We start from the raw sequence: 57,245 nt of genomic DNA, 5'->3' as shown, positions 1-57,245 counted from the left end.
GGCATTAGTTTCGTTCAGATCACCCAGCGGCGTCGAGGTGCCGTGAGCGTTCATGTAATTGACCTGATCCGGGTTCACGCCGGCATTGCGCAGCGCAGCGCGCATGGAGCGCTTAGGGCCATCCACGCTAGGCGCGGTCATGTGGTACGCGTCGGCGCCCATGCCAAAGCCTGAGAGCTCAGCATAAATCTTGGCACCACGCTTCTTGGCATGCTCATACTCTTCGAGCACCAGCACACCACCGCCCTCGCCCAAGACAAAGCCGTCGCGGTCTTTGTCCCAAGGGCGGGAGGCAGTCTTGGGATCATCGTTGCGCGTGGACAAAGCCCGCGCCGAGGCAAAGCCTCCGAGACCCAAGGGCGACACGGTGGACTCCGCGCCGCCAGCAATCATCACATCGGCATCGCCGTATTCAATCAAGCGCCCTGCCTGACCAATGGCATGCAAGCCAGTGGTGCAAGCGGTCACGATGGCCAAGTTCGGGCCTTGGAAGCCGTACTTGATCGAGACATGGCCAGAGATCATGTTGATGATCGAGGCCGGCACAAAGAAAGGCGAAATGCGACGCGGGCCACGCGCCACATATTCGGCATGGGTTTCTTCGATCAGCGGCAAGCCGCCGATGCCCGAACCCACCAGCACGCCGATGCGTTCAGCTTGCTCTTCGCTCAACTGATCACCGGTCGGCAGACCGGCGTCCTGCACCGCTTGCATGGAGGCCGCCAATCCGTAATGGATAAAGCGGTCCATCGTGCGCGCCTCTTTACTGCTGATGTAGTCAGCAATATCGAAGCCCTTCACTTCACCTGCGAAATGGCAAGCGAAGGCCGAGGCATCAAAACGAGTGATGCGGTCAATGCCGGACTGACCGGCCAGGATATTGGCCCAGCCTTCAGCCACCGTGTTACCCACGGGGCTGATCAGACCAAGTCCGGTGACGACAACGCGACGACGGCTCATGCGGTTCAGGGATCAGTTAAACGAACAAGCGTGAGCTTGGAGCTCAGGCCTTTTGGTGCTTGACGGCGTAGTCAATCGCCAGCTGAACGCTGGTGATCTTCTCGGCTTCTTCATCGGGGATTTCGATGCCGAACTCGTCTTCGAGTGCCATCACCAATTCCACGGTGTCGAGCGAGTCAGCGCCCAAATCGGCCACAAAGGCCTTGTCGTTGGTCACATCGGACTCAGGGACGCCGAGTTGCTCGGCGATGATTTTCTTGACACGTGCTTCGATATCGCTCATGGACTCCTCCGGGAGGGGTTTGCTAGGAACAGCCCGGGATTCTAAGGCCTCCAGCGTCTTGCCCCGGGAAACCGGAACAAATCACGCTCAGAGGCCCTCACCGGCCGGGCAAATCCGGTGGGCGCGGGCAGGATGCCCGCGCCACAAATCAATTCATAAACATGCCGCCGTTGACGTGCAGCTCACTGCCCGTAATGTAGGCGGCCTTGGGCGAAGCCAGGAAAGCCACCGCATCGGCGATCTCGCGCGCCTCACCCAGGCGGCCCACAGGGATCTGGGCCAGCAGCGCCGCCTTTTGCGCCTCGGGCAACACCTCGGTCATATCGGTGGCAATGAAACCAGGCGCCACGCAATTGACGGTGATGCCGCGGCTGCCCAACTCACGCGCCAGCGAGCGCGTCATGCCCGCCACACCGGCCTTGGCCGCCGCGTAATTGGCCTGGCCGGCATTGCCGGAGGCACCCACCACCGAGGTGATGTTGATGATGCGGCCATAGCGCTGCTTCATCATGGTCCGCATCACGGCGCGGCTCATGCGGAACACAGCCTTCAGATTGGTGTCGATCACGGCATCCCAATCCTCATCCTTCATACGCATGGACAAGGTGTCACGGGTGATGCCGGCATTGTTGACCAGCACCTGCAAGCCGCCCTGCGCTTTGACGATGCCATCCACTGCAGCCTCAACGGCCGCCGCATCATTCACATTCAGCGCAATGCCACGGCCGCCAAACGGCGCCAGGGCTTCGGTGATGGCGGCAGCGCCCGACTCGGTCGTGGCGGTTCCGATGACCACCAGGCCTTGCTCGGCCAGGCTCACGGCAATGGAGCGGCCAATGCCGCGGCTGGCGCCGGTGACCAAGGCCACTTGACCCTTGAATACCTGGCCCTTGAATTCTTGTGCTTCAGTCATGCTTATCTTCTTGTCTATCAAGCCAACAGGGCGCGGGCTTCGGCCAGGCTGGCAGGGTCAAAAATAGTGGCGCTGACGATCTCGCCGTCAATGCGCTTGGCCATGCCGGCCAGCACCTTGCCGGGGCCGCATTCGATGATGTGGGTGAGGCCTTGTGCCTTCAGCGCCTGCACCACCTCGACCCAGCGAACCGGGCCAAAAGCTTGGCGATACAGCGCGTCGCGCAGACCAGCGGCGTCAGCCACCGAGGCCACATCGATATTGTTGATAACCGGGAATTGCAGCGGCGCGAATTCGGTCGCCGCCAGGCGCTCTTGCAAACGCTCGGCCGCAGGCTTCATCAGGCTGGAATGGAAAGGCGCCGACACCGGCAGCAACAAAGCGCGCTTGGCGCCCGCTGCCTTCAAGAGCTCACAAGCTTTGTCCACACCCGCCTTGCTGCCAGCGATGACGGTTTGCTTGGGATCATTGAAATTGACCGCCTCGACGGCCTCGCCGGTGGCGCTGGCCGCCGCCGCACAGCCTTCACGCACGGCCTGCGAGTCCAGACCCAGAATGGCGGCCATGGCCCCCACGCCCACGGGCACAGCCTCTTGCATGGCCTGGGCACGGAAACGCACCAGGGGCAGCGCCTGCGCCAGCGTCAGCGCGCCGGCAGCCACCAGCGCGGCGTACTCGCCCAGCGAATGGCCGGCCGCAGCGGCAGGCACCAGACCGGTCTCAGCAATCCAGGCGCGGTAGCAGGCAATGCCTGCCGTCAGCATGACGGGCTGGGTGTTGGCGGTGAGGTCCAACTGCTCCTTCGGGCCGACCTTGATCAGGGCGCCGATGTCTTCGCCCAGCGCTGCCGAGGCCTCGGCCAAAGTACGCTGCACTTCGGGGTGCTCACCCCAGGCATCCAGCATGCCAACAGCCTGCGAGCCTTGGCCAGGAAAAACAAATGCAAACTTTTGTGTCATAACTTTCACTCAGTTGGAGCCGGCTCAAGCCAAGACCCGAGCCTCAAGCCTCTTCATCGTTTGAGGTCAGCGCCTGCAAGGCACGGCAAGACCTGACCCTCTCAATGCCTTACAGATCCAGCAGCACCGCACCCCAGGTGAAGCCGCCGCCCACGCCCTCGAGCATGACCGTGTCACCAGGCTTGATGCGACCATCACGCACCGCCACATCCAGCGCCAGCGGGATCGAAGCCGCAGACGTATTGCCGTGCTGATCTACCGTGACGATCAATTTATCCAGCGGCAACTTCAGCTTCTTGCATGTGCCATGCATGATGCGGATATTGGCTTGGTGCGGAATCAGCCAGTCGATGTCGGCGTCGCTGCGGCCGGCCTTCTCCAGCACCGAGCGCGCGACCTTGTCCAGCACGCCAACGGCCAGCTTGAATACTGCCTGGCCATCCATCTTCAGCAAAGGGTCGCCAGTCACCTGACCGCCATGCAGGCTGCCGGGCACGCACAAGATGCCGGCGTGGCGGCCATCGGCGTGCAACTCGGTCGCCAGAATGCCCGGCGTGTCGCAGGCGCTCAGCACCACGGCGCCGGCGCCATCACCAAACAGCACGCAGGTGGTGCGATCCTTGAAATCAAGCAGGCGCGAGAACACCTCGGCCCCGACCACCAGCGCCTTGCGCGCCGCGCCCGTGCGAATCATCGAGTCAGCCACGGTCAGGGCGTAGACAAAGCCGGAGCAAACCGCCTGCACATCAAACGCCGCGCCACCAGCAATGCCTAGCTTGTGTTGCAGCAAACAGGCGGTGGAGGGGAACACCATATCCGGTGTGGAGGTCGCCACGATGATCAGATCGATCTCGCTGGCAGCAATGCCGGCCGCCTCGATGGCGGCGCGGGCCGCCGGCAGCGCCAACTCGCTGGCGGTCGTGCCGGCTTCGGCAAAGTGGCGGGCGCGAATGCCGGTGCGCTCAACAATCCACTCGTCCGAGGTTTCGATGCCGTCGGCCGCCAACTGAGCCACCAGATCCTGATTGCTCAGTCGCTGAGGGGGCAGAAAGCTGCCGGTGCCAATGATGCGGGAGTAGCGCGCTGCTTGGGCCGCAGGCTGCGGCGAGGAATGCTGATCAGTTTGGGTCATGCAACTTGGGCGACGTCCGTCGTCTTGTCTCCTGAGGCGCCATCGCTTGCAGCAGGCATGGCCTGCAGGGTGGCGATGATGCGGTCGTGAACCCGGTCCAACAACCGGTTGCGGGCCGCATCATAAGCCCGGTTCAGCGCATTCTCGAAGGCAAAAGCATCCGCCGAGCCGTGGCTCTTGAACACCAAGCCACGCAAACCCAGCAGTGCAGCGCCGTTGAAGCGGCGGTGATCCACCCTGCCCTTGAAGCGTTTGAGCACCGGCAGGGCCAGCAAGGCCGCGGCCTTGCTGAGCCAGTTGCGGCCGAATTCTTCGCGGATGATGGTGATGATCATGGTGGCCAGGCCTTCGGCCGTCTTCAGCGCCACATTGCCCACAAAGCCATCGCAGACCACCAGGTCGACCGTGCCCTTGAAGATGTCATTGCCCTCGACATTGCCGAAGAAATTGATCTGATCGGCCGCCGCAGCCTGGCGCAGCAATTCGCCGGCCTGCTTGATGACTTCGCTGCCCTTGATGGCCTCTTCACCGATGTTCAGCAAGCCCACCTTGGGCTCGGCCTTGCCGTCAACGGCCTGCACCAGGGCACTGCCCATGACCGCGAATTGCAGCAAATGCTCGGCCGTGCAATCGACATTGGCACCGAGATCCAACATGGTGGTGTACCCGCCGAGCTGATTTGGCATCACCGAGGCGATGGCCGGGCGGTCAATGCCCTCCAGGGTCTTGAGCAGATAGCGTGAAACCGCCATCAATGCCCCGGTATTGCCGGCCGACACACAGGCATCAGCCATGGGCGCTTGCTCGCCCTGCGCCTTCAGCTGGCTGATGGCCACGCGCATGGACGAATCTTTTTTGCGCCGCAGGGCCACCTCGACCGGGTCGTCCATGGTCACGACCTCGCTGGCCGCGACGATGCGGCAGCGCGGCCAGGTGGCCGCCTCGGTCAAATGCTCAGGCAAACCCACCAGCAAAAGCTCTGCATGTGGATGCGCGGCCAAAAACGACTTGCAGGCCGGCAGGGTGACCGAAGGGCCATGGTCGCCGCCCATGCAATCCACCGCCAAGCGGACCACGGCCAAGGGTTTGTCGGCCGCGACTGGATGGCTGGAAATGCTGCTACTTACTTCAGAGGACATCAGATCGAAGCCAGTTGAACCGGAAAAATGCCGCCGCCCGCTGATCGCAAATCGGCACCACAAACACAAAAACCCGGCACTGCAACAAGGCACAGGCCGGGATTTTGTGGAAACGCAAGATTGTCTAACTCATCCGCAGCGCCGAACCTGATGGAACTGCGCGGCGCAACAAGTAAGAAGCAAATCTCTATTTAAGCGTCAGCCTTGGTCTTCAGGACCTTGCGGCCACGGTAGAAGCCGGTGGGGCTGATGTGGTGACGCAGATGCACTTCACCCGTGGTCGGCTCGATGGCAGTACCCGGGGTAACCAGGGCATTGTGCGAACGGTGCATACCACGCTTGGAAGGCGACTTCTTGTTTTGCTGAACGGCCATGAAATTCTCCTAAGGGTCCGATGCTTGAGACTGAAGCTGTGGCAGATCAGGACTTATGACAGATCCATGCCCAACCTCAACTCACACCCCCGGACGCCGCTGTTTGCTGTGCACGAGCCTCATGCGCACCATGCGCTAAGCCACTTGTTCTGCAAGCTGCTGCTTCGCACTTGGGGTCTTAACACCAAGCCTTACGCAACTGCGCAACTGCATTTTCGTGGCTACTTTGATTCTCGAACCGGGGAAAGCCCGCGATTGTAGCACGATGAAAAAATCTCTCAAAGCCCTGGCAAGCACGCGCCGCCCTGGCGCCGACTTATTTGTCTTTTTTCAGCGCTGCCAGCGCGGCAAATGGATGAGGACGCTCTTCGGCCGCCTCAGGCTCGTCAGCCGCCTCGTCTTGAGGCACCAGCAGAGGCTGAGGGCAGACTTCATGCCGGGGCACAAGCGGCAAGGACAGCAGCAGCTCGTCTTCCACCATCTCCAGTGCATCCAGACTGCGCGACAGCACCAACACATCGTCTTCGCTATCGGCGTCCAACTCAGCCGCCTCTGACTCATTGCGTGCAAAGCGATACCAGCGCGACAGGCTCAGTGCCTCTTGCACCGGCTGCAAGCAGCGCTGGCAAGTCAGGCTCACCTGCGCCTCGGCCTCCAGATGCAGCCACACCTGGGCTTCGGCGCCACGCGGCTCGCGCCGCTCACCGGTGAGGATCCAGCGCACCGCAGGCCAAGACGCGGCGGGCGCCTCGGGGGCCCCGGAATCAGCCAAGCGCTGCAACTCGGCCGCAGACCATTCGCCAGTCAATGTCGCGCCATCGCGGGCAAAAGCAGCCACATCGAGTTTGCGAGGAAGAAATACATGCTCTTTCATGGCCTCAAGTGTAGGTCCCCTCGGCGCCCGCCATGCCAGCCATGCACAGGCAATGCGAAAATCAAGCCATGCATGATGACAACTCCAATCCGCCAATCCCGCAGCCCAGGCTGATCCTCGGCTCCACCTCACGCTACCGGCGCGAGCTTTTGCAACGTCTGCGCCTGCCCTTCGAGGTAAGCGCTCCCGATGTCGACGAAACACCGCTGCCCGGCGAGGCGCCCGCAGCGCTGGCCGCGCGCTTGGCCCTGGCCAAGGCCCAGGCAGTTGCACTGCAGCATCCCAACGCCATCGTGATCGGCTCAGACCAGGTCGCCGATCTGAATGGCCAATCCATCGGTAAGCCCGGCAACCATGAACGGGCCCGCGCGCAGCTGCGCTTGATGAGTGGCCAAAGCGTGGTGTTTCAAACCGCCGTCGCCGTCGTCTGCGGCGCCAGCGGCTTCGCCCAGCAAGACCTGGCCCCCGTACGCGTGCGCTTCCGCGACCTGAGCGATAGCGAGATCGAAACCTATCTGCTGGCAGAGCAACCCTACGACTGCGCCGGCAGCGCCAAGTCGGAAGGCCTGGGCATCAGCCTGCTGGCCGCCATCGAGTCCGATGACCCGACCGCGCTGATTGGCCTGCCCTTGATTCGCACTTGCGAACTGCTTCGCCAAGCCGGGCTAGACCCACTGGCCTCAACCCCTACCGGATCTGCCGCATGAAAAAGGGTCGCCTCTACCTGATCCCCAACAGCCTGGACTTTGGCGTCGAAGGCGCCGCAGTGGATCTGCAAGCCGTGCTGCCTTTGCAGGTGATTCAAACTGCCGCCCGCCTGGAACACTGGGCAGCAGAGAACGCCAAGACCACGCGCGCCCTCCTCAAGCGCGTGGACGCCATTTGCCCACTGGCGCAGCCGCTGCAAAGCCTGCAAGTGAAGGAATTGCCACGCCCACCCAAGGGCCGCGCCGTCGACCTGGTGAACCAGAATCAAGCCTGGAACGCGCTGCTGGCGCCCGCCTTGGCGGGGCACGATATGGGCCTGAACTCAGAAGCCGGACTGCCGGCCGTGGCCGATCCTGGCGCGCTACTGGTGGCAGCCGCCCACGAGGCCGACATCGAAGTGGTGCCAATGAGCGGCCCCAGCGCCCTGCTGATGGCCTTGTCGGCCAGCGGCCTGAACGGGCAAAGCTTCGCCTTCGTCGGCTATCTGCCGGTTGAGGCGCCGGCCCGAACGGCCCGCATTCGGGAGCTGGAGGCTCTGTCGGTGCGACAGCAGCAAACCCAGCTGATGATTGAAACGCCCTACCGCAATAGCGCCCTGCTGCACGCCTTGCTAAGCAGCTTGAAGCCGCAGACGCGCCTATCGATCAGCTGCGGCCTGAGTCTGGAACAGGGCTGGACGCGCAGCGCGACGGTGGCGGAATGGCGCAGCTCGGGCGAGTCCATGCCGGACAAGATTCCGGCAGTGTTTGCACTTTTGGGCTGAGCAAACCCCAGGCGCCCACCTGAGCAAGCGAGACCGCGGGTCGACTTATCGACCTGCGGCGCTTGTGACTCAGGATTCGGTCGCGCCGCTGACCTGCTTGGCACCAAACAAGGCTGCGACCTTGCGCTTGGGCTTGATATTGGCCGACAAGCCCTTGGGCGCGGCGGCAGCACCTGCAGCCCCCTTGTCCCAAGCCGGCAACTCGGCCGAGGCATTGGGCTCATAAGGCTTATCAAAGAAGGCGTCACGGGCAGGCGCGCGATAGCTGGGGCGGGGAGCCACTGCCGACGGTCGAGCCACATCAGCCGTGGCCGCTGGCGCGGACTCAGAATCCCAATCGCGACGCGGGCGCGGCGCCCGCTCGGCACGCGCTGGGCGCTCGTCCTCAAGCTCAACGGCCTGCAACTCGATGGTGCGCTTGAGCAGCTTTTCGATGTCGCCAATCAAGCGCGCGTCCGAGCGCGTCACCAGCGTCACAGCAATACCCGAGGCACCTGCGCGGCCGGTACGGCCGATGCGGTGCACATAGTCTTCGGCATTGAAGGGCACATCGAAGTTAAACACCGCCGGCAAATCCGCAATGTCGAGACCACGGGCGGCCACATCGGTAGCCACCAGCAAGTCAACCTCACCGCGCTTGAAGGACTCCAACGACTTCAAGCGCTCATCTTGCGACTTGTCGCCATGCAGTGCAGCCGTGCGCAAGCCATCACGTTCGAAAGAACGCGCCAAGCGCGCTGCGCCCAGCTTGGAGTTCACGAACACGATGGATTGCGTGATGCCACGATCCTTCAAGACCTTGCGCACCACGCCACGCTTGTCGTCGTCGCCAACGCTGTAAAAAATCTGCTCGACATTGGTGGCCGTGGCATTCGGACGCGCCACTTCCACCAAGACCGGATCCTGCAAATAGCTTTGCGACAAGCGCTTGATCTCGGGCGAGAACGTAGCCGAGAACAGCAGGGTCTGACGCGCCTTGGGCAGATGGCTGAGGATGCGCTGCAAGTCGGGCAAGAAGCCGATATCCAGCATGCGGTCGGCCTCGTCCAGCACCACATACTCCACTTGATTGAGCACGCAGTTCTTGGCCTCAATATGGTCCAGCAAGCGCCCGGGTGTCGCGATCAGCACTTCAACGCCGCCCTTGAGCACCAAGGTTTGGGGCTTCATATCGATGCCACCAAAAACGACGGTCACACGCAGATTGGTGTGCTTGGCATAGGCCTTGATGTTGTTAGCGACTTGGTCAGCCAACTCGCGCGTCGGCGCCAACACCAGTGCACGCACTGGGTGACGGGCCGGCGAGGCGCTGGCGTTCTCATGCTTGAGCATGCGCTGCAACAGCGGGATGGAAAAAGCGGCCGTCTTGCCGGTGCCGGTCTGGGCGGCACCCATCACATCGCGCCCTTCCAACACAATCGGAATCGCCTTGGCCTGGATAGGCGTCATCATGGCGTAGCCAGAGTCGGCTACTGCGCGCAGCAGCTTGGCGTCGAGAGGTAATGTGTCGAAGCGCGAGGGGGCAACTTCCGGGTGTTGGGTTTCGGTCATCCTCCGATTATCCGCTATAAGCGAATCTCAATCGGGTTTGCCCGAATCGGCAGACCCTGCGCCACTGCCGGCACCGTTTCTAATCTGCGCACTGAAGACCATCCACTTAGGCGTACGGAAGCGCACGATGCGCCAGTACAGCCCCACATAAATCAGGCCAAACAAGACCATGCAGAGCACCAGCATGGTGGTCGAATTCCAGAACAGCAAGGCGGGCACCAAGGAAGTCAGGCACAAGGTCCAGAGGTAAGGTGCCGTCATGGAGTTGCGCTGCGTCATGGCACGCGCATCACGCGCGCCGACCGCCCACCGCATCAGGCGACGGTAAATCAGCGAATGCAGGTGTATCCCGTCAGGCAAACCCGGAGGCGTCGCACGAATGAAGCGCCGACGGTAGATGGAGAACAAAGTCTCAAACACCGGGTAGACGCAAACCATCAAAGGGAACAGAGGCGAGACCTGCGGGTGACGGGCGATCAACAAAATGCCGATCTCAGCCAGGAAGAAGCCGATGAAATAGGCACCTCCATCACCCAGGAAGATCAAGCCCGCAGGGAAGTTCCAAACAAAGAAACCCAGCACCGCGCCCACGCCCGCCAAGGCCCAAAGCGTCAATTCGGTATCCCCGACCTGATGAGCCACATACGCGAAGCTCAGCAACATCAAGGTCACGCACATGGTGGACAGGCCATTGAAGCCGTCAATGATGTTTACTGAATTGGCGACTCCTGCCACGGCAAACACCGTGGCGGCCAGGGCCCCCAAACTGGTTCCAACAACCCAGTCCAAGCCGATGATGTCGGTGCGGGTAATTTTTCCGTCCAAGATGTAAAAAGCCAACGCCGCCGAGGCCATGGTGGCCAGCAAACGCTTGGCCGGCGAGACCTTTTTGGTCAAATCCTCAATCAGTCCGGCAGCGAAAGCAGGCAGGCCACAAACCAGCAAAAGAAAGCCCAAGCGGGCAGCTGCGGAACCCTGTTCCCATGCCATCACGACACAAGCCAACAAACCCAAAAACATGCCCACACCACCTATGCGCGGCACCGGATGAGAGTGAAATTTCTGCGGCCCTGATAGATCGCCGTCCGCGGACAAATGACCATGGGCATGCGACGAATGGATCACAAACAGGGTGACGGCCGCTGCAACGAAAAATGGGACGAGAAAAAAGATCATGCGCACAGTGTAGCCAGCCCAAGCTAGGGTTCCACCTAGGCCCGCCATGCACACAGCTAGAATCCGCCCGGTCAATAAGTGACGCAGTTTGCGTCTGCTTGAAAAATCTCTCTGCGAGCGCCCATGGTCATTTCTGAGTTTCAAACGAGCTTCTCGACAAGTTGTCATCAGCGCGATACAGCGATGTCACATGGCGCCAAAGGGCGAGCACCTGCCTTTGCTCGAACTGCCTTGGTTTCGATGCTCATCTCGCAAGCACTTCTGACGGCACCAAGCAGCTTCGCTGCAGAGCCAGAACAAACCACTATCGGCAACGGCAGCGCAAATAGCGATGCGGGGCCCGTTCGCCTGCGCACAAATCCGCAGACAGGGAATCAAGCCAATCAAACTGGCGAATATGCGACAGACGAAAGGCAACAAGTTGGCCGCTCGCCCACAGCAATAGAACCGCGCGAACCGCGCGAGCGCTATTCGCCCAGTGAGTTTGAGCGTTACGTCCAACGCAGCGCCAACATCGAAACGACTATTCGTCGTTTCGGTGCCGAGTTGATGAGCACCGCCGGCCGCCAGGGCATGGCACAAGAAGCCAGCAGCCAGATCCCGCAAGACTACGTCATCAGCGTGGGTGACGAAGTGCTGGTCACGCTGTGGGGCTCGGTCGAGGCCGATTTGCGCCTTGCCGTGGACCGGAGCGGGCGCATCACCCTGCCCCGCGTTGGCCCCGTGATGGTGGCCGGTCTGCGCTACGCCGACCTGGCGCCCGCCATCGATCAGCGCGTGGCCCAAGTCTTCCGCAACTACAAGCTCAGCGCCTCACTGGGCAAGCTGCGCAGCATCCGCGTCTACGTGACCGGTTTTACCCAGCGCCCAGGTGCCTACACGGTCAGCAGCCTCGCCACCTTGGTCAACGCCCTGATGCAAGCCGGCGGCCCCTCATCGGCCGGCAGCTTCCGCCAGATCGAGTTGCGTCGTAACGGAAAAACTATCAGCAACTTTGACTTTTACGAATTGCTGATCAAAGGCGACAAGACCGCCGACCGGGCACTACAGGCCGAGGACGTGATCCATATTGGCGCCGTAGGCCCGCAAGTTGCCCTCATCGGCAGCGTCAACAAGCCGGCCATTTTTGAGCTCAAACCACAAGACACACTTGAAGACGTGCTCGCCATGGCGGGCGGCTTCACCGCAGTGGCCGACCGCAGCCGATTCACCGTCGAACACCTAGATGCCCGCAATGACGCACGCATCACCGAATTGAGCCTGCCCCTGCAAGCCAAGCAGAAACCCCGCGACGGCGACCTCATCCGCGCCTTCAGTGCCGTTGAAGCGTCCTTGCCCCAGCACAAACAAAGCAAACGGGTCAAGATCGAAGGCGAAGTCCAACGCCCTGGCGAATTCATCCTTCCAGCCAATAGCAGCTTGGCTGACGCCATCCGCGCCGCTGGCGGCCTGACGCCGGACGCCTATGTTTTCGGCACCGAGTTCAGCCGCGAAAGCACCCGCCTGTCTCAACAGGAGAACTATGAGCGAGCGCTGCGCGATATGGAAACCGCGTTCGCTCGCAGCAACTCCTCCCAGCGCACCGCCAATGCCGATGAAGCCTCAGCGCAAGCTGCCAAGGCGCAAGGTACCAACCAACTGATTCAACGCCTGCGCGCCATCAAGCCTACGGGCCGAATTGTTTTGCAGCTGAACCCTGCATCCAAAACACTGCCTGAACTGACCGTGGAAGACGGCGATCGCCTTCTTATCCCCGCAACACCCAAAACCATCGGTGTCTTTGGCAGCGTGTTCAACGGCGGCAGCTATCTGTATGGCGATGGCAATTCGGTCAACGATTTCTTGAAGCTTGCTGGCGGCCCCACCCGAGGCGCCGACACTGCCAGCATCTTCGTCTTGCGCGCCAATGGCAGTGTAGTCAGCGCTCGCCAGAAATCAGGCTGGCTGCTTGCTGGCGGGGCGCTTGATGGCGTGACAGCCCTTCCGGGCGACACCGTCTTCGTGCCGGAAGAAATGAACAAGACCACCTTCATGCAAGAGGCCAAGGATTGGACGCAGATCCTGTATCAGTTTGGCCTGGGTGCAGCGGCACTGAAGACCATCAAGAACTAATGGCATGAATCAAGCCGAAACTGCGGAGTCGCTGCGCGTGAGCCAACAGAATTCAACATCGCAAGACTATCTTGCCGCCCTTGACCTACGAGACGATGACAACGGCATCGACCTGCTGGAACTCTTAACCATCTTGGCTGCGCGTTGGCGCTTGCTGCTTGTTGCACCCATCGCGGCGGGCGCACTGGCATTGGGAGGCAGCTACCTCATAGCTCCGACCTACACCGCCAAAACCACATTCTTGCCGCCTCAGCAACAGCAAAGCTCTGCCGCGTCGGCCTTGGCATCCCTGGGGGCCCTGTCCGGCTTAGCGGGCGGTATGGCGGGAATCAAAAGCCCAGCAGACCAGTACGTCGCCCTGATGCAAAGCAACAATGTCGAGGACCGCATCATCGACAACTTCAAGCTCATTGAAGCGTATGAAACCGAGTTTCGCTTTCAAGCTCGCAAACAGCTTGAGCAGAATGTCCGCATTTCTTTGGGGAAGAAAGACGGCTTGATCACCGTCGAGGTCGATGCCAAGAGCCCCCAAATGGCCGCCGATATGGCCAATATGCACGTCACCGAATTGCGGCGCCTAACGTCTGAACTTGCTTTGACCGAGGCCCAGCAACGCCGCGCCTTCTTTGAAGGCGAGTTGAAGCGGACCCAGCTCAAGCTGATTGAGGCTCAGCAGATCCTGCAAAGCAGCGGCTTCAACCCCGGCGCCCTCAAGGCCGAACCCAAGGCCGCCGCTGAGGGTTACGCCACCCTCAAAGCCCAGGCCACCTCAGCCGAAGTCAAACTGCAAACAATGCGACGCAGCCTAGCCGAGACGGCGCCTGAACTCCAGCAACAGGCAGCACTATTGAGTGCACTTCGCGCCCAGCTATCCAAGTTGGAAGGCACGACAAGCGATACCAAGAACGACTCTGACTACATCGGCCGCTACCGCGAATACAAGTACCAGGAAACGCTGTTCGAACTTTTTTCCAAGCAGTTTGAAATGGCTCGCCTGGACGAGAGCCGTGAGGGAGCACTGATTCAGGTTGTCGACGTAGCGACACCACCTGAGCACAAGAGCAAACCTAAACGCGCTTCCATGGCTATTGCCACAACTTTTGCGGCCTTCTTCGTCTTCACCATAGGGGTATTGATTCGACATTTCTGGCGCGAAAGCAAAGCCCGTCCAGAGAATGCCGACAAGTTCTCGCGCTTGGGGCAAGCCTGGACTGGCCGTTGATCAAGCGAAGTGAGGCGGCACAGCGCCACCACGGGCAAAAAACCAAATGTAGATAGTCATCATGCCCACGTGCATGATAGAGTCTTAGTCCGTTCACGTCGTGAACAGATCGACTCACAGGATGCCCATGCAAGGTGACGACCTTGACTACGAACTGCTTCGCAAGCTCGACGAGCTGAACAGTACCAATCAACGTGACTTGGCTGTCCGCATGGGAATCAGCGTCGGCAAGGTAAATTTTTGCTTGCGCGCTGTCATTGAGAAGGGCTGGGTCAAGGTCAATAACTTCAAGCGAGCAGACAACAAATGGGCCTACGCTTACCTACTAACGCCTAACGGAGTGAGCGCGAAAGTCAGCCTAGCCAAAGCTTTTTTAGAGCGCAAAGAGCGTGAGTTTGAGCAACTGCAAGCTGAGATTGATCGCCTTCGCACTGAAATCGAATCAGAACAAAAGTAAACATGAATCTGGACGCCAAAATCTTCGTCACCGGCCATCGTGGAATGGTAGGAAGCGCCTTAGTTCGATGCCTTCAAAGCAAGGGATTCAAGAACATCGTGACGCGAGCAAGGCAGGACCTTGACTTACTGAACCAAGCGGCGGTTCACAACTTCCTTGCGGCAGAGCAACCAGACTACATGTTTATTGCGGCAGCAAAAGTCGGCGGTATTCATGCAAACAATGTGTACCGGGCCGATTTCTTGTACCAGAATCTGCAAATTGAATGCAATCTTATTCATGAGGCTCATTTAGCAGGAATCCAGCGCCTGATGTTTCTCGGCTCGAGCTGCATCTACCCAAGAGACTGCCCTCAGCCAATCAAGGAGGAATACCTCCTCACCGGGCCGCTTGAGCCCACCAATGAGCCCTATGCCATTGCGAAAATCGCGGGTGTCAAATTGGCTGAAAGCTATAACCGGCAGTACGGTCGACAGTACATCTGCGCCATGCCGACCAATTTGTATGGCCCTAACGACAACTACGACCTCAACAATAGTCATGTACTGCCAGCCCTGATTCGCAAAGCGCACGAAGCAAAGCTGCGCGGTGATGCCGAACTGATTGTCTGGGGAACAGGCACACCGCGCCGAGAGTTCCTTTATGTCGACGACCTCGCCGACGCCTGCGTCCATTTGATGCAACAAGGTTATGCCGGTGATCTCGTGAATATTGGGACTGGCGAGGATGTGACTATTGCAGAACTAGCGCAAACCGTCATGGAAGTGGTCGGATTTGAAGGGCAAGTGCGCTTCGACACAAGCAAACCTGACGGCACCCCGCGAAAACTACTCGATGTCAACCGCCTGTCCACTCTCGGCTGGAACGCAAAGACTAAATTGCGGGATGGAATTCAAAGCGCCTATGAATGCGCTTCTTTCCGCTGACTTGGAATTGGTTAAAACTCACTCCGAATAGAAATTCATGACACATCAAAAAGTTGCATTGATCACTGGCGTCACCGGTCAAGACGGCGCTTATTTGGCCGAATTATTGCTATCCAAAGGTTATCAAGTTCACGGCATCAAACGTCGCGCATCCTCGTTCAATACCGAGCGCATTGACCACCTGTATCAGGACCCGCACGTCGAAAAGAAGAACTTCACCCTGCACTACGGGGACCTGACCGACAGCTCCAACCTGATCCGCATCATTCAGCAGGTGCAGCCGGACGAGATCTACAACCTCGGCGCCATGAGCCATGTAGCGGTGAGCTTCGAAAGCCCCGAATACACCGCCGATGCCGACGGCATGGGCACGCTGCGTATTCTTGAGGCCATCCGCATCCTGGGTCTGGAAAAGAAAACCCGCTTTTACCAAGCCTCCACCTCCGAGCTCTACGGCCTGGTGCAAGAGATTCCTCAGAAGGAAACCACCCCCTTCTACCCACGCAGCCCTTACGCCGTGGCCAAGATGTACGCCTACTGGATCACGGTCAACTACCGCGAGGCCTATGGCATCTACGCCTGCAACGGCATCTTGTTCAACCACGAAAGCCCGCTGCGCGGCGAAACCTTCGTCACCCGCAAGATCACCCGCGCCGTGGCCCGCATTGCCTTGGGCCTGCAAGACTGCCTGTACCTCGGCAATATGAGCGCGCTGCGCGATTGGGGCCATGCCCGCGACTACGTGCTGATGCAATGGATGATGCTGCAGCAGGAAGTGGCCGAAGACTTCGTCATCGCCACCGGCGTGCAATACAGCGTGCGCCAGTTTGTCGAGTTCGCGGCCGCTGAGCTGGGCATTACCCTCCAGTTCACCGGCGAAGGCGAGCACGAGATCGGCACCGTGGTCGCTGTCACCGGCGACAAGTCCAAGTGCAAGGTCGGCGATGTGATCGTCAAGGTCGACCCGCGCTACTACCGCCCCACGGAAGTCGAAACCTTGCTGGGCGACCCCACCAAGGCCAAAGAAAAACTCGGTTGGGTGCCCACTACCTCGCTGCGCGAACTGGTGGCCGAAATGGTGGAGTCCGACTACACCTCCGCCCGCCGGGACAGCCTGGTCAAGGCTGCCGGGTTCAAGGCCTACGACTACAACGAGTAAAAAGCCGGACACCAGTCGTCATGTATCAGGTCTCCACATCTTCTGGACGACGCTATGAAGCGCGACCGGGCGAGACGCTCCTTGACGCCGCTTTGCGCCAAGGTGTGGTACTCGACTACAGCTGCCACACTGGTCGTTGCAGCACGTGCAAAGGGCGCGTGATTGCTGGTTCTACTATCGCCACGCATGATGAGCTAGGCCTGAGCGCAGAGGAACGTGGGCAAGGCTTTATCCTGACCTGCGTCCGTCAAGCTTGCAGCCCAATAGAGCTGGAGATTGACGATCTAGGCGACGTTGTACTGCCCGAAGCCAAGACGTTCCCCTGCCGCATTCAAGCCATTGAGCGTCTGGCGCCTGATGTTGTACGCGTCATGCTGCGCCTTCCTCCGACTTCGGTGCTGAACTTCTTGCCCGGCCAGTACGTCGACTTGATTGGGAATGAAGGCCTGCGCCGCAGTTACTCGGTAGCGAATGCGCCCCGAGTCGATAACCAAATCGAACTACACATCCGCCAAGTGCCCGACGGTGCAATGAGCGCCTACTGGTTCCAACAGGCCAAAGTCAACGACCTACTGCGTTTGCGCGGCCCCCTCGGCACCTTTTTTCTGCGTGGACAAGAAGACAAATGTCTCGTTTTGCTGGCAACGGGCACGGGCATTGCACCTGTGAAGGCCATACTTGAAGGCTTGGCATCGCTGCCAGAACACGTGCAACCACGCAGCATTACGGTCTACTGGGGAGGCCGGCATCGTGGCGACCTTTACTGGCAACCGCCTGAGCTGCCAAGCCTACGATTTGTACCAGTACTGTCGCGCGCAGAAGATGATTGGAGTGGCGCTCGCGGTCACGTCCAAAACGTCTTGTTGAGCGACAAACCGAATCTGCAAAACACGCTGGTCTATGCCTGTGGGTCGGACGCAATGATTCACAGCGCGCAATCGCAGTTGCGTGCTGCAGGCTTGCCCGAACGGCAATTCCACTCCGACGCATTTGTTTGCTCAGCTACAAGCTGACTGATTTTGAATTCACGAGCCAATAGGACCCATTCATGAAAGCAGTGATTCTGGCCGGGGGCCTGGGCACCCGTCTAAGCGAAGAGACTTCGACCCGCCCAAAACCGATGGTCGAAATCGGCGGCAAGCCCATTCTGTGGCACATCTTGAAGATGTACGCACACCACGGCGTCAACGACTTCGTGATCTGCTGCGGCTACAAGGGCTATGTGATCAAGGAATACTTCGCCAACTACTTCCTGCACATGTCAGATGTCACTTTCGACATGCGCAACAACCGCATGGAAGTTCATCACAAGCGGGCCGAGCCCTGGAACGTCACGCTTGTGGACACTGGCGATGATTCGATGACGGGAGGCCGTCTACGGCGCGTGGCCGACTATGTGCGCAGCGAGGAAGCGTTCTGTTTCACCTATGGCGACGGTGTCGGCGATATAGATATCCGCGCGACGATCGAATTCCATAAGCGCCACGGCAAGGCCGCCACACTCACCGCGACCTACCCGCCTGGCCGTTTCGGCGCACTAGACATCCATGATCGTCAGGTCAAGAGCTTCAAGGAGAAGCCCAAGGGTGACGGCGCGATGATCAACGGCGGTTTCTTCGTGCTGTCGCCACGCGTGCTGGACTATCTCTCGTGCGATGCTGACATCTGGGAGCAGGAGCCTCTGCAAGGCCTCGCTGCCGATGGACAGTTGATGGCCTATGAGCACCAGGGTTTCTGGCAACCGATGGACACGCTTCGCGACAAGCACCATCTTGAGGAACTCTGGGCCTCTGGCAAGGCGCCCTGGAAGAAGTGGGACTGAGCGGTGATGCAACAAACTACACCCGAGTTCTGGCACGGGAAGCGCGTGCTGCTGACTGGCCACACCGGTTTCAAGGGTAGTTGGCTGAGCCTCTGGCTTCAGTCCATGGGTGCAACCCTGCGTGGCGTCGCGCTGACGCCGCCGACCGAGCCCGCACTCTTCGACGTCGCCCGCGTGGCCGATAGCATGGAGCACCATATTGCGGACATCCGAGACTTCGCGGCAGTGAAGGAGCAGTTCGACAAATTCCAGCCAGAGATCATCATCCACATGGCCGCGCAGCCGCTAGTGCGCCTGTCGTACCAGCAGCCGATCGAAACCTATGCCACCAACGTGATGGGCACGGTACATGTGCTTGAGGCGGCCCGGCAAACCGACTCGGTGAGAGCCATCGTCAATATCACAACGGACAAGTGCTACGAGAACCGTGAGTGGGTGTGGGGCTACCGCGAAGACGAACCCATGGGCGGCTACGACCCCTACTCCAACAGCAAAGGTTGTGCAGAATTGGTGAGCTCAGCCTACCGCAAGTCCTTTTTGAAGGAGGCGGGCATCGCCATGGCCACGGCGCGCGCCGGCAATGTGATCGGGGGCGGCGACTGGGCGTTGGACCGGCTGCTGCCCGACATTCTGCGCTCACTGCAAGACAAGCAGCCAGTATTGATCCGAAACCCGCATGCGATCCGCCCCTGGCAACATGTGCTTGAGCCCCTTTCGGGCTACCTGCTCCTAGCAGAACGGCTGTACACCGTGGGGCAGAGCGACGCCGAAGGATGGAACTTCGGCCCCCGAGATGAGGATGCACGTCCTGTGCAATGGATCGTTGAGCACTTGTGCCAGTCCTGGGGCGACGGTGCCTCGTGGACACTCCAGCCGGGCAATCACCCCCATGAAGCCAGCTTCCTGAAGCTGGACATTTCCAAGGCGCGACAGCGCCTGCAATGGACTCCACGCTGGTCACTCGAAACCGCTCTGACCCGGATCACTGAATGGCACCAAGCCTGGCTCAAGGGTCAGGACATGCGAGCCCTTTGCCTGCAACAAATCTCTCAATATCAAGCCAACGTATGAGCACCACCACCATCAATTTCCAACCGCAACTCGACAAATTGCGCAGTCAGATTAGCGAGCTCGTTCAGCAGTACGCCGACATTGCTTACGCCCCCAAGCCGTTCGTGCCCGGCCAAACCGCCGTGCCGGTGTCGGGCAAGGTCATCGGGGCCGGTGAACTGAAGATGATGGTTGACGCCTCTTTGGATGGTTGGCTGACCACCGGCCGCTTCAACGCGATGTTTGAGCAGCGACTGGCGCAGTTCTTGGGCGTGAAGTACCTGATCACGGTGAACTCCGGCTCATCAGCCAATCTGGTGGCCTTCTCTGCGCTGACCAGTCCCAAACTCGGTGATCGCGCAATAAAGCAAGGTGACGAAGTCATCGGCGTCGCCGCCGGCTTCCCAACCACTGTGAACCCCATTTTGCAGTTTGGCGCGGTGCCCGTATTCGTCGACGTTGACCTCGCCACGCACAATATCGACGCCAGCAAAATCGAAGCGGCCATCACGCCAAAGACCAAAGCGATCATGTTGGCGCACAGCTTGGGCAACCCATTCAACCTGGACGTGGTCACCGGCCTGTGCAAGAAGTACAACTTGTGGCTGGTGGAGGACTGCTGCGACGCGCTGGGCGCAACCTACAAGGGCCAGATGGTCGGCACTTTCGGCGATATCGGCACGCTGAGCTTCTACCCCGCCCACCACATCACCATGGGTGAAGGCGGTGCAGTGTTCACCAACAACGCCGAACTAAAGTTGATCGCCGAGTCCTTCCGCGACTGGGGCCGTGACTGCTACTGCCCCCCCGGCAAAGACAACACCTGCGATAAGCGCTTCTGCTGGACCAAGAAAGAGCTTGGTGGCGACCTACCCGACGGCTATGACCACAAGTACACCTACAGTCACCTGGGCTACAACCTGAAGATATCTGACATGCAGGCGGCTTGCGCACTGGCGCAGATGGACCGCGTCGAGGAATTCATCGCCAAACGCCGCGCCAACTTCTCGTACTTGAAGGCCAAGCTGGCAAGCGTTGAGCAATTCCTGCATCTGCCAGAAGCCACGCCGAACAGCGAACCCTCGTGGTTTGGATTCCCGCTAATCCTGAAGGATTCGGCCGGCGTGAGGCGTACGGACCTGATCAACTTCCTGGAAGAGAACAAGATCGGCACGCGCCTGCTTTTCGCCGGCAACCTGACCAAGCAGCCCTATATGGCCGGCCGTAACTACCGCGTCAGCGGCGAGTTGACTAACACCGACGTCGTGATGAACCAGACCTTTTGGCTCGGCACGTTCCCGGCGCTGGGCGAGGAGCAACTGGACTACATCACCAGCAAGCTGGAAGAGTTCTTCGGCGTGAACTTCTGAGGCCAGAACGATGGAGCTAATCCCCACTAAGCTGGAAGGTTGTTACCAGGTCCGTCCCTTCTTCGCCCAAGACGAACGCGGTACCTTCGTGAAGACCTTCCATGCCGAGCGTTTCTCGGCTCTGGGTCTGCCAACCGTGTGGTGTGAGGAGTTCTACTCCAGTTCGCGCAAGGGCGTGATCCGCGGCATGCACTTCCAGACGCCGCCGCACGATCACGAGAAACTTGTCTACTGCATGCAGGGGCGAGTGTTGGACGTGGTGGTGGATCTGCGCAAAGGTTCGCCGACATACGGCAGGCACCTCCCGGTCGAGCTTGACGCCTCGAGTGGACATGGACTCTTGATCCCCAAGGGAATGGCCCACGGATTTCTCGCCCTGGACGATGACGTGCTGATGGCCTACAAGGTCACCAGTGCATACGCACCGGCGAACGACGCTGGCATCAGCTGGGACTCCTTCGGGCTTGACTGGGGCATCGATCAACCCATTGTGTCGATGCGCGATCGCGCCCATCCCGCGCTTGCAGATTTCGACTCCCCCTTTTGACCATGAAGCTGTTTGTTACCGGAGGGACAGGGTTCGTCGGCTCCCATTTCCTTCAACAAGCTATGGACGCTGGCCACGAGGTGATAGCACAACGTCGACCAGGGAGCCGTTCGCGGCTTCTGCTGACGCGCGAGCCAACGTGGGTGGATCGCGCACTTGACCAGGACTTCAACGTTGAACTCGCTGGATGCGACGCCGTTGTACACCTCGCGTCCCATACGCCAAATCCGCCCTATGCACCGCTAGACGAATGTCTCTATTGGAATGTCTACGCAACGACGTGTCTGCTTCAACAGGCGGCAGCGAAAGGGGTCAGCAATGTACTGATTGCCGGCACGTGTTTTGAATACGGCGCTGGCGCGGAAAGGCAAGAATTTGTCCACCCGGCAACAGAGCCACGCCCAACCCAGACCTATCCGATTTCTAAGGCCGCAGCCACTACCGCATGCATGGGCCTGGCAAGGCAGATGAGTTTGCGACTGCAAGTGCTGCGTATCTTTCAAGTTTATGGTGACGGCGAAGCCGCATCTCGTTTTTGGCCTTCGATGCGCGCTGCAGCAAGGGAGGGTCGCGATTTTCCAATGAGCGCAGGAACTCAAATTCGCGACTTCATTTCTGTCGAGGACGTTGCCAGGCAGTTTCTCGCTGCTCTGACCGATGACAGCGTCGAGCCAGGTCGGCCGGTGATTCGCAACGTTGGGACCGGGCGAGCACAGTCGCTGCTCGAATTTGCGCAGGTTTGGTGGACAACCTGGAACGCCCAGGGGCAACTTCAACCGGGTCAAAATGGTTTGCGCCCCGGCGAAGTGCCTCGCCTGGTAGCCAACATCCACGATAGGCACCTGGGCTGAGCCCTGGACCTTAGCAGCCTTTCCAGTCAACATGGACCAATTCAAAATTGCCGTCGCTATACCTACTTACAAACGGGAAGCATTGCTTCGCCGATTAATCAGCAGCATTCCGAAAAATTGGAGCGTTTTCGTCAGCGACAATGAATCCAGCCTGTTACCGCTGGCAAGCTCGCTTGGAGAGGTCGTCACAATATCTCATTCACCCAAACTGGTCGGAATGTTCGCCAATTGGAATCGTGCGCTGTCGTTAGTAACTCCAAACTGCACACATGTTTTCATCCCTTCCGATGACGATCTGTTCTTGCCTGAAGCTAACGGCATCGTAGCAAATACACTTGCTCGCTATCCTGACTCTGACATCTTGGTGTTTGGATGCGACTTGTTCGATGAACACGGGCACGTATGGGCAGGGTATCGCCCACTGGCGCTGGAATGCTTTGATATTGGAGAGGGCTTCCATAAATTCGCCGCAGGCGTCGATGCACGCATGCCCGGGGTCCTGTTCCGTAAAGATTTCCTGCAACGGATTGGCGCCTTTGATGAACGCTTCGAATTGACCGCTGCAGACAGCGAGTTGATTCAACGCGCGTTGCTGCTGGGGAAATCCGTGTTTGTGCCGAGCGTGATAGGCCTGTACCAGATATGGAGTGGTTCACTGACACACGCGCGCCAGGCTACAGATCAATGGCTAAACGAAGTCGAAGCCTGGACGGAAAAGATCGGTGACTTGATAAACTCAGGGAATCAACCGCACAAGCGTCAAATAGACGTCCAAAGCTACCGAGATGAGATTTTTATCGCCAACCTGCTGGCTGGCATAGGAAATTTGATTCAGAAAGGCCAGTGCCGAGAGGCCCGTGACTTTCTGGCAAGACATACTTCCACGCGGCATCTATCTTTAAGGACACGTTTGCGCCTAATCCGCGCGCGGTGGCGCTTGGCGAGGGCTACAGAGTGATCGGTCCGCGTTCTGCTCGTTCCAACATCATTATGGCCATGGCTGCCAAATTGGTGTCAATGGCCATCGCTTTACTCTCCGTGCCAATGCTGTTGAACCTCCTCGGCACGCACGATTACGGCGCATGGGCGACGCTGACTTCCCTAATTGCATTTATCAGCCTGCTTGATCTTGGCGTGGGCAACAGCCTGCGCAATTCTGTGGCGTCCATGCAGCCTGGCGTCGATAACGTCCAAACCGAGTTCGTAGGCTTCTTCCAACTGCTTTGTCTAGTCGGGGTGCTGACTGCTATTGTTTTTGTCTTCGTACTACCAGTATTGAGCCTACCGCCAGGCAGCAGTACTGCTGCACTGTTTTTGTACCTTCCTCTGCTTCTGCTGCTCCCGCTGCTTCTGGGCGCCAATGTCTTGCAAGGTGCGCGCGCTACCGGTCTGCAGGCAGTGTTGCAATCGCTCAGCGCATGGTTGTTCTTCGGCTTCATCGCGCTTTTGACCTGGCGCAGCGCGCACCCATCTTTACCTGTTCTTGCAACAGCTTGGGCTTCCTTTTATACCTTTGGGCTTCTTCTCACATTCATCATCGCCCTGCGGGTATTGGGGTTGCCAAAGCATATATTGCTGAAATGGTCCCTTTTTCAACTTCCGAAGGATCGGCTCCGAATCGGACTTGAATTCTTGATCCTTCAGTTGTCTTCGTTGGTTTTGTACAGCCTAGGAAATATGCTGGTTTTCAGCTATTTGGGGGCAGAAGAGGTAGCTCGGTATGACATTTTGAACAAGGTTTTTCAAGTTGCCTTAAGCCTCTACACCATCGTCATTGGCGTGATGTGGTCAGAGATTGCCAAACAGCGTGCCGCAAACGAATCGGCCGCACTGTCTCGTACGTTACGCAAGCTCTACTTTATTGCGCTCATTTTCTCAGTTGTGTGTATTGCGGGAGCTGTCGCAGTACCGAAACTCATCGAGTTTTGGACGCATGGCAAAATCGGCGTGACAATTACCGAATCTATATCCGTCGCCGGACTGGTTGCGGTTCAATCGTTTGCCTACGTTGGTGCCGTTTTCATGAATGCCTTTGAAAAGATTCGGCTTCAAATCCTGCTCGGCATAGCTTCTATTGCGCTTATGGTTCCTTTGAGCGTACTGCTAATTGGACAGGGGTTAGGCATCGCATCAGTACCGTTTTCAGCCTTGCTCTTGACTTTGCTGCCAATGATCATTTGCAACTTCGCAGCTGTGAAGTTGATCAAGAACACAAGTCTTAAGCAAAAGGCGGCACTGGCATGACAGCCGTTCTTCGCCAATTTGTACGGGCGGCCTTGGACCGTCTGCCCCCCCGCGCTCAATGTTGGATCGAAACACTGCGGTCACAAGGGAGGGAAACCGTCAGTCGCCGCGCTTATGTTCACAAAACCGTGCAAGTGCTTGGACGCAAGCACGTGCGTATCGGCGAAAACACAGTGATTAGCCAGGACTGCTGGTTAAACGTAAACCATCGCAACGGAGACCAGATCGCAATCGATATTGGCGGCCACAGTTTCATTGGTCGGCGAAACTTTTTCTCGTCTGGCGCCCGCATCCTTATTGGTGAATACGTGTTAACGGCGAACGATTGCCATTTCCTCGGCAGCAGCCACATCATCGACGATCCTTTGAAGCCGTGCCTGACAACAGGCACCACCGACACGGACACGATTCTTATTGGGCACAACACCTTTCTCGGCGCCGGCGCGCGGGTGCTTGGACACGTCACCATCGGCCATGGCAGCGTCATCGGAGCTTGCTCGCTTGTTACACGCGACGTCCCTCCCTTCTCGCAGGTGGCTGGATTCCCGGCGACCGTGCGCCGACGCTATAGCTTTCCTCGGCGGGCCTGGGTCCCCGTCTCCGACTTCACCTCGGACGACGAGCTGGCATTGCCTGCTGCCAACGACTATCTCGCACAGCTTCGCAAATGCCCAGCACCTCGGATGCCCTACTTAGCGGCTGGAAGCGACATGGGGCAGTGCTGAATGCAACACCAAGGAAAGTACATGAATGAGCCCCGTTATCCCACCGCCGTCGTGCTCGGCGCCGCCGGCTTCGTCGGCCGCCACACGGCACTAGCACTTGCGCGCCAGGGTTGCCGCGTCCTCGGCTTAGGGCACGGCCAGTGGGCAGAGTCTGAGTGGCGTCAATGGGGGCTAACTAATTGGCTTGATGCCGATATTGGACTCGATGCGCTCGATCGAGTAACTGCGGGTGAGATTCCCTGCTGCGTGGTGCATTGCGGAGGTAGCGGCGCTGTTTCCTACTCGTACTCGAATCCACTGTCCGACTTCCAACGAGCCACGCAAAGCACTGCGACAGCACTGGAATGGATTCGCCTGAACGGCGCAAACAAGTGTCGTTTTGTCCTTGTCTCCAGCGCCGCCGTCTACGGTGACCAAGGGGATTCCGATGCGACGGAGAATTCCGTACGTTCGCCCATTTCCCCTTACGGTGTGCACAAGACCGCCGCCGAAGCACTCTGCGAATCCTACAGCCGCTTCTTCGCAGTGCCTTCGAGCATCGTACGACTCTTCTCGGTTTACGGCGAAGGCTTGCGCAAGCAGTTGCTTTGGGACGCGCTCAACAAGTTCCGAGTTGGTCAGTATCAGTTCTTCGGTACCGGCAACGAAATCCGCGACTGGATTCACGTCGATGACGCAGGGAAACTATTGACTCTCGCCGCCCTATGCCCACAACCAACGTTTGAGGTCTACAACGGTGGTTTCGAGCATGCCAGCATTCGTGAAATCCTGAATCGTTTAAGCATTTTTTGCGGCCATAGAGGAGGGGTCACCTTCAATGGAGAAACGCACAAGGGAAATCCCCGTCGACTCACTTCAGAGCATGGTCACGCCCAGCGACTATTGAACTGGAAACCTGAAGTTGGCCTGGACTCTGGGTTAAAGCGTTACGCTGATTGGTTCAAAACCCAACTTGGCGAAATGCGAGGTGCCGAGCAATGACCCGAATCGGCTTTTTCCTGACCCCCACTAAGGGTTGGATGGGTGGAATTAACTACTTCCACAACCTATTTCTCGCAATTGCGGCGACTAAGAATCCGAAGGTGGAACTCTACTTGATAGTGCCACCAGATGCCGAACCCGATGTATTGGCCATGATGGTGCCTGAAAACGCTAACGTGACTGTGGTCAAAACACCGTTGCTGCAACGTGGTCATCCACTCTGGCTGGCATGGCGAGTTTGCCGAAAGCTATTCAACACCGAGTTGGTCGCTCGAAGACTGATACGCCGTTACGGCCTGAATGCAGTTTCTCACTCCGACTTCATTGGAGGTGCTGATGTTGCGGTCATCAATTGGTTACCAGACTTTCAACACGTCCACCTGCCTCACATGTTCAGTAAGAACGAACTGAAGAGTCGCACTTCAAGGTACAGGGAGCTAGCACAGCGTTCCGAAAGAGTCATCGTCAGCAGTGAAGATGCAAAGAAGGACCTGAGCTCCGTATTTCCTGAAACTGCTCCGAAGGTCAGCGTACTAAGTTTTGTATCCCCCGCTCCTTCAAGCTATTGGTCGCTTAGCGAGGACGATCACGAGCGACTGCTGAAGAAGTACCGACTTGAACGGAACTTTTTTTATGTTCCCAACCAGTTTTGGCAGCATAAGAATCACATCATCCTGTTACGCGCCATCGATCTATTAAACAAAAAAGGTCAGCGTGTTCAAATCGTTTGCAGCGGATCTACTCACGACCCTCGAAGCCCTGAGTATTTCGAGAAATTCAAAAAGCTCGCCACCGAAGTGGGGACAGAAAACTCTCTTCGTATACTCGGAATTATCCCCTACAAGGACGTCTTCGGTCTGATTCGCTTCAGTGCAGCAGTCGTCAATCCATCAAAATTCGAAGGATGGAGTTCTATTGTCGAAGAGTGTAAGAGTGCGGGCAAACGCATGTTACTGTCGGATTTGCCCGTTCATCGCGAGCAAATGGCTCGATCCAAATTTTTCAACCCGGACGACGCACAAGCACTCGCAGATTTGCTACAACTTGAGCTTACCAATATACCGACACCTTTCAATGACCATACGGATCTAGCCGCCAACAACAAGCGCCGTCAACTTGAGTATGGCAGCCAGTATCTGAAAGTAGTAAACGAAGCTATTCGTGTGCGAGCCGAATCTCGGCAAATGTCGAAGTAAAGTAAATCGAATGAAGCTGGGATTACTCTCAATCAAAGGCAATGCTGTACTGCCGTCTTTGATGGCATATTGGGCGCTGATAGCGCCCTCTTCCCTACTTGCCCACATTGGCATTAAAGGGCTGCACAGCACCATTTTCGTGCTTATTGTCGCGCTTACCCTTGCGATTTTCTTTCATAAAAAACTGAGTTACCAAACTTTTATCGCAGGGGCGATCTTATTAACCCTATCATTCGGAAATGTAATACACTGGAATGATTTGCGCTATTTGTTTTTTTGTATATTTTTTCTCTGCGCATTAATACTGGTTGATCTAGCAGGACTCAAAGGCATCGAGCAGTTCTGCAGGCAATCAAGCTCACTGATGCTCGTACTACTGGTCGGATCGGTAATTGGGGCTCTTTTGGCTGGAGCCGGCGCAGGCCCGTTGTTCACCATTACCAACCCTGACGGCCAGGATTACTACTTCTTCTACAGCACCTTTACGAATTCTTACCAAGAAAATCTGATTCGCGCGGCGGGAATCTACGATGAACCGGGTGCTTTTAGCATGTACTTATGTTTCATCGCTGCACTTCGCCACCTTCTCCGTCAAGACAGGAAGACAACCTGGATCATCTTAATTCTTGGTTTCATAACATTCAGCCTTGCCCACTTAGTTTATGTCGTTTGTCATCTACTAGCCGAACAATCGAGTAAGCGAAAAATTTTTTCCTTCATTGGTATCGCCGCACTAGCGCTCTTCATTGCAGCGACCACCATAGCGATCGATTCCAATATCATTTTACTATCTAGACTTAAGTTATCCGAAGACACGAATTTAATTGCTGGAGATAATAGGTCTTTCCAGTTAATCAACGCTTGGCTTCAACTCCAGGCCAATCCTTCGGCCATCTTGTTCGGGCTTGACAGCACTTGTGAGTTCAGTCAATTAGCGTGCCAAGAGGTATTCGGCCCCCTCGGGGAAAACCCATTAAGCCCGTTAGTTTTTGGCGGGCTATTTTCAGAACTTCCGTACTACGCGACAGTCTTGTTGCTCATTGTTTCCCCTGCATACGGCAAAAGAAACATTGTCCTTCTCGGGATTGGGTTACTGTTTCTTCAAAGACCCTACGTAATGGGCTTCTCTTACTCCCTGATCGCCGTCATGCTGGTGTATATCTTCCTAAAACAGCCCTTTGGTGCGCGCCATTTCAGACGTAGGCCTGCAAAAGCTCCACTCATCCACCAGAAATCAAGCATTGCTGCTGCCCAGTTTTGACGGGAAAAGCAGAGTACTCCAAGTCATTTATCGGACGAACTGAATTCATGTCCTCCAGCAAAAATACAAACCCAGCTTTTGGCAACCCCATCAACAGAAGTAGATTCGAGGGGGGAAGCGCTAGACGCGCGCAGACAAAAAACGACACACCATTGATAACGGTTGTGACCGTCGCCTTCAACTGCGCTAAATCCATTGAAAGTACGATCCTAAGCATCACAGGCCAAAGCTACCAAAACATCGAATATATCGTAATTGATGGCGGCTCCCAGGATGGCACTCTTGATGTCATAAGAAAATACGACCATCTTATCCATCGTTGGATATCAGAACAGGACAACGGCATCTACAATGCCATGAACAAAGGAATTGATTTATCGACAGGAGAATGGATCATCTTCATGAACGCTGGAGACATGTTCGATTCAAATAATACTATCGATCGGATTTCAGTGGGTCTGAATTTGAAGTTTGCTGTCGTCGCTGGCGGGGTGCGCTACATATATGACGAGAGTAACAGCAAGGTCAAGCACATGAAGCTCAAGTTCGCCGGATACTATATGGAAGTTCCGCATCACCAGGCCTCGTTCATCAACAACAAATTGATGAAACTACACAAGTACGATGAATCTTTCCGAATCCGGGGCGACCTTAATTTCATGACCACCCTGTACGCCACTGGGCAAAATTTTCTCATGGTGGACGAAGTGATTTGCAAGGTCGAGACCCACGGTGTTTCGGCTGGTCTTTCCAAGATCCACATCACAGAGGAGATCCGGGCGGGCAGTCCTATCATCAAGAACTATCAACTGAAATGCATTGCTTACCATGCAATGCATGTCATACCTCGCTTAATGATTAGACGGATTTTACCAAAGCGACTGGAAGCAAAGATTCGATCAATGGTTAAAGGCTAGAGAAATCCAGCAAATCTTATTCAAAACCATCCAGCCCAAGTCGATCCAAAGGGACTTTAAATGCTCATAGCTTACATTTGCACCAACTACAACAATTCAACCTATACCGTTGCAGCTGTGGAGAGCCTCCTAAAAAATCGCGGGCACCAAATTCAAATTTTTGTCGTCGATAACGCCTCACGCGCAGAGGAGGTACAGGTCCTGCGCGACCTCGGCACTACCCACCCAGAGATTCATCTTATCTGCAATCCCGAGAATGTTGGCTACTTTTCTGGATTGAGTATAGGTATCGAATTCGCGCGAAAGTTCAACCCCAATATTCAATGGATGATCATCGGTAACAACGATTTGGAGTTCCCAGATGGGATATGTTCTGCTATCGAGGAGCGCGAAGCCGAATACAAAGGGTACGCTGTCATATCGCCTGATGTAGTAACCCTTGATGGTCACCATCAGAATCCTCACGTGATTCTTCCAATCGGCCGCATTCGCACGATTTTCTACGATCTCTATTATTCAAATTACTATTTTGGTCTTCTCATGTACAGGGCGGCAAAGACCATCCCAAAGCTCACTCGACGAGGGGATGAGGATCATTGGAGAACCGCGATGTCAATTCATCAGGGCCATGGCTCCGTTTATGTTCTCACGCCAAGGTTTTTCTCAAAATTCAAACACCTGTGGTCGCCAAGCTTCCTATTTTCAGAGGAATTCTTCCTCGCCGTTCAACTCAAACGAGCTGGCGAACAGATTTTCTATTCGCCAGCCATAAGTGTGACTCATCACTGGCACGGCTCACTGCAAGATTTGCCTAGCCGTAGCCGTTGGAACATGGCACGCGACGCGCATCGCGAATCTCGCAAGTACTTCAAAGAGTTCAGGGCCTAAGCCTGGCGAGCGATTGCCTGCCCGTCACAAAAATTTGCCCTCAGGAGGGAATTATGAAAAAATTTCAAATCTGCAGCCGCTGCGTCATGGACACCACCGATTCTGCAATTACCTTTGATACAAATGGGGTATGCGACCATTGCAACACGTTTGACACCAAAGTAAAGCCGAACTGGCACACCGGTGAACGTGGCGAACAGGAATTGCGCCAATTGGTCGAACAGATCAAGGCATCCGGCAAAGGCAAGGACTTCGATTGCATCATCGGCATGAGCGGCGGCATCGACAGTTCCTACCTCACTTATATTGCTACCGAATTCGGTCTACGTCCGTTGGTGTTTCATGTCGACGCGGGTTGGAATTCCCAGGAGGCCGTCAATAACATCGAGAAGTTGGTCGACAAGCTAGGACTAGACCTCTACACGGAGGTAATCGATTGGGAGGAGATGCGCGACCTTCAACTGGCTTTCTTCAAATCAGGCGTGCCCCACATCGATGCACCGCAGGATCATGCTTTCTTCGCGACGATGTACAAATTCGCCGAACAGCACGGTATCAAGTACATCTTGACAGGCGCAAACCTGTCCACTGAGTGCATCCGCAACCCGATCGAGTGGATGTACTACCAGTCCGATTCGATCCAACTCAAAGACATCCATGCCCAGTTCGGTACGCGTCCATTGGTGAACTATCCGACGACGTCGATCCTGCGCCACAAGATTTGGCTTCCTTACGTCAAAGGCATCAAGGTCGTACGCCCACTCAACAGCGTCGAATACGACAAGGCCGCCGCTGTGAAGCTGCTGGTGGAGAAGTTTGGATGGCAGCCCTATCCGCAGAAGCACTTCGAGTCCCGCTTCACCCGGTTCTATGAAGGCTACTGGTTACCGAAGAAATTCGGCTTCGACACTCGTAAGGTGCAGTTTGCAAGCTTGATCGTTACCGGGCAGATGACCAGAGAGGAAGCGCTGGAGAAACTCAAAACGCCAGCCCTGGACGAGGTCACCGTGCGCCACGAGTTCGAGTACGTCGCAAACAAGCTCCGCATCACGACCGACGAGTTGCAGGGCTACATGGACGCGCCGAACAAGACTTACAAGGATTACCGCTCGCAAGAAACGTTCTACATGCTCGGCGCGCGCGTCATGAAAGTGCTAGGCCTAGAGTTGGGAGGCAAGCGGTGATCACCATAGTGGATTACGGCCTAGGCAATACTCAAGCCTTCGCCAACATCTACAAGCGTATCGAGATCCCCGTGACCTTCGCCCGCACAGCGGATGAACTGGCGGGCGCGACTCACATCGTGCTGCCGGGCGTCGGAGCATTTGACTGGGCCATGGAACGCCTGCAGGCCTCAGGTATGCGACCTACTCTGGACCGACTGGTTATGGAGGAGAAGCGGCCAGTGCTGGGAATCTGCGTTGGCATGCAAATGATGGCTCGTCGGAGTGATGAAGGTGATGCAGCGGGGCTGGGTTGGTTCGACGCGGACGTCCGCCGTTTTGACGAGGCGCGCATCCAGGGACGCACCCGTCTGCCGCATATGGGATGGAATGATGTGGCGCCGGTTGACGACGTAGGTCTGTTCCAAGACATGGGCAGCAGCGCCCGTTTCTATTTCCTACACTCGTACTACTTCGCCCCCAATGACCCAACAGATGTGCTGGCCGTTACCGCATATGGTGACGAGTTCGCATGCGCAGTACGCCGCGGCAACGTGCACGGCGTTCAGTTCCATCCTGAAAAGAGCCACGGCTGGGGTATCCAGCTCCTCAAAAACTTCGCCGGACTCTAAAGATGCTGCGCCCACGAATCATTCCTTGCCTGCTCGTCCATCGAGGCGGGCTCTACAAGACAGTCGGCTTCGGCCAGCCCAAGTACGTTGGCGATCCGCTCAATGCGGTACGCATCTTCAATGAGAAAGAAGTCGATGAGCTTATGGTCATCGACATCGACGCCAGCCGAAACGGGCATGAGCCTGACTACAAGATGATCGCTAATCTGGCGCTCGAGTGCCGCATGCCGCTCTGCTACGGCGGCGGGGTGAAGAGCGTGGAACAGTTCGATCGGATTATCGGTCTGGGAGTAGAAAAGGTGTCCGTTTCATCGGCCGCCGTCGAAGACCCGGAGCTGATCTGCCGCGCAGCCGCGCGTGTAGGAAGCCAGAGTGTGGTCGCAGTCATCGACGTCAAGCGGACTGGCCTGTTCCGAAAGCCCGAGGTGGTAACACTGAACGCCAGCAAGCGTACGGGCCTGGAACCCGCAGCGTGGGCTGCGAAGCTGCAGCAGTTGGGGGCCGGCGAAATCGTCCTCAACAGCGTCGACCGCGACGGAGAGATGAAGGGCTACGACACCGATTTGATCGATCAGATTCGCCAGGCCACCAGCCTGCCGTTAACGGTGCTAGGCGGAGCCGGCTCCCTCGATGACCTGCGTGCGCTCGTCCAACGCCACGGAATTATCGGTGCGGCGGCAGGCAGCCTGTTCGTCTTCAAAGGCAAATACCGCGCCGTCCTAATCAACTACCCGAACCGCGATGAGAAAGATGCGCTGTGTTCGGCAGCCACCACGACTCAATGAAACAGATCCTGCAAAGTCTCAAGACCGGCGCCACCGAAATTGCCGAACTCCCGGTACCCGCGGTTCGACGCGGTCAAATACTGATCGGCACGACGCAAACGCTTGTATCCGCCGGCACAGAGCGTATGCTCGTCGAATTTGGGAAGGCCGGTTGGTTGGAGAAGGCTCGTCAGCAGCCCGATAAGGTACGAATGGTACTTGACAAGATCAAGACCGATGGCCTTATGCCCACACTCGAGGCGGTGTTCAACAAGTTGGACCAACCCCTTCCGCTCGGCTACTGCAACGTTGGCCGCGTTTCCGCGCTCGGTGCAGGCGTGGCACACTTCGAGATCGGCGATCGAGTGATAAGCAACGGCAAGCATGCTGAAGTCGTCAGTGTCCCGTTCAACTTGTGCGCAAAGGTGCCCGAGGCGGTGAGCGATGAGGAGGCCGCGTTTACCGTGCTAGGGGCCATCGCGCTACAGGGCATCCGGCTCGTGCAACCCACGTTGGGTGAGACGGTGGTAGTTACCGGCCTGGGTCTGATCGGCCTCGTAACAGTACAACTGCTTCGGGCCCACGGCTGTCGCGTATTGGGGCTGGACTTCGACCCGGAGAAGCTCGAGATGGCGCGCGCGTTTGGCGCCGAGGTGGTCGACTTGTCCAAGGGGCAGGATCCCGTGGCTGCTGCGATGACCTACTCGCGCGGCCGCGGCGTGGACGGGGTTATCGTCACAGCGGCAACTAAGAGCAGCGAACCCATACATCAGGCAGCGCATATGTGTCGCAAGCGGGGACGCATTGTTCTCGTTGGCGTTACCGGCCTCGAGCTATCGCGCGCCGACTTCTTCGAGAAGGAACTTACCTTCCAGGTGTCATGTTCCTATGGGCCGGGGCGCTATGACAACAACTACGAGGAAAAAGGCAACGACTACCCCGTCGGTTTCGTCCGCTGGACTGAGCAGCGCAACTTTGAGGCTGTGCTCGACATGATGGCCGACGGTCGTCTAGATGTGAAGCCACTCATCTCGCATCGCTTCGCCATCTCTGAAGCCGAACAGGCCTATGAGCTGGTCGGCGGCGCAGGAAAGTCACTGGGCATTCTGCTGCGCTATCCGGGCCTGACCATCGACAACGACGCCCGCACTGTCGCCGTTCCCTCGCACGCGCAATCCGAGCGTGCGCCTGCGTCGGTTTGCGGCGTCAGCGTCATCGGTTCTGGCAACTACGCGACCGCGGTCCTGCTTCCAGCCTTCAAAACGGCAGGAGCCCGCCTCCGTAGTGTCGCCTCGGCCACCGGCGTCAGCGGCCTGCACGCAGCTCGCAAGTTCGGCTTCGAGGAAACCACCACCGACACAGAGCGCCTTTTCGGCGATTCCGAAACGGGCGCGCTCGTCATCACTACGCGGCACGACAGTCATGCGCAGTATGTACTGCGAGCGATCGAAGCCGGCAAGCATGTGTTCGTCGAAAAGCCTCTGTGCCTCACCTTGGAAGAATTGGTCGGGATCGAGACCGCACTGGCCGCCCGCCACGCGAGCGGCGCCTCCTCGGTGATGCTGATGGTGGGGTTCAATCGGCGATTTGCAGCACATGTACAGCGCATGCATCAACTGCTGGCCAGCATCACGGGACCCAAATCCTTTGTAATGACGGTGAACGCCGGGGCGATCCCAGCCGAACACTGGACGCAAGATGCGGGAGTCGGTGGTGGCCGCATCATCGGCGAGGCTTGCCATTTCATCGACCTGCTGCGATTCCTAGCGGACGCGCCGATCACTGGTTGGGAACGCATGGACATGGACAGCCGCACCGGCGACACCGTCACAATCCAGTTACGTTTCGGCGACGGCTCCATTGGCACCGTTCATTACTTCGCCAATGGCAGCAAGTCCTTCCCCAAGGAGCGCCTTGAGGTCTTCGCAGCCGGCCGCGTGCTTCAGCTTGACAACTTCCGGAAGCTGACTGGGTTCGGCTGGCCCGGCTTCACCAAGCTGTCACTGTGGCGCCAGGACAAGGGTCAGAAAGCCTGCGCGAAGGCCTTCGTCGACGCGGTCAGCCAGGGCGGCGCCTCGCCCATTCCACTGGAGCAAGTGATCGAAGTAAGCCGCGTCAGCATCGAGATCGCATCGGGAGTGCGCCCTTGAGCCAACTGGCGAAGTTGGGCCTTTACTGGCACACGTTGAAGTACCTCAAGCCAATTCAGTTTCACGGTCGCCTATGGTTTCGCCTGCGCCGCCCGCGCCTGGACCGCTCTCCTGCACCGTCGCTGCGACCGGTATCAGGCGTGTGGCAGGCACCGGCGCATCGCGCGGCCACGATGAGCGGCGCACGCGAGTTCAGCTTCCTCAACGAGGCAGGCACGCTTACGCGTAAAGACTGGGAGGAAACGACGCGATCTAAGCTCTGGCTCTACAACCTGCACTACTTCGACGACCTCAACGCGGTCGACGCGCCCGCGCGCGACGCGTGGCATATCGCCCTGATGGACGACTGGATGCAGCACCATCCAGTTGGCGGTACCGGGTGGGAGCCGTATCCATGCTCACTACGGATCGTCAATTGGATCAAGCGCCATCTGGACGGCCGCCCCTTGGGCTCGGACCAATGCGACAGCCTCGCAGCACAGGCGCGCTGGCTGTCGCAACGACTGGAATGGCACCTGCTGGGGAATCATCTGTTCGTGAACGCCAAGGCGCTGATCTTCGCCGGCATCTGCTTCGACGGCCCAGAGTCGGAACGCTGGTTGGCGAAGGGGCTCGCCATCGTGGCTAACGAGTTGCATGAACAGGTTCTGCCCGACGGAGGCAACTTCGAGCGCAGCCCGATGTACCACGCGATCTTCTTGGAGGACTTGCTGGATCTGCTCAATATAGCGAGTTCTTTCCCGGGCCGAGTACGCACGAAGGTCGAAAAAGATTGGCGTGGCACCGCGAGCCGCATGGCCGCTTGGCTTCGCGCGACCTGCCATCCAGACGGTGAAATCTCCCTGTTCAACGATGCTGCCATTGGCGTAGCACCGCCCCCGCAGCAGTTGCTGGACTATGCCGCCCGTCTCGGCATCGATACCCCGGCTTTAGCATGGCCGCGCCCGGCCAAGCCGGTGCTGACCGCGCTGCCGGACAGCGGCTACCTCCGAGTCGATCTGCCCGACGCTGTGGCGCTGCTTGACGTCGCCCCGGTCGGCCCCGACTACCTCCCCGGGCACGCGCATGCGGACACGCTTTCGTTCGAGCTGTCTGTGTTCGGCGACCGAGTCGTTGTAAATGGCGGCACTTCGCGCTATGGCCTGGGTCAGGAGCGGCTTCGCGAACGCGGCACAGCCGCGCACAGCACGGTGATTGTCGACGGTCAGGATTCGTCCGAGGTCTGGGGCGGCTTCCGCGTAGCGCGTCGTGCGCGGCCGGTCGGGCTGCGCGTGGACACCGGCGTTAACGAGGTCGTCGTCTCCTGCGCCCATGACGGCTACAAGCGCCTGCCTGGCCAGCCAGAGCATCATCGCGAATGGCGGTGGCGAACTGCCGGCCTGACCGTTTCAGACCGCGTGACGGGCCCCTTCAGCCTCGCGCAGGCCCGCTACCACTTCCACCCTACGGTGCAAGTGAGGCCAGAGGGAGACCAGACACTGCGGCTCATGCTGCCGCACGGTGGTCAGTTGCGCCTGCGCGTGACACAAGGCGTGTTGCGCCTGGAGACCTCGTCGTATGCAAGCGCATTCGGCCAAGTAGTGGCCACCGCCTGCGCCGTCGTGGACCTGCGCGACGCGCAGGCTCGCGTGGATTTTGACTGGACTTGAAGTGCATATCCTTTTCTTAACCGATAACTTCCCTCCGGAGGTCAACGCTCCAGCCAGTCGCACCTTCGAACACTGTCGTGAATGGGTGCGCGACGGTGCACAAGTCACCGTCATCACTTGCGCACCCAACTTCCCAAAGGGCGCCGTGTTCGAAGGGTACCGCAACCGCCTCTGGCAAAGCGAAACAGTCGACGGCATCCGGGTGATCCGAGTCTGGTCCTACATCACAGCCAACGAGGGCTTCATCAAGCGCATTCTCGATTACCTGAGCTTCATGGTCACGGCGACGATAGCGGCGCTGTTCGTGCGACGGGTCGACGTCGTAGTCGGTACCTCACCGCAGTTCTTCACAGCCTGTGCGGCGTGGGCGACGGGTCTGCTCAAGCGCCGGCCTTGGGTCTTCGAGTTACGCGACCTCTGGCCGGAATCGATAAAGGCAGTGGGCGCAATGCAGGACTCGGCCGCAATCCGGCTGCTGGAGCGCATTGAGCTTTTCCTATACCGCAAGGCGGACCGCATCGTCGCAGTAACGCACGCCTTCAAGGACACGCTGATGCGTCGTGGTATCGATGGGACCAGAATCGAGGTCGTCACCAACGGCGTTGACCTAGACAACTTCCGACCAATGCCGAAAGACGCAGCGCTGTTACGCGAACTCGGGCTGGAAGGCTGCTTCGTTGCCGGCTACATCGGTACCCACGGCATGGCCCACGGCCTAGAAACGTTGCTAGAGGCTGCCGCCGCGCTCCAGCGCCGGCCCGACGCACAGGACCTACGGCTGATCTTTCTTGGTCACGGCGCAGAGAAAGCGGCCTTGGTCGCGCAGAGCAAGCGCATGGGCCTGACCAATGTTCGCTTCGTCGATTCCGTCCCCAAGTCGGAGGTGGCGCGTTACTGGTCGCTGCTGGACGTCTCCATCATCCACCTACGTAAGACAGACCTGTTCGACTCGGTCATCCCGTCCAAGCTCTTCGAATGCATGGGCATGGCCATCCCCGTGCTGCACGGCGTGCCTGGCGAATCCGCGCGCATCGTGCGCGACGAGGACGTGGGCGAGGCATTCGAATCCAGCAACGCCATCCAACTCGAGGAGGCCCTGATACGCCTCCGCACCGAGCCCGAGCGAATGGCCCGCTACCGCGCCAACGGCCCCATCGCCGGGCGCAAATACAACCGCACCGACCTTGCACGCCGGATGTTAGACATTCTCAGAAAACTACAACCTCGATGAATCGCAAAAAGAAAGTGATGCTGGTTTTCGGCACTCGGCCGGAAGCCATTAAAATGGCTCCGCTCTACCATGCCTTGCGCCGCTACGGCGCCGATTTCGAGACGTTGACCTGCGTCACCGCTCAACATCGCCAAATGCTGGACCAGGTGCTGCAAACCTTCGACATCACTCCCGACATCGACCTGAACCTAATGAAACCGGGTCAGGACCTCTTTGACGTTACCGCAGCCGTGCTACTGGCCATGCGCGACGTGATCCAACGCGAGCGCCCCGACGTGTTGCTGATCCATGGCGACACCACGACGACGCTAGCCACGGCGATCGCTGGTTTCTATGCCGGAGTACCGGTGGGTCACGTCGAGGCAGGGCTGCGCACACACGACCTGAGCGCCCCATTCCCCGAGGAATTCAACCGTCAGGTCGCCAGCAAGCTAACGCGCTGGCACTTCGCGCCGACGGCGGTCAGCAGGCAAAACCTTCTCGACGAGCGCGTGCCCGATGATCGAATCACCATCACCGGTAATACTGTCATCGATGCGCTAATGTGGGTACTGGCGCGCATCGACGGAGACGCCGGCCGCCAGGCGCAGGTATGCGAATTGCTGGATGAGCGCCTGCCTTTCAACTGGCGCACCAAACGCTTCGTACTGATCACCGGGCACCGACGCGAGAATTTCGGCGACGGTTTCCTGCAGATCTGCGAGGCGCTACGCGAGCTGGCAGTTGCCTATCCGGGGGTGCACTTCGTTTACCCCGTCCATCTGAACCCCAATGTCCAGCAGCCAGTCAACGACATCCTCTCCGGGTTGGTGAACCTGCACTTGGTTGCCCCAATAGACTACGAGCCCTTCGTTTATCTGCTCAAGCATGCGCACCTGGTGCTAACGGACAGTGGCGGCATCCAGGAAGAGGCGCCCAGTCTAGGCAAGCCCGTACTGGTGATGCGCGACGTGACGGAGCGACCAGAAGCAGTAGCCGCCGGCACGGTGCGGCTGGTGGGTGCCCATCGGCAGCGCATCGTCGACAACGTGCGTGAACTGTTGGACAGCGAGGCGGCCTATCAATCGATGGCACGTGCGCACAATCCGTATGGCGATGGACAGGCCTGCGGCCGCATCGTCGATTTGTTGAAAGAGATCTAAGCAATGAACAAGAAGACCGTCTGCGTGGTCGGACTGGGCTATATCGGCCTGCCCACTGCCGCGCTACTGGCCAGCAAGGGCTATCACGTCGTGGGCGTGGACCTGAACGCCCATGCCGTGGACACCATCAACCAGGGAAAGATCCACATCGTCGAGCCCGACCTGGATGCCTTCGTCCGCTCGGCGGTCGCGGCGCAGCGCCTCACCGCGTTCACGACGCCGCAGGCGGGCGACATCTACATGATCTGCGTGCCGACCCCGTTTCACGAGGACGAGGAGATCCCTCGCCCCAACATCGACTATGTGCTGGCGGCAACCCGTAGCATCGCCCCCTTCGTCAAGGCGAGCGATCTGGTCATCCTCGAATCGACCTCCCCAGTCGGCACGACAGATGCGATGGCCGAGGTCCTGGCGCAGGCGGGTGTGAACGTCGCCAGCATCCACATGGCGTATTGCCCCGAGCGCGTGCTGCCAGGAAAAATCATGACTGAGCTGGTGGAGAACGACCGTGTCGTAGGCGGCATGACTCCGTCAGCAACGGCAGCGGTCGGCGCCTTCTATCGGACTTTCGTACACGGTGAGGTGCTGGAGACAGACGCCCGGACGGCCGAAATGTGCAAGCTGACAGAAAACAGCTTCCGAGACGTCAACATCGCCTTCGCCAATGAGCTGTCGATGATCTGCGAGAAGGAGCGCATCGACGTGTGGAACCTGATCCGACTCGCCAATCACCATCCGCGCGTAAACATACTCCAGCCGGGCGCTGGCGTAGGCGGCCATTGCATCGCGGTGGATCCTTGGTTCATCGTGTCGCGCAATCCCGAGACAGCTCGCCTGATCCGCTCGGCCCGTGAAGTCAACAACGGCAAGACAGACTGGGTCATCGACCGCATCAAGATCGCCGTGGCAGACGCCTCGGCGCGACTTGAACGCAAGCCGCGCGTCGCCTGCCTTGGACTTGCTTTCAAGCCGGACATCGACGACCTTCGGGAATCACCGGCCATGCATATCGCGCAGGCGCTCGTAACTGCTGGCTACGACGTAGTCGCGGTGGAGCCCAACATCGAGACCCATGACACGCTGCCGTTGACTCCGCTCGACGACGCGCTACGCTCGGCCGACATCCTCGCAGTGCTTGTGAAACATCGCGAGTTCCTGGATAGCTCGACCAAGCGAGTCCTGATGGAAGCAGGCGCACTCGACTTTTGCGGGGCGCTAGTCTGATCAGCCATATCCACCCACGGCGGCCTCAGTAAACAGGGCGCTCGGCCTCGGAGCACAGAACATGCAGGGCCTTAGGGCCCTCAGGCAAGAAGCGCCGGCTGATCAGCTGTCGGTCGTTTTGACTTGTGGCTTCACTCAGTCGAAGACTTGAGCGGTATCCAGCGAGGGGGCTTCGGCATCTTTGATAGCCAGCAAGGCGGGCACGCCAGTACTGGGCCATTCGATGCCAATCGCCGGGTCATCCCAGCGCACGCAGGCTTCGGCCTGAGGCGCGTAGAAGTCAGTGGTTTTGTAGAGGAAGTCGGCCGTCTCGCTCAGCACCAAGAAGCCGTGCGCGAAGCCCGGTGGCACCCAGAGTTGGCGATGGTTGTCGGAGCTCAGTTCTACGCCAACCCAGCGGCCGAAGTTGGCGCTGCTGCGGCGCATGTCCACGGCCACATCAAACACCGCGCCGCTGACCACCCGCACCAGCTTGCCCTGGGTGTGCGGGGGCAGTTGGAAGTGCAGGCCGCGCAGCACACCGCGCGCTGAGCGTGAGTGGTTGTCTTGCACGAAGCGCACTTCGTGGCCGACCGCTTTGTTGAACGTTTGCTCGTTCCAGCTTTCAGTGAAGAAGCCGCGGGCATCGCCGAACACGCGCGGTTCGATGATCAGGACTTCGGGCAATGCGGTGGGGGTGACATTCATGGTGAGGCTTAAAACGCTTTGTCGCTCAGAAGTTTTTGCAGATATTGGCCATAGCCGTTCTTGGCCAGCGGCTTGGCCAGGGCGGCCAGTTGATCGGCGGTGATCCAGCCCGAGCGGAAGGCGATTTCTTCGGGGCAGGCGACCTTGAGGCCTTGGCGCTTTTCTAGGGTGGCGATGAATTGACCGGCTTCGAGCAAGCTGTCATGCGTGCCGGTGTCTAGCCAGGCATAGCCGCGGCCCATGATTTCGACTTGCAACTGGCCTTGGCGCAGGTACTGGGCGTTGACGTCGGTGATCTCCAGCTCGCCGCGCGCGCTGGGCTTGATGCTGGCGGCGATGTCGCAGACTTGCTCGTCGTAGAAGTAGAGGCCCGTGACCGCGTAATTGCTCTTGGGCGCGGCGGGCTTCTCTTCGATCGACAAGGCGGTCTTGTTGGCATCGAAGTCCACCACCCCATAACGCTCAGGATCAGTGACATGGTAGGCAAACACCGTGGCGCCGTTTTGGCATACATCGGCGCTGCCGAGTAGGCCCTGGAAGTCGTGGCCGTAGAAGATGTTGTCGCCCAGCACCAAGGCGCTGGGGGCGCCGCCAATGAAGTCTTTGCCGAGAATGAAGGCCTGGGCCAGACCATCCGGGCTGGGCTGCACGCAGTAGCTGATGTTGACGCCCCAGCGCTTGCCGTCACCCAGCAGGGCTTCAAAGCGCGGGATGTCTTGCGGGGTGCTGATCAGCAAGATGTCGCGGATGCCGGCCAGCATCAGCGTGGCCAGCGGGTAGTACACCATGGGCTTGTCGTAGACCGGCAGCAATTGCTTGCTCATGGCCAGGGTGGCCGGGTGCAGGCGTGTACCCGAGCCTCCGGCGAGGATGATGCCTTTGCGGCTTTTAGTCGTCATGGGTCTCTCCTTGATGCGGTGACGGGCCGGAACGGCGGGATGGGGCGGGCTGGGATAAGACGCTCGCCTCAGTCCGGCCTTGCCATGTATTGGGGGCTCAGAGAATTTCCATCAACATGCGCTCCACCCCTTGCTGCCAATGCGGCAGGCGCAGGCCGAAGGCGGCTTGCAGCTTGGCGGTGGACAGCCGGGAGTTGAGGGGGCGCTGAGCCGGTGTGGGGTAGTCCTGGGTCGGGATGGCCAGCACCTGGTCGTGCGCCACGCGCAAGGCCTGACCCCGGGCACGGGCACGGGCGAACTCGATCACATACTGGGCATAGGCGTGCCAGCTGGTTTCGCCGCTGGCCACGGCGTGATACGTGCCGCTGAGTTCAGGCTTGGCCAGCACTGCAGGCAGCATTTGTGCAGTCAGATCCGCCAAGAGATCGGCACCGGTGGGTGCACCGATCTGGTCGGCAATGACCTTGAGTTGCTCCCGCTCTGCGGCCAAGCGCAACATGGTCTTGGCGAAGTTGCCGCCGCGGGCGGCGTAGACCCAGCTGGTGCGCAGAATCAGGTGCTGGCAGCCGCTGGCACGGATGGCGTCTTCGCCTTGCAGCTTGCTGCGGCCATAGACACTCAAGGGACCGGTGGTGGCGTCTTCGCTGCGGGGCGCCTCGCCGCTGCCGTCGAATACGTAGTCGCTGCTGTAGTGAACCAGCACGGCACCGAGTTGCTTGGCTTCTTCGGCCAACAAGCCCGGCGCATGGGCGTTGATCTGCAGGGCCAGGTCTTGCTCGGTCTCGGCCTTGTCGACCGCGGTGTAGGCGGCGGCATTGACGATGACCTGCGGCGCCACCGCGCGGACCGTGGCCCGCAAGACCTCGGGCTTAGCGAGGTCGGCGCCTTCGCTGCGATCCAGCGCGACCAGCTCACCCAATGGGGCGAGCGCGCGTTGCAACTCCCAGCCGACTTGGCCGTTCTTGCCTAGCAAAAGAATTGTCATGAATCGGCCGCTCAGGCTTGGTATTGCTGGGCGACCCAGTCACGGTAGGCGCCGCTTTGCACGCGGGCCACCCACTCGGGGTTGTCCAAATACCACTGCACGGTCTTGCGGATGCCCGTCGCAAAGGTCTCGGCCGGGCGCCAGCCCAGTTCGCGCTCGATCTTGCGGGCGTCGATGGCGTAGCGGCGGTCGTGACCGGGGCGATCCTTCACATAGGTGATCAGGCGCTTGTAGCTGCCCGAAGCATCAGGTCGCAACTCGTCGAGCAACTCGCACACGGTATGCACAATCTCCAGATTGGTCATCTCGTTCCAGCCGCCGATGTTGTAGGTCTCACCAACGCGGCCGCCCTGCAGCACGGCGCGGATGGCGCTGGCATGGTCGGTCACGAAGAGCCAGTCGCGCACATTCTTGCCGTCTCCGTAGATGGGCAAGGCCTTGCCCGCCAGGGCGTTGACGATCATCAGCGGGATCAGCTTCTCGGGGAAGTGCAAGGGGCCGTAGTTATTGCTGCAATTGGTGGTCAGCACCGGCAGGCCATAGGTGTGGTGCCAAGCGCGCACCAAGTGGTCGCTGGCGGCCTTGCTGGCCGAGTAGGGGCTATTGGGCTCGTAAGTCTTGGTCTCGGCGAAGGGCGGGTCTTCGGCGCTCAAAGAGCCGTAGACCTCATCGGTCGAAACATGGTGGAAGCGCCAGGCAGCCTTGTCTGCATCGCTCAAGCCGCTCCAGTAGGTGCGCGCGGCTTCCAGCAGGGTGTAAGTGCCTTCGATATTCGTGCGCATGAAGGCGCCGGGGCCGCTGATGGAGCGGTCCACATGGCTTTCTGCGGCGAAGTGGATCAGGGCGCGTGGACGGTGCTGGCTCAGCAGTTGATCGACCAGGGCGCGATCACAGATATCGCCTTTGACGAAGGTGTGCCGGGCATCGCCTTGCAGCGAGGCCAGGTTTTCCAGATTGCCCGCATAGGTCAGAGCATCCAGGGTGACGACGGGCTCGTCAGAGCCTTTGAGCCAGTCGAGAACGAAGTTGCTGCCAATGAAGCCGGCGCCGCCGGTGACGAGGATGGTCATGATGATTTGTTGATAAAAAACTTCTAGCTCACGGGCACAAGCGCAAAGCGATTCGGCATTGCCCGCTCTGACCGGCGATTACCGGATGTGGAGACCGAAAATTTCAGCCCCGTTCAAACTCTGGATCACGCAGCTCCTTTGGCCCAGAGATAACCCAAGCCAACGCGGGCCAGCTCTTCATGAACAAGCTTGTTCTGCGACGCCAAAGAACTCTTGGCGAGTTCTAGCAAGCCCAACAGTCGTTCCACTTCATCGCTTTGCTGAGCCAAACAGGCGATTCTCAGCCGAGCAATACCGGTAGGCACTGTGCTGTCTGAATCGGCCAGTAGTTCTTCAAACAGTTTTTCTCCTGGCCGAAGGCCCGAGAACTCGATTCTGATATTTGCCGAGTCCCGCCCAGCCAGCCGAATCATGTCGCGTGCGAGGTCAAGAATCTTAACCGGCTCGCCCATATCCAAAATCAAGACCTGACCCGACTCGCCAATCACCGCCGCCTGAACCACCAGGCGCGCTGCCTCGGGGATGGTCATGAAGTAACGCGTAATGTCCGGGTGCGTGACAGTGACCGGTCCACCCTTAGCAATTTGCTCTTTGAACTTGGGGATCACGCTGCCGCTGGAGCCCAGCACATTGCCGAAGCGAACGGCCATGAATTTGGTGCTGTGGCCCTGACTGGCCATATGGCTGATCACCAACTCTGCCGCACGCTTGGTGGCGCCCATGACGTTGGTGGGGTTCACGGCCTTGTCGGTGCTGATGAGCACAAAGCGCTCGACCCCATGTTCGGCCGCGGCCGTGCAGGCGTGCAGGGTGCCCAAGGTGTTATTGCGCAGGCAGGCCCAAGCGTTGTCTACCTCCATCAAGGGCACATGCTTGTAAGCTGCGGCGTGAAAGACGATTTGCGGTTTGTATTTGCTGAAGGTGTAGCGCAGGTGCTCCAGGTCTTTCACATCGCCGACCAGGCGCACCAGAGGGATGCGGGGGAACTTCTCGCTCAGCTCTTGCTCAATGGTGTAAAGCGCGAACTCGCTCATCTCGTAGAGCACGATTCTCGATGGACCATAACGGGCCACTTGCCGGCACAGCTCGCTGCCGATGCTGCCACCCGCACCGGTGATCAGCACGACCTTGTCATTCAGGCATTCGCTGATGCCGGCCTCGTCCAATTGCACCGGCTCACGACCCAACAAGTCTTCGGGCTGGATGTCGCGCAGCTGATCGACCTTGCTACCCGCCATCAACTCGGCGCTGCTGGGCACGGTCAGCACGGGCAGCCCGGTCTTGCCGGCCAAGTCCAGAACCTGGCGGCGTTTGCTGACGTCGGCCGAAGGCATGGCCACGATGATGTGGGTAATACCATGCAATTCGGCGAAGCGCTCCACCTCGCTCAAAGATCCCAACACAGGAATGCCGGCCACGCGAGAGTCCTGCTTGGCCTGGTCGTCATCCAGCCAGCCCACCACCGTCCAACCCTGGTGTTGAATCCCAGCCACCAACAGGCGGCCTGCCTGACCGGCACCCAGGATCAGGGCGCGATGCGTCTCGGTGGCGCGGCCGTTGATGCGGGCGCGCAGATGCTCATACAGCATGCGGTAAGCCAAGCGCATCATGGCCAGGCCGATGATGCTGAAGACCGGGTGCAAGGCCAGCACCGCGCGTGGCACGGCTTGCAACTGCGCCATCAGGATGATGACGGCGCCAACAATGCCGGCGGCAGCACAGGCCAAGGTCACTCTTTGCACCTCTCCAAAGCCGCTGAAGCGCCACATGCCCTTGGGCACCTTGAACAGCCACAGGCTCAGCAGATAAAGCGCGACCAATCCCGCGATGACCCAGCCGTCATAGCTGGGCCGCGCCGAGATCCAGCGCTCAAAGCCCAGGCGGAACAGATAGGTGGCCTGCCAGGCCAGAAAGATCATCAGGCCGTCCAGCCCCAGGGACAGGGCCTCACGCCGAGGGCGGATGCGGGTCAGGAATGCGTCAAGAGATTGCCAGAACATAGGCCAGGATTGTCGGTGCATTGAAAGCGGCGAGCGGCGGCAAGCCGAATCCGCGCGTCAAAGAATTCGCCGCAGCGTGGCGAGAATGAGGCGGATGTCGGTCCACAAACTGGCCTGGCGCACATACTCACCGGCGAGCTTGAGTTTGGCCGGCAGGATGACTTCCGCATACTCGCGTTCGGGGTCGGCAGCGCGCGCCAGTACCTCGCTCTCATTGCGGAAATGCAAGGAAGCCGGATCGGTGATGCCCGGCCGCACCGACAGCACCAGCTCGCGCTGTTCCGGCGTGTACAGCGCCACATAGCGAGGCACCTCCGGGCGCGGGCCGACCAAGCTCATGGCACCGCGCAAAACATCCCAGAGTTGCGGCAGTTCATCCAGCTTGGCGGCGCGCAGCACTCGGCCGCTGCGGGTGATGCGCGGGTCTTCGCCCACGGTGATTTGCGGGCCCAAGGCCGGCGCATCCACCCGCATGCTGCGGAATTTGTGGATGTAAAAAGGCTTGCCAAAGCGCCCCACCCGCTGCTGCCTAAACAGCACCGGGCCGGGCGAGTCCCACTTGATCCACAAGGCCAGGGCAATCAGCAAGGGCAGCAGAATCAGCAGGCCGAGGCCGGCGCAGGCAATATCAAAAAGCCGCTTGGCCATGATGGAAACTCGGCTCGCTTCAGCTCGATTAAACGTCACACAACTCAGCCGAGCGCAATGCGGCGCACGGCGGCAATCACGCGCTGCACATCGGCATCGGTCATGGCGGTGTAGAGCGGAATGCTGAAGCTGCGCTCGTAAGCCTTTTGAGAATGCGGGAACTGCGCCGCCTTCAAACCGTAGCGATCACGCCAATAGGGCTGCTGATGCAGGGGGATGTAGTGCACGCTGCAGCCGATGCCGGCGGCGAACATGGCCTCGATGAAAGCGTCGCGCTCAATGCTGGCCGCGTCACTAAGGCGCAGCACATACAAGTGCCAGGAATGCACATCGCCATGCGGCGCCTGCGGCGGCAAGATCAGCGGCAGGTCGGCAAAAGCTTCGTTGTAGGCCGCGGCAATCTGCTCACGCCGCGCCTGAAACGCCGAGATGCGCTTGAGCTGATGAATGCCCAGTGCCGCCGCGATGTCGGTCATGTTGTACTTGAAGCCCGGCGCCACGATCTCGTAATACCAGCTCGGCACCTTGGCGGTAAAGCGGTCAAAAGCGTCGCGATTCATGCCGTGCAGGCGCATCACCCGGGCGCGCTTGGCCAACTCGGCATTGCGGGTCACCAGCATGCCGCCCTCACCCGTGGTCATGGTCTTGTTGGCGTAAAAGCTGAACACGGTGGCATCGCTGCCCATGGTGCCGATCAACTCTTTCTCGAGCGTGGTCGGCAGCGCATGCGCCGCGTCTTCCAGCACGCGCAGGCCGTGGCGACGGGCGATGTCCAGAATCGCCAGCATGTCCACCGCCAAGCCGGCGTAGTGGACCGGAATGATGCAGCGCGTTTTCGGCGTGATGGCCGCCTCGACCAGCTTGGGGTCGATATTGAGCGTGAGCGGGTCAATGTCCACCAACACCACATCGGCGCCCAAATAGCGCACCACCTCAGCGGTGGCGGTGAAGGTGTGGGTGGTGGTGATGACCTCATCACCTGGGCCAATGCCCATGGCTTCAAGAGCCAGATGCAAGCCGGCCGTGGCCGAGTTGACGGCGATGCACTCCAGCTGCGGCTCATTCAGAAAAGCCGCAAAGTCCGCTTCAAAGCGCTTGGCCTTAGGCCCGGTGGTCACCCAGCCGGAGCGCAAGGTGTCCACCACCTCATTGATTTCGTCCTCACCGATCTCGGGCAAGGCAAAAGGCAAAAAGGGCAAGTCGGATGTGGGCAAATCAGCACTCATGGTTTTTCAATCAAGCACAGCACATGGCTGCGCAGCAGGGGCAGGCTGTTGAACAGGGAATAAGCAGCGGGATGAATCTTGTTGCACACCCAGCGCGCCAGCGGCGGCGCCAGGGTCAGGCGTTGACTGCGCAAGCGGGCGTCTGGAAACAGCTCACGCACCCGGCGCAGAGGCACACCACGCACATCCGGATTACGTGGATTGTCGACGATGAAGTCATACCAGAGCACCGCCCCACCCGGTTTCAGCCAGCGCCACATCGCAGCGGCCACCGCCTGCTGCACGCCATCGTTCAGCAGGGACGAAAAAACGGTGGACTGCAGCACGAAGTCCTGGCTTGCTGCCGGCACCGGCGCCACCGAGGCATCGCCCAGATGAAGCTGCAGGGCAGCGGGCAGCAGCGGCCGGGCCAGATTCAGGCGCTCGGGCAGCAACTCGATGCCGGTCAGGTGTTCGGGCCGCAGCCCCAAGCGCAACATCTCCAGCAAGTTGCCACCGGCGCCACAACCCACTTCGGTCAGGCGCCAATCGGCGGGCTGCCCCGGGCGCAGGGCGAGCAGCCGCAGCATGGCGCGCTGGCGCTCTTGCAGCATCTGCCAGACCTCGGGTCGCAACAGGCTGTAGCGATCCTCACTATGGGCCTGGTTGCGCTTGGCATAGCGGCTGGCCACTTGCGCCAACTCCTGGCCGTGTTCTTCCTGACTCACGGCTGCACGGCTTTCAAGAAACGCTGGGCCAAGATGGGATAAGTGTGGTGCGCCAGCACAAAGGCCCGGCCGCGCTCGCCCATGGCCTTCAACTCCTCGGCGGGCAAGGCCACCAAGCGCAGCGCGCCCGCTTCCACCGCCGCCACATCCTCAGGCGCCACGGTCAGGCCCGCGCCCGCTTCAGCCACTGGGTCGTTGCCCGCTTCCACCGAATGCAGCACCGGCCGGCGCGCCATCATGTAGTCCATCAGCTTATTGGGCGCGATGCCAAAGCGGTAGATGGGTGTGCGCTGCCAGCCGATGTAGGCAATGTCGAAATGCGCCAGCAGGCCGGGGATTTGCGTCTTTGGAATCGGCTCGAACAGGGCCACATTGCCCAAGCCTTCCGCCCGCACCCGCTCGGCCAGACGCGCCTTTTCATGCCCGCCGCCCACCAGCACGATGGCCAGTTCGGGCGCGCTTGTCTGCAGGCGCTTGGCGGCATCCAGCAGCAAATCGAGCGCATTGGGCAAGCCATGCGATCCGGCATAGCCGAGCACACGGCGGCCCAGCGCCTTTTGCTCGCGTAAATGCGTCAAAAGCGGCCCTTCAGCCAAAGGCTCCGCAACGGAAGTCCATTCATCCAGCGTGATGCCGTTGGGCACGATGGCCAGCTTGGCCAGGTCCAGGCCGTGCGCCGCCATATGGCCTTGCACCTTGGGCAGCATGGAGACCACCACATCCGCATCGCGGTAGGCGTCGTTCTCGGCCTTCTGGCACAGCAGGGCAAAAGGATGGCGCGGCGACATACCCGAGAGTTCGATGGGCGAGAGCGGCCACAAATCATGCACCTCGTAGACGAGCTTGGCCTTGCTCAGCTTGGCGATGCGCCGCGCCACCCACACATCCATGGGATAGGTGCTGGAGGCAATCACCACATCGGGCGCGAAGTCCCGAGCCAGCACATCGGCATCACGCCAAACCTGGCTGCAGAAGGACCAGATATTGCGCACCCGGCCCAGGCCATTGCCCTGATAGGCAGGCGTGTCGTACCAGCAGTAGTTCACCCCGTCGATGACTTGCACGCCGGGCTCTGGCGATTGGGCACGCACATGCGACTGCGCAGACGCCAGGATCAGTACCTGATGGCCCATCCGCCGCCATTCCCGTGCCAGATAAAAGGGCCGGAACTCCATGCCGTGCTGAGGCGAACCGGCGTAATGATTGATGAGCAAAATCTTCACGGCGGTGTTGTCTTCTTGTCTGAATCAAAAGCCCGCAAGCGGGCCAGAAAGCGCTGCACGGCGGGCGCGAACAAACCGTGCCGGTTCACCCAATCGCGGTTGGCCAGGCCTGCGGCTTCCGCCTGCGGCGCCAGCGCCAGCAGCTGGCCGTGCAAGCCCGGCAGACTCATCTCATCCAAGATCAGGCCGCGCGGCTGCGCCGCCTTCTCTGATTCCAGCAGTTCGTGGTTGGCCGGCAGGTCCGACAAGATGGGCACGCACGCATGAGCCATGGCCTCCAAGACTGAAACGGCCACCGAATCGCTCTGCGGCAGGCTCAAGTACCAGCGCGCCCGGGCGTACTGGCTGGCCTGGGCCTTGGCATCCAGCCGCCCCACAAAACTCACTTTGGCTGACAGGCCTAGGCTCGCAACCTGGGCTTCCAGTGCAGCCCGCAAAGATCCGTCGTTAGCAACGATCAAGCTAGCCTCGGGCTCATGCGCGGCCACGGCAGCAAAGGCGCGAATCACCAAGTCAGGCCGATAGATAGGCTCCAGCCCGCGATTGGCAAAAAAGCTCCACGGCGCTTTACGCGCGCCGAGCTTGGGCATGGCTTCCAGACCAAAGGGAAAGGTCATCACCTCTCGCGCATCCAACTCGCGCATGCGCGCGGTCATGTGCTGCGAGTCAGAGGTACAGAGATCACAGGCGCGCAGGATGTTGCGGGTCAGCCAGCGGTAGGCCCAGCTCACATCGGGCGTGACCAAAATGTCGCTGCCCCAGGCCGAACCCACAATGCGGGCACGCAGATGCCAGACCCGCTTGGCCATCCAGGCCAGGGTGCCGTGCGAAGTCAGGTAATGCGCGTGCAGCCAGTCAGCGTTGACTTGCGCCAGCCAAGCGCCCAGCTTGGGCACTTGCTTGAGCAAAGCGATATTGCCGCCGCCATGCTCGGGTGAGGTATTCAAACTCAGGCGTTTGGCCGCCGGCACAAGCGCTTCGAACTCCGGCAAAAAGCCACGCGAGGACGCCGCCCACAGATCAACACCTGGGGCGGCCGCCAGGGCTCGCGCCCACTTCAGCAGATGCGGGCTCTCGCCATCACCGATCAGCACCAGCCTCATGCCTGAGCATCCTTAGTCGTCTGCGGTGCAACTGGCAACTCACCCGCCCAGGCTAGGTAATGGGCTTGCAGCTCCGGGTGCTCGCGCAGCAGGCACTCGTCCATGCGGCGGGTGTCGCCCACCTGCTTGGCCGGCTGACCGGCCAGGATGGCGAAGTCCGGGTGCGTGCCGCTGACCATGCTGTAAGCCGAGACGATGCTGCCGCGCCCCAGCACCGTTCCGGGCAAGAGCGTGGCATGGGCACCAACAAAAGAGTAATCACCAATCTCCACGGGCGCGGTGAAGTAGGCTTTCTTCTCGGCAGTGGCCACATAGGCGCGACCGTAGAGCCGGATGGCCGCATGGCTGGAGTGGGTGAAGATGCCGGTGAAGAAGCCGATTTGGCAGCCCTCGCCAATGCGCAGGCCATAAGTGGCATCCAGCACGCTGAAATGGCCGATGAAGACATGGTCGCCTACGTCCAGGCGCTCACGCGCGAACACATGGCTGGTATTGCTGATGCGGGTGTTGGGCAAGAAGACGCCATCCCCGCGCACAAAGCCGCCCACCATGCGCGTGCCCCAGGCCCGCGAGGCCAACATCTTGAGCTGCTGAAAGCGGCGGCGCCACCAAGGCGCTTTGAGATTGATTGCAGCACTCGTCTTCGTCGTCATGCCATCAAGCCTCCGCTTGCTTCTGCATCAGCATCTACACCCGCACCCGCTTGAGCCCGGCGCGGCAAAGCCCAGAAAAACCAGCTGAAATAAAGCGTCATTGCCACCGATACACCCCAGGCCGCGCCCCACAAGCCGCCCCAGATCAAGCCCAGCGCTAAGCCCGATACAAACAAGAACTGCCCCACCAGTGCCAGGCGCAAGGCCCAGGCCTGCTGCTGCCAGGCCATGGTCGCCACCGACAAGGGCGAGGCTACGAAATGCAGGGCGATATAGGGCGCCAAGCCGCGCGCCAACATGCCCGCATCATGCCAGCGCTCGCCAAACACCCAGGTGAACAAGGCAGGGCCAAACAGCATCAGGCCCAACATCAGCGGCAGGGCTAAGAGGCAGAGCAAAAAAGTTAGCTTGCGCACCAGAGTCGCCGCCTCCGCTGCACTCTGCGCCGCCACGAGGCGCGGGTAAAGCGCTTGCGACAAGGCGCCCCCCACCAAGCCGGCCGGCGCCTTCAAATAGCGCAGGGCCAAGGCCCAATAGCCGGCTGCGGCATCACCGCTCCAGGCCGCCAGAATCAGCATGGCCAGGCTGTCTTGCAAGGCGCCAGCAAAAGCATGCGGGGTGTTGAGAACAGGGAAGTCACGATGCTTGCGCGCCATGGCGGTCAAGTCATCACGCGGCACCCGCCACAGCTGCAGCCAGCCGGCGGCCGGTGCCGGCCGCGCCAATAAGGCCGTGGTCAGCAAACCCGCCAGGATCGGCCCCAGCAACAAACCCCAAACCCCAAAGTCCAGCAGACCCAGCGCCAGCTGAATCAAGGCGCCGCCGCCGTAAAGCAGCACCCGCCCGATGGCCAGCAATTGAAAGCGCTGCGCCCGGGTCGCCCACATCGTCAGCCACTGCGTCGCCCCACCGGCCAGCACAGCCATGGGCAAAAGCAGTGCCGAGCCCTGCTGCTGCCACCAGGCCAGCGCCAAGCCCAGCAACACGCTGGCCAAGCTCACCGCCAGCAGAACACGCAGGCACAAAGCCATCAGCACGCGGACGCGGCTCCCCTGCGTTTCCAGTGGCAACGCAAACTCGTAGCGGGCACAAGCCACCACGGCCAGATTGCTGGCCACGGCCCAGATGAAAGCGAATTGGCCGAACTGCGCCGGTGTGTAGATGCGGGTCAGCCACGGCCCCAGCAACAGCGGCAGCAGCTGGGCCAGCGCCCCGCCCAGCAACAAAGTCAGGGTGGATCGCAGTAGGCCGGTGCGCATGATCGCGCTCATGCCCCAATTGCCCGGGTTGCCCGGATTGCCCTCATTGATCTAAGCCGTCCAGGGCCTGAGCCAGGGCCTGAATCACCTGATCTTGCTGCGCCTCGCTCAAATCAGCGCTCATAGGCAAACTCATCACCCGCTGCGCGGCCCGCTCGGCATGCGGAAAGCTCTGGCCTTGCGCCCACTGGGCATAGGCGGGCTGCTGGTGCAGCGGCTTGGGGTAATGCACGGCTGTGGGCACGCCGGCGGCGCTGAGGCGTTCCTGCACCTGGCTGCGATTCTCCAGATGCAAGGTGAACTGGGCCCAGACGCAATTGCGATCCGGGCGCAGTGCGAGCTTTTGCACGGGCAGGCCACCAAGCAAGGCTTGGTAACGCGCGCCAATATCCAAACGGCGAGCGATCTCCCACTCAAAACGCTCCAACTTGGCCAGCACGATGGCGCATTGCAGCGTGTCCATGCGGCCGCCCACGCCCACACGGGTGTGGGTGTAGCGCTTGCTTTGGCCGTGCACGCGAATCTCGCGGGCGGCCTGTGCCAGGGCGTCGTCATCGGTGAACAAGGCGCCGCCGTCACCGTAACAACCCAAGGGCTTGCTAGGGAAGAAGCTGGTGGCGCCGAAGGTGGACAAGCCGCAGCTCTTGCGGCCCTTGTAACTCGCGCCAAAGCTCTGCGCCGCATCCTCGATCACCGGCAGATGGCCGTGACGGGCAGCGATGGCCTTGATCTCGTCCATATCGCAGACCTGGCCATACAAGCTCACCGGCATGATGGCGCGGGTGCGGGGGGTGATGGCGGCTTCGATCAAGCGCACATCGATATTGCAGGTGTCGGGCTCGATGTCCACAAACACCGGCACGCCGCCCAGCAAAACGATGACCTCGGCCGTGGCGGCAAAGGTGAAAGGCGTGGTGATGACCTCGTCACCCGGCTTCAGATCCAGCGCCATCAGGGCGATCAACAAGGCCTCGGTGCCGCTGGAGACAGTGATGCAATGCTTGACGCCCACAAAGCCGGCCAGCTTGTCTTCCAGCTCTTTAACCTCGGGGCCCATGATGTACTGGCCGTGATCCAGCACGCGCTGGATGCGGGCATCCACACTGGTCTTGAGTGCGGCGTATTGGGCCTTCAGGTCGATGAATGGCAGGGCGGCGACGTTGCTGCTCATGCTTGGCTTCCTTGTTCTTGTTCTTCTGACTTAGCGAGCAAGGCCACTTGGCCGTCTTGCAAGCGGTAACGGTCGCCGGTATGCGGACAAAGGTCTTCGCCCTCGCCTTGCAAGGGCAGCTTCAGCCGTTCTCCAAAACGGCTCATCCAGCCGATCTGCCGGGCCGGCACGCCCACCATCAGGGCAAAATCTTTCACGTCTTTTTGCACCACGGCGCCGGCGCCCACAAAGGCATAAGCGCCAATCGTGACGCCACAAACGATGGTGCAGTTGGCGCCCAGCGTGGCGCCTTGGCGCACCAGGGTGCGGCGGTATTCATTTTTGCGCGCCACGGCGGCACGCGGGTTGTAGACATTGGTGAACACCATGCTGGGGCCGCAGAACACATCGTCTTCGAGCGTGACCGCGTCGTACACCGAGACATTGTTCTGGACGCGCACGTTGTTGCCGATGCTGACGTCGTTACCAACGTAAACGCCCTGCCCCAAGGCGCAGCCCGCGCCGATGCGCGCGCCTGGGCTCACATGGGCGAAGTGCCAGACTTTTGTGCCCTTGCCCAGCTGCGCGCCTTCGTCGACGATGGCGCTCTCGTGCTTCCAATAGCTCATATCAAAACACCAGGGGCAAGCCAACACGTTGGCCATCGCGGGCCGAACGATAGGCGGCGATCAAGATCTCCAGCGAGCGCAGGCCTTCGTAGCCATCCACGGCCGCATCGGCCTCGCCACGCAGGGTCTTGATGACGTTGTCGTAGTACAGCGGGTGGCCGAAGCCGTAGACGCTCGTGGTCTCATAGCTCGCGGCCTTGATGGCGGCATCCTCGGGCCGCTCATCAGCAAACTGCCAATGCTCGATCTTGTTGACGGCCGTGCCGCCGATCTTGACCGTGCCCTTCTCGCCCAGGATGGTGATGGAGCCTTCCAGATTCTGCGGATAGGTCAGCATGGTGACGTTGATAGAACCCAGGCCGCCATGGCGCAGGCGCGCGCTCAGCACGCCGGTGTCCTCGGCCTCGATATCGCGGTCCAGGGTGGCGGTGTAGGCATGGACGCTGTCCACCGGTCCCACCAGCCAATCCAGCAAATCGACGTAATGGCTGGCCTGATTCATGAAGGCGCCGCCATCCAGATCCCAGCGGCCACGCCAGGGGGCGGCGTCGTAATAGCTTTGCGGCCGGGTCCAGAACACATTGACGGTACTCAGGAAGATGCGGCCAAAGCGGCCTTGCTGAATCGCCTGGCGCACCGCCTGCACGGTGGCGTTGAGGCGGTTTTGCTTGACCACGAAGAGCTTCACGCCTGCATCGCGGCAGGCACGCACCATGGCCATGCCTTCGTCGAACTTGGTGGCCATGGGCTTTTCGCTCAAGACATGGCGGCCACTGGCGGCCACTTTGATGGCTTGCTGCGGATGCAGGCCGCTGGGCGTGGCCAGCACGACCACATCGGCATCCGACTGGGCCAGCAAGGCGTCCAGGCTGGCAAAGCCTGCCGCGCCGGTGGCCGCCACAGCGGCGGCCAGGGCTTCAGGGCGGGTGTCGCACACCGCCACCAGTTGGGCGCGATCGCCGTGGGCGGCCATCGCCTCGATATGGTTCTTGGAGATACGGCCACAGCCCACCAAGGCAAAACGAATCGGGCGGTCAAGAATGGGGAGGTTCACGCTCATGGGGAGGGGCTCAAACGGCCCAGGCCTGCGGCTAAGAAAGAGGGCTGATTCTAAGAGGGTGGATGCGCGTAAACATCGCCACCTGCATTGCCTTGCCGCGCCTGCGCCTAAAATCACCCCAAATTCTTCGAGCCTACGATGACCCAGCACCTGCACGCCACTCCCCACCAAGCGCCCGCCCCTGTCGACGAGAACCAGCTCATCACCGAGCGCCGGGAAAAGCTCGCCGCTATTCGGGCCAAGACCGCCGTCCCCTTCCCTAACGACTTCAAGCCCAAGCACCGCGCCCTGCCCTTGGCGCAGCGTTACGGCGATCTGGACAACGAGACGCTGGAGCCGCAAGCCGTGGTGGTCAGCATCGCCGGCCGCCTGATGCTCAAGCGGGTCATGGGCAAGGCCTCGTTTGGCACTTTGCAAGACGCCACCAGCCGCATCCAGCTCTTCGTCACCAAAGACGGCGTGGGCGAGGAAAGCTACGACGCCTTCAAGCACATGGACTTGGGCGACATCGTGGGCGCCGAGGGCACGCTGTTCAAGACCAAGACCGGCGAGCTGTCGGTGCGTGTGACCAATCTGCGCCTGCTGACCAAGAGCCTGCGCCCGCTGCCGGACAAGTTCCACGGCATGGCCGACCAGGAACAAAAGTACCGCCAACGTTATGTGGACCTGATCACCGACGAGCATGCCCGTGCGCGTTTTGTGGCCCGCTCCAAGGCCGTTTCCTCGATCCGCAGCTTCATGGTGGAGCATGAGTTCCTGGAAGTGGAAACGCCCATGCTGCACCCGATTCCGGGTGGCGCAAATGCCAAGCCCTTCATCACCCATCACAACGCCCTGGATCAGGAAATGTTCCTGCGCATCGCGCCGGAGCTGTATCTGAAGCGCCTGGTGGTGGGTGGTTTCGAGCGCGTGTTCGAAATCAACCGCAACTTCCGCAACGAAGGCATCTCGGTTCGGCACAACCCCGAATTCACGATGATGGAGTTCTATGCGGCCTACTGGACGCACCATGATTTGATGGACTTCACCGAAGAAGTGCTGCGCCACGCCGCCCGTGCGGCCACCGGCAGCGCCCGCGTCAGCTACGCTGGCAAGGAAGTGCATCTGGACGAACCCTTCGCCCGCCTGTCGGTGCGTGAATCGCTGATCACTCACGCCGGTCTGACGGGTGAAGAGGCCGACAACGCCGAGTTGCTGCGCAGCAAGCTCAAAGAGCTGGGCGAAGAGCCGCCCAAGCACTGGACCCTGCCCGAGCTGCAATTCGGCATGTTCGAGGCCGTGGTGGAAGAAAAACTCTGGCAGCCGACCTTCATCATCGACTATCCCGTCGAGGTCTCGCCGCTGGCCCGCGCCTCCGACACCAACCCCGCCATCACCGAGCGCTTCGAACTCTTCATCACCGGCCGCGAATACGCCAACGGTTTCTCGGAG

At 59.6% G+C, this 57,245-nt stretch carries 55 protein-coding genes (2 of these 55 only partly in view); 30 read left to right on the top strand and 25 right to left on the bottom strand.

Features of this window, described 5'->3' with window-relative positions:
• The 8 genes from fabF to AT984_RS02275 all read right to left on the bottom strand — a co-directional run.
• Nucleotides 1–960 carry the 5' portion of a beta-ketoacyl-ACP synthase II gene (fabF, locus tag AT984_RS02310; protein WP_058718727.1) on the bottom strand. The gene continues 285 nt to the left of window position 1, outside the view, so only the first 960 of its 1,245 coding nucleotides appear in the window; it begins with the start codon at nucleotides 958–960; the stop codon falls past the left edge of the window.
• Between the two features lie 43 nt (nucleotides 961–1,003).
• Complete coding sequence (acpP, locus tag AT984_RS02305) at nucleotides 1,004–1,243, bottom strand: acyl carrier protein (protein ID WP_058718726.1); 240 nt, start codon at nucleotides 1,241–1,243, stop codon at nucleotides 1,004–1,006.
• Nucleotides 1,244–1,391: 148 nt separating this feature from the next.
• Nucleotides 1,392–2,156, bottom strand: coding sequence for a 3-oxoacyl-ACP reductase FabG (gene fabG / locus AT984_RS02300; protein ID WP_058718725.1), 765 nt, complete (start codon nucleotides 2,154–2,156; stop codon nucleotides 1,392–1,394).
• A 17-nt stretch (nucleotides 2,157–2,173) separates the two neighbouring features.
• Entirely contained in the window at nucleotides 2,174–3,115 is a 942-nt protein-coding gene (gene fabD, locus AT984_RS02295; RefSeq protein WP_058718724.1) for an ACP S-malonyltransferase, read from the bottom strand.
• A 109-nt stretch (nucleotides 3,116–3,224) separates the two neighbouring features.
• Nucleotides 3,225–4,247 (bottom strand): beta-ketoacyl-ACP synthase III, encoded by a 1,023-nt coding sequence (locus AT984_RS02290; RefSeq protein ID WP_058718723.1) that lies wholly within the window; start codon nucleotides 4,245–4,247, stop codon nucleotides 3,225–3,227.
• Nucleotides 4,244–5,323: a phosphate acyltransferase PlsX gene (plsX, locus tag AT984_RS02285; protein ID WP_058722030.1), complete on the bottom strand. Its 1,080-nt coding sequence runs from the start codon at nucleotides 5,321–5,323 to the stop codon at nucleotides 4,244–4,246. The genes AT984_RS02290 and plsX overlap by 4 nt, the downstream gene beginning before the upstream one ends.
• Before the next feature lie 254 nt (nucleotides 5,324–5,577).
• Complete coding sequence (gene rpmF, locus AT984_RS02280; RefSeq protein WP_009552540.1) at nucleotides 5,578–5,760, bottom strand: 50S ribosomal protein L32; 183 nt, start codon at nucleotides 5,758–5,760, stop codon at nucleotides 5,578–5,580.
• Nucleotides 5,761–6,076: 316 nt separating this feature from the next.
• Complete coding sequence (locus AT984_RS02275; RefSeq protein ID WP_058718722.1) at nucleotides 6,077–6,634, bottom strand: YceD family protein; 558 nt, start codon at nucleotides 6,632–6,634, stop codon at nucleotides 6,077–6,079.
• 68 nt (nucleotides 6,635–6,702) lie between these two features.
• On the opposite strand from AT984_RS02275, the gene AT984_RS02270 reads away from it, so the two are divergent.
• Nucleotides 6,703–7,341 (top strand): Maf family nucleotide pyrophosphatase, encoded by a 639-nt coding sequence (locus AT984_RS02270; RefSeq protein ID WP_058722029.1) that lies wholly within the window; start codon nucleotides 6,703–6,705, stop codon nucleotides 7,339–7,341.
• Nucleotides 7,338–8,105: an SAM-dependent methyltransferase gene (locus AT984_RS02265; RefSeq protein WP_058718721.1), complete on the top strand. Its 768-nt coding sequence runs from the start codon at nucleotides 7,338–7,340 to the stop codon at nucleotides 8,103–8,105. The genes AT984_RS02270 and AT984_RS02265 overlap by 4 nt, the downstream gene beginning before the upstream one ends.
• Nucleotides 8,106–8,174: 69 nt before the next feature.
• On the opposite strand, the gene AT984_RS02260 is transcribed toward AT984_RS02265, so the two are convergent.
• Both AT984_RS02260 and AT984_RS02255 read right to left on the bottom strand, forming a co-directional pair.
• Nucleotides 8,175–9,656, bottom strand: coding sequence for a DEAD/DEAH box helicase (locus AT984_RS02260; RefSeq protein ID WP_058718720.1), 1,482 nt, complete (start codon nucleotides 9,654–9,656; stop codon nucleotides 8,175–8,177).
• A gap of 27 nt (nucleotides 9,657–9,683) precedes the next feature.
• The gene (locus AT984_RS02255) at nucleotides 9,684–10,832 is read right to left on the bottom strand and encodes an MraY family glycosyltransferase (RefSeq protein ID WP_058718719.1); all 1,149 of its coding nucleotides are present in this window, start codon (nucleotides 10,830–10,832) and stop codon (nucleotides 9,684–9,686) included.
• A gap of 549 nt (nucleotides 10,833–11,381) precedes the next feature.
• On the opposite strand from AT984_RS02255, the gene AT984_RS02250 reads away from it, so the two are divergent.
• The 27 genes from AT984_RS02250 to wecC all read left to right on the top strand — a co-directional run bounded on the left by AT984_RS02250 (nucleotide 11,382) and on the right by wecC (nucleotide 40,515).
• The gene (locus AT984_RS02250) at nucleotides 11,382–12,944 is read left to right on the top strand and encodes an SLBB domain-containing protein (protein WP_197418223.1); all 1,563 of its coding nucleotides are present in this window, start codon (nucleotides 11,382–11,384) and stop codon (nucleotides 12,942–12,944) included.
• Between the two features lie 4 nt (nucleotides 12,945–12,948).
• Entirely contained in the window at nucleotides 12,949–14,166 is a 1,218-nt protein-coding gene (locus tag AT984_RS02245) for a Wzz/FepE/Etk N-terminal domain-containing protein (RefSeq protein WP_082679716.1), read from the top strand.
• Nucleotides 14,167–14,293: 127 nt separating this feature from the next.
• Complete coding sequence (locus AT984_RS02240) at nucleotides 14,294–14,623, top strand: MarR family EPS-associated transcriptional regulator (RefSeq protein ID WP_058722027.1); 330 nt, start codon at nucleotides 14,294–14,296, stop codon at nucleotides 14,621–14,623.
• 2 nt (nucleotides 14,624–14,625) lie between these two features.
• Complete coding sequence (locus AT984_RS02235; protein ID WP_058718717.1) at nucleotides 14,626–15,549, top strand: GDP-L-fucose synthase family protein; 924 nt, start codon at nucleotides 14,626–14,628, stop codon at nucleotides 15,547–15,549.
• Nucleotides 15,550–15,586: 37 nt separating this feature from the next.
• A complete protein-coding gene (gmd, locus tag AT984_RS02230) occupies nucleotides 15,587–16,708 on the top strand; it encodes a GDP-mannose 4,6-dehydratase (RefSeq protein WP_058718716.1) in 1,122 nt (373 codons plus the stop codon).
• A gap of 20 nt (nucleotides 16,709–16,728) precedes the next feature.
• Nucleotides 16,729–17,721 (top strand): FAD-binding oxidoreductase, encoded by a 993-nt coding sequence (locus AT984_RS22310; RefSeq protein WP_082679715.1) that lies wholly within the window; start codon nucleotides 16,729–16,731, stop codon nucleotides 17,719–17,721.
• A gap of 35 nt (nucleotides 17,722–17,756) precedes the next feature.
• Entirely contained in the window at nucleotides 17,757–18,530 is a 774-nt protein-coding gene (gene rfbF, locus AT984_RS02220; protein WP_058718714.1) for a glucose-1-phosphate cytidylyltransferase, read from the top strand.
• A 6-nt stretch (nucleotides 18,531–18,536) separates the two neighbouring features.
• Nucleotides 18,537–19,601: a CDP-glucose 4,6-dehydratase gene (rfbG, locus tag AT984_RS02215; protein WP_058718713.1), complete on the top strand. Its 1,065-nt coding sequence runs from the start codon at nucleotides 18,537–18,539 to the stop codon at nucleotides 19,599–19,601.
• On the top strand, nucleotides 19,598–20,950 hold the full coding sequence (gene rfbH / locus AT984_RS02210) for a lipopolysaccharide biosynthesis protein RfbH (RefSeq protein WP_058718712.1): 1,353 nt from the start codon (nucleotides 19,598–19,600) through the stop codon (nucleotides 20,948–20,950). Before rfbG ends, rfbH begins: the two co-directional genes overlap by 4 nt.
• Nucleotides 20,951–20,960: 10 nt before the next feature.
• Nucleotides 20,961–21,497, top strand: coding sequence for a dTDP-4-dehydrorhamnose 3,5-epimerase (gene rfbC, locus AT984_RS02205; protein WP_058718711.1), 537 nt, complete (start codon nucleotides 20,961–20,963; stop codon nucleotides 21,495–21,497).
• A 2-nt stretch (nucleotides 21,498–21,499) separates the two neighbouring features.
• A complete protein-coding gene (locus AT984_RS02200) occupies nucleotides 21,500–22,348 on the top strand; it encodes an NAD-dependent epimerase/dehydratase family protein (RefSeq protein WP_058718710.1) in 849 nt (282 codons plus the stop codon).
• Between the two features lie 31 nt (nucleotides 22,349–22,379).
• Complete coding sequence (locus AT984_RS22765; protein ID WP_156421856.1) at nucleotides 22,380–23,306, top strand: glycosyltransferase; 927 nt, start codon at nucleotides 22,380–22,382, stop codon at nucleotides 23,304–23,306.
• Nucleotides 23,307–23,338: 32 nt separating this feature from the next.
• Entirely contained in the window at nucleotides 23,339–24,592 is a 1,254-nt protein-coding gene (locus AT984_RS02190) for a lipopolysaccharide biosynthesis protein (RefSeq protein WP_335338582.1), read from the top strand.
• Complete coding sequence (locus tag AT984_RS02185; protein ID WP_082679714.1) at nucleotides 24,589–25,317, top strand: acyltransferase; 729 nt, start codon at nucleotides 24,589–24,591, stop codon at nucleotides 25,315–25,317. The genes AT984_RS02190 and AT984_RS02185 overlap by 4 nt, the downstream gene beginning before the upstream one ends.
• A gap of 21 nt (nucleotides 25,318–25,338) precedes the next feature.
• Nucleotides 25,339–26,298 carry an NAD-dependent epimerase/dehydratase family protein gene (locus AT984_RS02180; protein ID WP_058718706.1) on the top strand — a complete coding sequence of 320 codons (960 nt, stop codon included), beginning with the start codon at nucleotides 25,339–25,341 and terminating at the stop codon, nucleotides 26,296–26,298.
• The gene (locus AT984_RS02175; protein ID WP_058718705.1) at nucleotides 26,295–27,494 is read left to right on the top strand and encodes a glycosyltransferase family 4 protein; all 1,200 of its coding nucleotides are present in this window, start codon (nucleotides 26,295–26,297) and stop codon (nucleotides 27,492–27,494) included. The genes AT984_RS02180 and AT984_RS02175 overlap by 4 nt, the downstream gene beginning before the upstream one ends.
• A 10-nt stretch (nucleotides 27,495–27,504) precedes the next feature.
• The gene (locus AT984_RS02170; protein WP_156421854.1) at nucleotides 27,505–28,755 is read left to right on the top strand and encodes a hypothetical protein; all 1,251 of its coding nucleotides are present in this window, start codon (nucleotides 27,505–27,507) and stop codon (nucleotides 28,753–28,755) included.
• A 47-nt stretch (nucleotides 28,756–28,802) separates the two neighbouring features.
• Entirely contained in the window at nucleotides 28,803–29,672 is an 870-nt protein-coding gene (locus tag AT984_RS02165; protein WP_082679712.1) for a glycosyltransferase family 2 protein, read from the top strand.
• A gap of 60 nt (nucleotides 29,673–29,732) precedes the next feature.
• Nucleotides 29,733–30,560, top strand: a complete 828-nt coding sequence (locus tag AT984_RS02160) for a glycosyltransferase (protein WP_082679711.1) — start codon at nucleotides 29,733–29,735, stop codon at nucleotides 30,558–30,560.
• 53 nt (nucleotides 30,561–30,613) lie between these two features.
• On the top strand, nucleotides 30,614–31,744 hold the full coding sequence (locus tag AT984_RS02155) for an N-acetyl sugar amidotransferase (RefSeq protein ID WP_082679710.1): 1,131 nt from the start codon (nucleotides 30,614–30,616) through the stop codon (nucleotides 31,742–31,744).
• A complete protein-coding gene (gene hisH / locus AT984_RS02150) occupies nucleotides 31,741–32,355 on the top strand; it encodes an imidazole glycerol phosphate synthase subunit HisH (RefSeq protein WP_058718700.1) in 615 nt (204 codons plus the stop codon). The genes AT984_RS02155 and hisH overlap by 4 nt, the downstream gene beginning before the upstream one ends.
• A gap of 2 nt (nucleotides 32,356–32,357) precedes the next feature.
• Nucleotides 32,358–33,140 (top strand): AglZ/HisF2 family acetamidino modification protein, encoded by a 783-nt coding sequence (locus AT984_RS02145; RefSeq protein ID WP_058718699.1) that lies wholly within the window; start codon nucleotides 32,358–32,360, stop codon nucleotides 33,138–33,140.
• Nucleotides 33,137–35,269 carry a bi-domain-containing oxidoreductase gene (locus AT984_RS02140; RefSeq protein ID WP_058722026.1) on the top strand — a complete coding sequence of 711 codons (2,133 nt, stop codon included), beginning with the start codon at nucleotides 33,137–33,139 and terminating at the stop codon, nucleotides 35,267–35,269. The genes AT984_RS02145 and AT984_RS02140 overlap by 4 nt, the downstream gene beginning before the upstream one ends.
• A complete protein-coding gene (locus tag AT984_RS02135; protein ID WP_197418221.1) occupies nucleotides 35,266–36,918 on the top strand; it encodes a heparinase II/III family protein in 1,653 nt (550 codons plus the stop codon). Before AT984_RS02140 ends, AT984_RS02135 begins: the two co-directional genes overlap by 4 nt.
• 1 nt (nucleotide 36,919) lies before the next feature.
• Entirely contained in the window at nucleotides 36,920–38,149 is a 1,230-nt protein-coding gene (locus tag AT984_RS02130; RefSeq protein ID WP_058718698.1) for a glycosyltransferase family 4 protein, read from the top strand.
• Nucleotides 38,146–39,291 (top strand): non-hydrolyzing UDP-N-acetylglucosamine 2-epimerase, encoded by a 1,146-nt coding sequence (wecB, locus tag AT984_RS02125; RefSeq protein WP_058718697.1) that lies wholly within the window; start codon nucleotides 38,146–38,148, stop codon nucleotides 39,289–39,291. The genes AT984_RS02130 and wecB overlap by 4 nt, the downstream gene beginning before the upstream one ends.
• Before the next feature lie 3 nt (nucleotides 39,292–39,294).
• Nucleotides 39,295–40,515: a UDP-N-acetyl-D-mannosamine dehydrogenase gene (wecC, locus tag AT984_RS02120; RefSeq protein WP_058718696.1), complete on the top strand. Its 1,221-nt coding sequence runs from the start codon at nucleotides 39,295–39,297 to the stop codon at nucleotides 40,513–40,515.
• 135 nt (nucleotides 40,516–40,650) lie between these two features.
• On the opposite strand, the gene rfbC (AT984_RS02115) is transcribed toward wecC, so the two are convergent.
• The 15 genes from rfbC (AT984_RS02115) to AT984_RS02045 form a co-directional block, all read right to left on the bottom strand.
• The gene (gene rfbC / locus AT984_RS02115; protein ID WP_058718695.1) at nucleotides 40,651–41,202 is read right to left on the bottom strand and encodes a dTDP-4-dehydrorhamnose 3,5-epimerase; all 552 of its coding nucleotides are present in this window, start codon (nucleotides 41,200–41,202) and stop codon (nucleotides 40,651–40,653) included.
• Between the two features lie 8 nt (nucleotides 41,203–41,210).
• Nucleotides 41,211–42,101, bottom strand: coding sequence for a glucose-1-phosphate thymidylyltransferase RfbA (rfbA, locus tag AT984_RS02110; RefSeq protein ID WP_058718694.1), 891 nt, complete (start codon nucleotides 42,099–42,101; stop codon nucleotides 41,211–41,213).
• A 97-nt stretch (nucleotides 42,102–42,198) separates the two neighbouring features.
• Nucleotides 42,199–43,086, bottom strand: a complete 888-nt coding sequence (gene rfbD, locus AT984_RS02105; RefSeq protein ID WP_058718693.1) for a dTDP-4-dehydrorhamnose reductase — start codon at nucleotides 43,084–43,086, stop codon at nucleotides 42,199–42,201.
• Nucleotides 43,087–43,097: 11 nt separating this feature from the next.
• The gene (rfbB, locus tag AT984_RS02100; RefSeq protein ID WP_058718692.1) at nucleotides 43,098–44,156 is read right to left on the bottom strand and encodes a dTDP-glucose 4,6-dehydratase; all 1,059 of its coding nucleotides are present in this window, start codon (nucleotides 44,154–44,156) and stop codon (nucleotides 43,098–43,100) included.
• Nucleotides 44,157–44,281: 125 nt separating this feature from the next.
• Nucleotides 44,282–46,156, bottom strand: coding sequence for a polysaccharide biosynthesis protein (locus AT984_RS02095; RefSeq protein ID WP_058718691.1), 1,875 nt, complete (start codon nucleotides 46,154–46,156; stop codon nucleotides 44,282–44,284).
• A 57-nt stretch (nucleotides 46,157–46,213) separates the two neighbouring features.
• Entirely contained in the window at nucleotides 46,214–46,804 is a 591-nt protein-coding gene (locus AT984_RS02090; protein ID WP_058718690.1) for a sugar transferase, read from the bottom strand.
• 44 nt (nucleotides 46,805–46,848) lie between these two features.
• On the bottom strand, nucleotides 46,849–48,030 hold the full coding sequence (locus tag AT984_RS02085) for a DegT/DnrJ/EryC1/StrS family aminotransferase (RefSeq protein ID WP_058718689.1): 1,182 nt from the start codon (nucleotides 48,028–48,030) through the stop codon (nucleotides 46,849–46,851).
• On the bottom strand, nucleotides 48,027–48,737 hold the full coding sequence (locus tag AT984_RS02080) for a class I SAM-dependent methyltransferase (RefSeq protein WP_231741503.1): 711 nt from the start codon (nucleotides 48,735–48,737) through the stop codon (nucleotides 48,027–48,029). The genes AT984_RS02085 and AT984_RS02080 overlap by 4 nt, the downstream gene beginning before the upstream one ends.
• A complete protein-coding gene (locus AT984_RS02075; protein ID WP_058718688.1) occupies nucleotides 48,734–49,960 on the bottom strand; it encodes a glycosyltransferase family 4 protein in 1,227 nt (408 codons plus the stop codon). Before AT984_RS02075 ends, AT984_RS02080 begins: the two co-directional genes overlap by 4 nt.
• Nucleotides 49,957–51,063, bottom strand: a complete 1,107-nt coding sequence (locus tag AT984_RS02070; RefSeq protein WP_058718687.1) for a glycosyltransferase — start codon at nucleotides 51,061–51,063, stop codon at nucleotides 49,957–49,959. The genes AT984_RS02075 and AT984_RS02070 overlap by 4 nt, the downstream gene beginning before the upstream one ends.
• Nucleotides 51,060–51,716 (bottom strand): acyltransferase, encoded by a 657-nt coding sequence (locus AT984_RS02065; RefSeq protein WP_197418220.1) that lies wholly within the window; start codon nucleotides 51,714–51,716, stop codon nucleotides 51,060–51,062. The genes AT984_RS02070 and AT984_RS02065 overlap by 4 nt, the downstream gene beginning before the upstream one ends.
• Nucleotides 51,713–52,975: a lipopolysaccharide biosynthesis protein gene (locus tag AT984_RS02060; protein WP_082680280.1), complete on the bottom strand. Its 1,263-nt coding sequence runs from the start codon at nucleotides 52,973–52,975 to the stop codon at nucleotides 51,713–51,715. Before AT984_RS02060 ends, AT984_RS02065 begins: the two co-directional genes overlap by 4 nt.
• 43 nt (nucleotides 52,976–53,018) lie before the next feature.
• Complete coding sequence (locus tag AT984_RS02055; RefSeq protein WP_058722022.1) at nucleotides 53,019–54,125, bottom strand: DegT/DnrJ/EryC1/StrS family aminotransferase; 1,107 nt, start codon at nucleotides 54,123–54,125, stop codon at nucleotides 53,019–53,021.
• A gap of 17 nt (nucleotides 54,126–54,142) precedes the next feature.
• A complete protein-coding gene (locus AT984_RS02050) occupies nucleotides 54,143–54,754 on the bottom strand; it encodes an acyltransferase (RefSeq protein WP_058718686.1) in 612 nt (203 codons plus the stop codon).
• Between the two features lies 1 nt (nucleotide 54,755).
• A complete protein-coding gene (locus AT984_RS02045) occupies nucleotides 54,756–55,814 on the bottom strand; it encodes a Gfo/Idh/MocA family protein (protein ID WP_058718685.1) in 1,059 nt (352 codons plus the stop codon).
• Nucleotides 55,815–55,952: 138 nt separating this feature from the next.
• Between AT984_RS02045 and lysS the strand changes: the two genes are divergently transcribed.
• Nucleotides 55,953–57,245, top strand: partial view of a lysine--tRNA ligase gene (gene lysS / locus AT984_RS02040; RefSeq protein WP_058718684.1) — the 5' portion only. It continues 231 nt past the right edge of the window; 1,293 of the gene's 1,524 nt are visible here — the first part of the coding sequence; its start codon is at nucleotides 55,953–55,955; its stop codon lies beyond the right edge, outside the window.

Source organism: Paucibacter sp. KCTC 42545, assembly GCF_001477625.1.
Taxonomy (GTDB): domain Bacteria; phylum Pseudomonadota; class Gammaproteobacteria; order Burkholderiales; family Burkholderiaceae_C; genus Paucibacter_A.
Note: the sequence above shows the minus strand (reverse complement) of the source record. Positions and strands in the feature narration are given on the sequence as shown.

Excerpts from the sequence above, each read along its gene's own strand:
- rfbB (WP_058718692.1), bottom strand. The coding sequence starts at position 44,156 with ATGACCATCCTCGTCACCGGCGGCGCCGGCTTCATTGGCAGCAACTTC.
- rfbH (WP_058718712.1), top strand. The coding sequence starts at position 19,598 with ATGAGCACCACCACCATCAATTTCCAACCGCAACTCGACAAATTGCGC.
- AT984_RS02275 (WP_058718722.1), bottom strand. The coding sequence starts at position 6,634 with ATGAAAGAGCATGTATTTCTTCCTCGCAAACTCGATGTGGCTGCTTTT.
- AT984_RS02270 (WP_058722029.1), top strand. The coding sequence starts at position 6,703 with ATGCATGATGACAACTCCAATCCGCCAATCCCGCAGCCCAGGCTGATC.
- AT984_RS02200 (WP_058718710.1), top strand. The coding sequence starts at position 21,500 with ATGAAGCTGTTTGTTACCGGAGGGACAGGGTTCGTCGGCTCCCATTTC.
- AT984_RS02045 (WP_058718685.1), bottom strand. The coding sequence starts at position 55,814 with ATGAGCGTGAACCTCCCCATTCTTGACCGCCCGATTCGTTTTGCCTTG.
- AT984_RS02095 (WP_058718691.1), bottom strand. The coding sequence starts at position 46,156 with ATGTTCTGGCAATCTCTTGACGCATTCCTGACCCGCATCCGCCCTCGG.
- wecB (WP_058718697.1), top strand. The coding sequence starts at position 38,146 with ATGAATCGCAAAAAGAAAGTGATGCTGGTTTTCGGCACTCGGCCGGAA.
- AT984_RS02180 (WP_058718706.1), top strand. The coding sequence starts at position 25,339 with ATGAATGAGCCCCGTTATCCCACCGCCGTCGTGCTCGGCGCCGCCGGC.
- gmd (WP_058718716.1), top strand. The coding sequence starts at position 15,587 with ATGACACATCAAAAAGTTGCATTGATCACTGGCGTCACCGGTCAAGAC.
- AT984_RS02250 (WP_197418223.1), top strand. The coding sequence starts at position 11,382 with ATGAGCACCGCCGGCCGCCAGGGCATGGCACAAGAAGCCAGCAGCCAG.
- rfbA (WP_058718694.1), bottom strand. The coding sequence starts at position 42,101 with ATGACGACTAAAAGCCGCAAAGGCATCATCCTCGCCGGAGGCTCGGGT.
- AT984_RS02185 (WP_082679714.1), top strand. The coding sequence starts at position 24,589 with ATGACAGCCGTTCTTCGCCAATTTGTACGGGCGGCCTTGGACCGTCTG.
- rfbC (WP_058718711.1), top strand. The coding sequence starts at position 20,961 with ATGGAGCTAATCCCCACTAAGCTGGAAGGTTGTTACCAGGTCCGTCCC.
- AT984_RS02240 (WP_058722027.1), top strand. The coding sequence starts at position 14,294 with ATGCAAGGTGACGACCTTGACTACGAACTGCTTCGCAAGCTCGACGAG.
- AT984_RS02070 (WP_058718687.1), bottom strand. The coding sequence starts at position 51,063 with ATGAGGCTGGTGCTGATCGGTGATGGCGAGAGCCCGCATCTGCTGAAG.
- AT984_RS02170 (WP_156421854.1), top strand. The coding sequence starts at position 27,505 with ATGAAGCTGGGATTACTCTCAATCAAAGGCAATGCTGTACTGCCGTCT.
- fabD (WP_058718724.1), bottom strand. The coding sequence starts at position 3,115 with ATGACACAAAAGTTTGCATTTGTTTTTCCTGGCCAAGGCTCGCAGGCT.
- acpP (WP_058718726.1), bottom strand. The coding sequence starts at position 1,243 with ATGAGCGATATCGAAGCACGTGTCAAGAAAATCATCGCCGAGCAACTC.
- AT984_RS22310 (WP_082679715.1), top strand. The coding sequence starts at position 16,729 with ATGTATCAGGTCTCCACATCTTCTGGACGACGCTATGAAGCGCGACCG.
- fabG (WP_058718725.1), bottom strand. The coding sequence starts at position 2,156 with ATGACTGAAGCACAAGAATTCAAGGGCCAGGTATTCAAGGGTCAAGTG.
- AT984_RS02165 (WP_082679712.1), top strand. The coding sequence starts at position 28,803 with ATGTCCTCCAGCAAAAATACAAACCCAGCTTTTGGCAACCCCATCAAC.
- AT984_RS02175 (WP_058718705.1), top strand. The coding sequence starts at position 26,295 with ATGACCCGAATCGGCTTTTTCCTGACCCCCACTAAGGGTTGGATGGGT.
- AT984_RS02145 (WP_058718699.1), top strand. The coding sequence starts at position 32,358 with ATGCTGCGCCCACGAATCATTCCTTGCCTGCTCGTCCATCGAGGCGGG.
- AT984_RS02050 (WP_058718686.1), bottom strand. The coding sequence starts at position 54,754 with ATGAGCTATTGGAAGCACGAGAGCGCCATCGTCGACGAAGGCGCGCAG.
- rfbD (WP_058718693.1), bottom strand. The coding sequence starts at position 43,086 with ATGACAATTCTTTTGCTAGGCAAGAACGGCCAAGTCGGCTGGGAGTTG.
- AT984_RS02235 (WP_058718717.1), top strand. The coding sequence starts at position 14,626 with ATGAATCTGGACGCCAAAATCTTCGTCACCGGCCATCGTGGAATGGTA.
- AT984_RS02155 (WP_082679710.1), top strand. The coding sequence starts at position 30,614 with ATGAAAAAATTTCAAATCTGCAGCCGCTGCGTCATGGACACCACCGAT.
- AT984_RS02255 (WP_058718719.1), bottom strand. The coding sequence starts at position 10,832 with ATGATCTTTTTTCTCGTCCCATTTTTCGTTGCAGCGGCCGTCACCCTG.
- AT984_RS02060 (WP_082680280.1), bottom strand. The coding sequence starts at position 52,975 with ATGCGCACCGGCCTACTGCGATCCACCCTGACTTTGTTGCTGGGCGGG.
- AT984_RS02265 (WP_058718721.1), top strand. The coding sequence starts at position 7,338 with ATGAAAAAGGGTCGCCTCTACCTGATCCCCAACAGCCTGGACTTTGGC.
- AT984_RS02290 (WP_058718723.1), bottom strand. The coding sequence starts at position 4,247 with ATGACCCAAACTGATCAGCATTCCTCGCCGCAGCCTGCGGCCCAAGCA.
- AT984_RS22765 (WP_156421856.1), top strand. The coding sequence starts at position 22,380 with ATGGACCAATTCAAAATTGCCGTCGCTATACCTACTTACAAACGGGAA.
- rfbG (WP_058718713.1), top strand. The coding sequence starts at position 18,537 with ATGCAACAAACTACACCCGAGTTCTGGCACGGGAAGCGCGTGCTGCTG.
- AT984_RS02140 (WP_058722026.1), top strand. The coding sequence starts at position 33,137 with ATGAAACAGATCCTGCAAAGTCTCAAGACCGGCGCCACCGAAATTGCC.
- AT984_RS02065 (WP_197418220.1), bottom strand. The coding sequence starts at position 51,716 with ATGACGACGAAGACGAGTGCTGCAATCAATCTCAAAGCGCCTTGGTGG.
- rfbC (WP_058718695.1), bottom strand. The coding sequence starts at position 41,202 with ATGAATGTCACCCCCACCGCATTGCCCGAAGTCCTGATCATCGAACCG.
- AT984_RS02190 (WP_335338582.1), top strand. The coding sequence starts at position 23,339 with ATGGCCATGGCTGCCAAATTGGTGTCAATGGCCATCGCTTTACTCTCC.
- AT984_RS02260 (WP_058718720.1), bottom strand. The coding sequence starts at position 9,656 with ATGACCGAAACCCAACACCCGGAAGTTGCCCCCTCGCGCTTCGACACA.
- AT984_RS02090 (WP_058718690.1), bottom strand. The coding sequence starts at position 46,804 with ATGGCCAAGCGGCTTTTTGATATTGCCTGCGCCGGCCTCGGCCTGCTG.
- wecC (WP_058718696.1), top strand. The coding sequence starts at position 39,295 with ATGAACAAGAAGACCGTCTGCGTGGTCGGACTGGGCTATATCGGCCTG.
- AT984_RS02245 (WP_082679716.1), top strand. The coding sequence starts at position 12,949 with ATGAATCAAGCCGAAACTGCGGAGTCGCTGCGCGTGAGCCAACAGAAT.
- AT984_RS02160 (WP_082679711.1), top strand. The coding sequence starts at position 29,733 with ATGCTCATAGCTTACATTTGCACCAACTACAACAATTCAACCTATACC.
- rpmF (WP_009552540.1), bottom strand. The coding sequence starts at position 5,760 with ATGGCCGTTCAGCAAAACAAGAAGTCGCCTTCCAAGCGTGGTATGCAC.
- AT984_RS02085 (WP_058718689.1), bottom strand. The coding sequence starts at position 48,030 with ATGAGTGCTGATTTGCCCACATCCGACTTGCCCTTTTTGCCTTTTGCC.
- rfbF (WP_058718714.1), top strand. The coding sequence starts at position 17,757 with ATGAAAGCAGTGATTCTGGCCGGGGGCCTGGGCACCCGTCTAAGCGAA.